At 39.5% G+C, this 57,671-nt stretch carries 47 protein-coding genes and 1 other RNA gene (1 of these 48 cut by a window edge); 36 read left to right on the top strand and 12 right to left on the bottom strand.

Annotated features, from left to right (window positions below; translation table 11 throughout):
• The 6 genes from HT696_RS05080 to HT696_RS05055 all read left to right on the top strand — a co-directional run.
• Positions 1-103, top strand: the final stretch of a protein-coding gene (locus tag HT696_RS05080; protein ID WP_172931953.1) for an ABC transporter permease subunit. 815 nt of this gene lie to the left of the window's left edge; only the last 103 of its 918 coding nucleotides appear in the window; the start codon falls outside the window, past its left edge; the stop codon is at positions 101-103.
• A 17-nt stretch (positions 104-120) separates the two neighbouring features.
• A complete protein-coding gene (locus tag HT696_RS05075) occupies positions 121-1,017 on the top strand; it encodes a carbohydrate ABC transporter permease (protein ID WP_000870790.1) in 897 nt (298 codons plus the stop codon).
• Positions 1,018-1,026: 9 nt separating this feature from the next.
• On the top strand, positions 1,027-2,592 hold the full coding sequence (locus HT696_RS05070) for an extracellular solute-binding protein (RefSeq protein ID WP_173283391.1): 1,566 nt from the start codon (positions 1,027-1,029) through the stop codon (positions 2,590-2,592).
• 205 nt (positions 2,593-2,797) lie between these two features.
• Complete coding sequence (locus HT696_RS05065) at positions 2,798-3,448, top strand: YesL family protein (RefSeq protein ID WP_173283390.1); 651 nt, start codon at positions 2,798-2,800, stop codon at positions 3,446-3,448.
• On the top strand, positions 3,445-5,658 hold the full coding sequence (locus HT696_RS05060) for a TIM-barrel domain-containing protein (protein ID WP_173283389.1): 2,214 nt from the start codon (positions 3,445-3,447) through the stop codon (positions 5,656-5,658). Before HT696_RS05065 ends, HT696_RS05060 begins: the two co-directional genes overlap by 4 nt.
• A 397-nt stretch (positions 5,659-6,055) precedes the next feature.
• Positions 6,056-7,528, top strand: coding sequence for a peptide MFS transporter (locus tag HT696_RS05055; RefSeq protein WP_173253035.1), 1,473 nt, complete (start codon positions 6,056-6,058; stop codon positions 7,526-7,528).
• Positions 7,529-7,896: 368 nt separating this feature from the next.
• Here the strand turns inward: HT696_RS05055 and HT696_RS05050 are convergent, their stop codons facing one another.
• From HT696_RS05050 to HT696_RS05025, 6 genes are read right to left on the bottom strand one after another with little or no spacing between them, the layout of a single operon-like run.
• Positions 7,897-8,373, bottom strand: a complete 477-nt coding sequence (locus HT696_RS05050) for a glutathione peroxidase (RefSeq protein WP_173253036.1) — start codon at positions 8,371-8,373, stop codon at positions 7,897-7,899.
• Entirely contained in the window at positions 8,370-8,948 is a 579-nt protein-coding gene (locus tag HT696_RS05045; RefSeq protein WP_173282929.1) for a DUF3278 domain-containing protein, read from the bottom strand. The genes HT696_RS05050 and HT696_RS05045 overlap by 4 nt, the downstream gene beginning before the upstream one ends.
• A gap of 12 nt (positions 8,949-8,960) precedes the next feature.
• The gene (locus tag HT696_RS05040; protein WP_173282732.1) at positions 8,961-9,299 is read right to left on the bottom strand and encodes a hypothetical protein; all 339 of its coding nucleotides are present in this window, start codon (positions 9,297-9,299) and stop codon (positions 8,961-8,963) included.
• 10 nt (positions 9,300-9,309) lie between these two features.
• Positions 9,310-9,552, bottom strand: coding sequence for a hypothetical protein (locus HT696_RS05035; RefSeq protein WP_000711746.1), 243 nt, complete (start codon positions 9,550-9,552; stop codon positions 9,310-9,312).
• Between the two features lie 10 nt (positions 9,553-9,562).
• Positions 9,563-10,105, bottom strand: a complete 543-nt coding sequence (locus tag HT696_RS05030; RefSeq protein WP_173282733.1) for a DUF3278 domain-containing protein — start codon at positions 10,103-10,105, stop codon at positions 9,563-9,565.
• A 15-nt stretch (positions 10,106-10,120) separates the two neighbouring features.
• Entirely contained in the window at positions 10,121-10,315 is a 195-nt protein-coding gene (locus tag HT696_RS05025; protein ID WP_001082471.1) for a helix-turn-helix transcriptional regulator, read from the bottom strand.
• A 165-nt stretch (positions 10,316-10,480) separates the two neighbouring features.
• Here HT696_RS05025 and rsmH point away from each other — a divergent pair, with 165 nt between their 5' ends.
• From rsmH to HT696_RS05000, 5 genes are all read left to right on the top strand, one after another.
• Positions 10,481-11,431, top strand: a complete 951-nt coding sequence (gene rsmH, locus HT696_RS05020) for a 16S rRNA (cytosine(1402)-N(4))-methyltransferase RsmH (protein ID WP_138702533.1) — start codon at positions 10,481-10,483, stop codon at positions 11,429-11,431.
• Between the two features lie 11 nt (positions 11,432-11,442).
• Positions 11,443-11,760, top strand: a complete 318-nt coding sequence (gene ftsL / locus HT696_RS05015; RefSeq protein WP_000840840.1) for a cell division protein FtsL — start codon at positions 11,443-11,445, stop codon at positions 11,758-11,760.
• Between the two features lie 3 nt (positions 11,761-11,763).
• Positions 11,764-14,016: a penicillin-binding protein PBP2X gene (gene pbp2X, locus HT696_RS05010; protein WP_173283388.1), complete on the top strand. Its 2,253-nt coding sequence runs from the start codon at positions 11,764-11,766 to the stop codon at positions 14,014-14,016.
• A gap of 1 nt (position 14,017) precedes the next feature.
• Positions 14,018-14,998 (top strand): phospho-N-acetylmuramoyl-pentapeptide-transferase, encoded by a 981-nt coding sequence (gene mraY / locus HT696_RS05005; RefSeq protein ID WP_173282734.1) that lies wholly within the window; start codon positions 14,018-14,020, stop codon positions 14,996-14,998.
• Positions 14,999-15,597: 599 nt separating this feature from the next.
• Positions 15,598-17,703: an ATP-dependent Clp protease ATP-binding subunit gene (locus tag HT696_RS05000; RefSeq protein WP_173282735.1), complete on the top strand. Its 2,106-nt coding sequence runs from the start codon at positions 15,598-15,600 to the stop codon at positions 17,701-17,703.
• A gap of 59 nt (positions 17,704-17,762) precedes the next feature.
• On the opposite strand, the gene HT696_RS04995 is transcribed toward HT696_RS05000, so the two are convergent.
• Complete coding sequence (locus HT696_RS04995; RefSeq protein ID WP_000032562.1) at positions 17,763-18,245, bottom strand: S-ribosylhomocysteine lyase; 483 nt, start codon at positions 18,243-18,245, stop codon at positions 17,763-17,765.
• A gap of 94 nt (positions 18,246-18,339) precedes the next feature.
• A complete protein-coding gene (locus tag HT696_RS04990) occupies positions 18,340-19,824 on the bottom strand; it encodes a DUF1846 domain-containing protein (protein WP_173282736.1) in 1,485 nt (494 codons plus the stop codon).
• A 152-nt stretch (positions 19,825-19,976) separates the two neighbouring features.
• Here HT696_RS04990 and HT696_RS04985 point away from each other — a divergent pair, with 152 nt between their 5' ends.
• From HT696_RS04985 to HT696_RS04965, 5 genes are all read left to right on the top strand, one after another.
• Complete coding sequence (locus HT696_RS04985) at positions 19,977-21,587, top strand: alpha-glucosidase (RefSeq protein ID WP_173282737.1); 1,611 nt, start codon at positions 19,977-19,979, stop codon at positions 21,585-21,587.
• A gap of 274 nt (positions 21,588-21,861) precedes the next feature.
• Positions 21,862-23,829, top strand: a complete 1,968-nt coding sequence (locus tag HT696_RS04980) for a peptide ABC transporter substrate-binding protein (protein ID WP_173282738.1) — start codon at positions 21,862-21,864, stop codon at positions 23,827-23,829.
• Between the two features lie 226 nt (positions 23,830-24,055).
• The gene (locus HT696_RS04975; RefSeq protein WP_173282739.1) at positions 24,056-26,014 is read left to right on the top strand and encodes a peptide ABC transporter substrate-binding protein; all 1,959 of its coding nucleotides are present in this window, start codon (positions 24,056-24,058) and stop codon (positions 26,012-26,014) included.
• A gap of 182 nt (positions 26,015-26,196) precedes the next feature.
• Complete coding sequence (glf, locus tag HT696_RS04970) at positions 26,197-27,297, top strand: UDP-galactopyranose mutase (protein ID WP_000272519.1); 1,101 nt, start codon at positions 26,197-26,199, stop codon at positions 27,295-27,297.
• A 234-nt stretch (positions 27,298-27,531) separates the two neighbouring features.
• Positions 27,532-29,511, top strand: coding sequence for a peptide ABC transporter substrate-binding protein (locus tag HT696_RS04965; RefSeq protein WP_050242536.1), 1,980 nt, complete (start codon positions 27,532-27,534; stop codon positions 29,509-29,511).
• 141 nt (positions 29,512-29,652) lie between these two features.
• Here the strand turns inward: HT696_RS04965 and pbp1a are convergent, their stop codons facing one another.
• Both pbp1a and recU read right to left on the bottom strand, forming a co-directional pair.
• The gene (pbp1a, locus tag HT696_RS04960) at positions 29,653-31,833 is read right to left on the bottom strand and encodes a penicillin-binding protein PBP1A (RefSeq protein ID WP_173282741.1); all 2,181 of its coding nucleotides are present in this window, start codon (positions 31,831-31,833) and stop codon (positions 29,653-29,655) included.
• On the bottom strand, positions 31,830-32,426 hold the full coding sequence (gene recU, locus HT696_RS04955) for a Holliday junction resolvase RecU (RefSeq protein ID WP_000248774.1): 597 nt from the start codon (positions 32,424-32,426) through the stop codon (positions 31,830-31,832). The genes pbp1a and recU overlap by 4 nt, the downstream gene beginning before the upstream one ends.
• A gap of 66 nt (positions 32,427-32,492) precedes the next feature.
• Between recU and HT696_RS04950 the strand changes: the two genes are divergently transcribed.
• The 18 genes from HT696_RS04950 to HT696_RS04870 all read left to right on the top strand — a co-directional run bounded on the left by HT696_RS04950 (position 32,493) and on the right by HT696_RS04870 (position 51,322).
• Positions 32,493-33,020: a DUF1273 domain-containing protein gene (locus HT696_RS04950; protein ID WP_000179549.1), complete on the top strand. Its 528-nt coding sequence runs from the start codon at positions 32,493-32,495 to the stop codon at positions 33,018-33,020.
• A gap of 69 nt (positions 33,021-33,089) precedes the next feature.
• Positions 33,090-33,431, top strand: coding sequence for a cell division regulator GpsB (gene gpsB, locus HT696_RS04945; protein WP_000146529.1), 342 nt, complete (start codon positions 33,090-33,092; stop codon positions 33,429-33,431).
• 20 nt (positions 33,432-33,451) lie between these two features.
• Positions 33,452-33,832: RNase P RNA component class B (gene rnpB, locus HT696_RS04940), an RNA gene on the top strand.
• An 84-nt stretch (positions 33,833-33,916) separates the two neighbouring features.
• The gene (locus HT696_RS04935; RefSeq protein WP_173282742.1) at positions 33,917-35,074 is read left to right on the top strand and encodes a class I SAM-dependent RNA methyltransferase; all 1,158 of its coding nucleotides are present in this window, start codon (positions 33,917-33,919) and stop codon (positions 35,072-35,074) included.
• Between the two features lie 12 nt (positions 35,075-35,086).
• A complete protein-coding gene (mapZ, locus tag HT696_RS04930; RefSeq protein WP_173282743.1) occupies positions 35,087-36,493 on the top strand; it encodes a mid-cell-anchored protein MapZ in 1,407 nt (468 codons plus the stop codon).
• A 75-nt stretch (positions 36,494-36,568) separates the two neighbouring features.
• Complete coding sequence (gene gndA / locus HT696_RS04925; RefSeq protein ID WP_000158778.1) at positions 36,569-37,993, top strand: NADP-dependent phosphogluconate dehydrogenase; 1,425 nt, start codon at positions 36,569-36,571, stop codon at positions 37,991-37,993.
• A gap of 11 nt (positions 37,994-38,004) precedes the next feature.
• Positions 38,005-38,694: a response regulator transcription factor gene (locus HT696_RS04920; RefSeq protein ID WP_000518028.1), complete on the top strand. Its 690-nt coding sequence runs from the start codon at positions 38,005-38,007 to the stop codon at positions 38,692-38,694.
• 98 nt (positions 38,695-38,792) lie between these two features.
• Entirely contained in the window at positions 38,793-39,881 is a 1,089-nt protein-coding gene (gene cbpF, locus HT696_RS04915) for a choline-binding protein CbpF (protein ID WP_173282744.1), read from the top strand.
• Positions 39,882-40,261: 380 nt separating this feature from the next.
• Complete coding sequence (locus HT696_RS10735; protein ID WP_240150249.1) at positions 40,262-40,753, top strand: YSIRK-type signal peptide-containing protein; 492 nt, start codon at positions 40,262-40,264, stop codon at positions 40,751-40,753.
• A 65-nt stretch (positions 40,754-40,818) separates the two neighbouring features.
• Positions 40,819-43,506 carry an SHIRT domain-containing protein gene (locus HT696_RS04910; protein ID WP_240150248.1) on the top strand — a complete coding sequence of 896 codons (2,688 nt, stop codon included), beginning with the start codon at positions 40,819-40,821 and terminating at the stop codon, positions 43,504-43,506.
• 174 nt (positions 43,507-43,680) lie between these two features.
• Complete coding sequence (gene mvk, locus HT696_RS04905) at positions 43,681-44,559, top strand: mevalonate kinase (RefSeq protein WP_173282745.1); 879 nt, start codon at positions 43,681-43,683, stop codon at positions 44,557-44,559.
• Positions 44,541-45,494: a diphosphomevalonate decarboxylase gene (mvaD, locus tag HT696_RS04900; RefSeq protein WP_173282746.1), complete on the top strand. Its 954-nt coding sequence runs from the start codon at positions 44,541-44,543 to the stop codon at positions 45,492-45,494. The genes mvk and mvaD overlap by 19 nt, the downstream gene beginning before the upstream one ends.
• Positions 45,481-46,488: a phosphomevalonate kinase gene (locus tag HT696_RS04895; protein ID WP_050315201.1), complete on the top strand. Its 1,008-nt coding sequence runs from the start codon at positions 45,481-45,483 to the stop codon at positions 46,486-46,488. Before mvaD ends, HT696_RS04895 begins: the two co-directional genes overlap by 14 nt.
• Positions 46,472-47,482: a type 2 isopentenyl-diphosphate Delta-isomerase gene (fni, locus tag HT696_RS04890; protein WP_173282747.1), complete on the top strand. Its 1,011-nt coding sequence runs from the start codon at positions 46,472-46,474 to the stop codon at positions 47,480-47,482. The genes HT696_RS04895 and fni overlap by 17 nt, the downstream gene beginning before the upstream one ends.
• Positions 47,483-47,558: 76 nt before the next feature.
• Positions 47,559-48,257 carry a cell wall-active antibiotics response protein LiaF gene (gene liaF / locus HT696_RS04885; RefSeq protein ID WP_001224652.1) on the top strand — a complete coding sequence of 233 codons (699 nt, stop codon included), beginning with the start codon at positions 47,559-47,561 and terminating at the stop codon, positions 48,255-48,257.
• Positions 48,254-49,249: a sensor histidine kinase gene (locus HT696_RS04880; RefSeq protein WP_173282748.1), complete on the top strand. Its 996-nt coding sequence runs from the start codon at positions 48,254-48,256 to the stop codon at positions 49,247-49,249. Before liaF ends, HT696_RS04880 begins: the two co-directional genes overlap by 4 nt.
• Before the next feature lie 13 nt (positions 49,250-49,262).
• A complete protein-coding gene (locus HT696_RS04875) occupies positions 49,263-49,895 on the top strand; it encodes a response regulator transcription factor (protein WP_173282749.1) in 633 nt (210 codons plus the stop codon).
• A 245-nt stretch (positions 49,896-50,140) separates the two neighbouring features.
• Positions 50,141-51,322 (top strand): N-acetylmuramoyl-L-alanine amidase family protein, encoded by a 1,182-nt coding sequence (locus tag HT696_RS04870; protein WP_173282750.1) that lies wholly within the window; start codon positions 50,141-50,143, stop codon positions 51,320-51,322.
• An 85-nt stretch (positions 51,323-51,407) separates the two neighbouring features.
• Here HT696_RS04870 and HT696_RS04865 read toward each other — a convergent pair whose 3' ends face one another.
• Positions 51,408-52,280 (bottom strand): helix-turn-helix transcriptional regulator, encoded by an 873-nt coding sequence (locus HT696_RS04865; RefSeq protein WP_173282751.1) that lies wholly within the window; start codon positions 52,278-52,280, stop codon positions 51,408-51,410.
• A gap of 196 nt (positions 52,281-52,476) precedes the next feature.
• Between HT696_RS04865 and HT696_RS04860 the strand changes: the two genes are divergently transcribed.
• Positions 52,477-53,661: an N-acetylmuramoyl-L-alanine amidase family protein gene (locus HT696_RS04860; protein WP_173282752.1), complete on the top strand. Its 1,185-nt coding sequence runs from the start codon at positions 52,477-52,479 to the stop codon at positions 53,659-53,661.
• A gap of 221 nt (positions 53,662-53,882) precedes the next feature.
• Positions 53,883-55,166 carry a trigger factor gene (tig, locus tag HT696_RS04855; protein ID WP_173229165.1) on the top strand — a complete coding sequence of 428 codons (1,284 nt, stop codon included), beginning with the start codon at positions 53,883-53,885 and terminating at the stop codon, positions 55,164-55,166.
• A 47-nt stretch (positions 55,167-55,213) separates the two neighbouring features.
• On the opposite strand, the gene HT696_RS04850 is transcribed toward tig, so the two are convergent.
• Positions 55,214-57,580, bottom strand: coding sequence for an ATP-dependent RecD-like DNA helicase (locus tag HT696_RS04850; RefSeq protein WP_173229168.1), 2,367 nt, complete (start codon positions 57,578-57,580; stop codon positions 55,214-55,216).
• Positions 57,581-57,671 lie beyond the last annotated feature (91 nt).

Below are 57,671 nucleotides of genomic sequence, written 5' to 3'. Positions count from 1 at the left end.
TTATTCGACAGCTATAGGGTTATTTAACACCGTAGTCAATCTAATAATTTTGTTATCTGTTAACTGGTTCTCGAAAAGATATACTAGAACGGGTCTTTTTTAAAGGAAGGAGTGCTCAAGGTGAAATGGTTTCATAAATCAAGAAAAACAAACTCTGAATTATTATTTGATATAGTTACCTATGGTTTAGCAATTTTCCTTATCCTGTTAATTGTTTATCCGTTATGGTTTGTAGTGATTGCATCTTTTAGTAATCCTTCAGATGTTGCAAATGGGAAGGTATGGTTTATTCCTAGAGAATGGAAATTAGATGGATATTTACGTCTTATTCAACAACCTTTATTTTTGCGTAGCTATTTAAATACCATTTTATATACTGTTGTTGGTACCTTAGTTGCTTTAGTAGTCAATATTCCAGCTGGTTATGCTTTATCTAGAAAAGAATTAGTTGGTAGAAAGTGGATGAGTATTCTATACATAATCCCTATGTTTGTATCAGGTGGCTTGATTCCTACCTACTTAACAGTAAAGAATGTAGGCTTGATTGATACATTTTGGGTAATGGTAATACCTTTTGCAGTTTCATCATACAATATTATTGTTGCTAGAACTTTCTTTAATAATAGTATTCCAGACGGGATGTGGGAGGCTGCGCAAATTGATGGCTGTGGTACAATTCGTTATTTTATTAAAATAGTTGTTCCGTTATCAAAAGCTATTATAGCAGTTATTGGACTTTGGACTGCAGTTGGTATTTGGAATTCGTGGTTTAATGCTTTAATTTATTTAACGAATGAAAATTTACAGCCATTGCAATTAATTTTACGACGTTTACTAATTAGTAATCAAATGTTACAATCGCAAGCAACAGGAGAAGTTGCATCAGATCTTCGTATCAAAGCTGATATGATGAAATATGCAGCAATTGTTATTTCAACCGCTCCGATTATGTTGTTGTATCCCTTTGTTCAAAAATATTTTAATCAAGGCGTAATGATTGGAGCCTTGAAAGAATAGGAGAAAAACATGAAACATAAATCATTTACATATTTGTTCTTAGGAACAGTTACACTTGCTGGCTTAACAGCCTGTGCAAATTCCAATAATGCGAATAAGGACGATAAGTCTGGAGAAGATTCTTATAAAATCACAACTGTTCGTTGGTCTGACTGGGGGGAAGATTATCATAAAGGTTTTCTAACAGATTCGGCCAAGGAAGCAGGTATTGATGTTAAATGGGATACACTTGTAGCCGCAGATTGGGCAGATAAGAAATCTGTGTTGGTTGCTAGTGGAGATTTACCAGATGCATTTTTAGGTTCAAATGCTTTTACAGATTCAGAAATTGCTCAGAACCAATCTTTATTTATTCCATTGGAAGATTTAATCAAAGAAAACATGCCAAATTTAACTAAGGCTATGGAGAAAGAACCTAAGATTAAAGCTATGATTACTTCACCAGATGGTCATATCTACAGTCTACCTAAAAAATTACCGATGCGTCCTACAGTAGCTAATCAGCTATTTATTAATAAAAAGTGGCTGGATAATTTAGGATTAAAGGTTCCAGAAACTTATGATGATTTAGTAAAAGTACTACAAGAATTTAAGGATAAAGATGCGAACGGAAATGGAGATGCTTCTGATGAAATTCCATTCGGAGCAGGAAACTTTGATCCAACATTCTCATATATTCTTCCGTTCAATAATCGTTTAGGGGCAGATAATACGTATGAAATGTCTGTAAAAGATGGGAAACCAGTCTACCTTCGTACAGAGGAAAGTTATAAACAAGGGATTGCAGCAATGCACGAATCTTATAAAAAAGGTTTGATTGATCCGGAAATCTTTACAGAAGATACCTCTATGAGTGTAGCAAAACGTATGGATAAGGGAGTATCTAGAGTAGGTGTTTCTAGTGGTTGGACAGCAGATGCAACGTTTGGCTTACATTCAAGTGAATATATTGCTCTACCTGCTTTAAAAGGTATGGATGGTAAACAATATGTCTTTTCTGATCCAGATCATTACAACTATGGTCGAAATGAAATTTTGATTACAAATAAGAGCAAAAACCCTGCTAAATTATTGAAATGGTTGGATAAATTATATACAGATGAAGCAAGTATTCAGAATTTCTATGGATCATTTGGAATAGCTACTGAAAAGAATGGTGATAAGTTTAAAGTGTTACCTCCTAAAGATGGTAAATCAGCTGATGAATGGGCATGGATTCATTCACTTCGAGATTTTGGTCCTAAATACGTAAGCGATGATATCAATGGTCGCGTAGAAATCGATCAAACACAAGGTGATGGATTGAAATTGAAGATGGACCAAGATTTGAAACAATTTGCGTTGCCAGCTTACCCTAATGTGATTTATTCACAAGAAGAGCTTAACAAATTATCATCAATCTATGTGAGTATTGAATCTTATGTCAAACAACAAGCATCTAAATGGGTAGTTGAAGGTGGCATAGAAAAAGAATGGGATTCATACAAAGAAACTCTTAAGAATATGGGATTGGACGAATTTATGAAGATTCAACAGGAAGCATATAATCGTTACCAAAAAGAAGTAAAAGAGTAATACTTTATATGAACTCTTGGTTGTATGAACAAGGGACTAGCTAATTACAGGAAGCGAGACTGATGACATCAGATTATCTCGCTTCCTTTATTCTGATTTTTAAAGAAATTTGGAAATGTTTTTTAAATAATTTAGGTAATATTTTTGTGCAACTGACATTCTAAAATATAGAGTTAAGGCAATCGATTTTATGGAGATATCTATTATGCAAAAATTATTTTCATTAGATGGAAAAGTGGTTAGAATTTTAACTTTTTTGACAGATTTAATTATTTTAAATACTCTATTTATTGTTAGTTGTATTCCAATAGTTACAATTGGGGCATCATTAACTTCTCTTACGACAATGTGGTATCGTATTTTAAAAGGTAAAGATACCGATATTGCTTATCATTATTTTCGGATCTTTAGACAAAATTTTAAACAATCAACTTTTATTTGGTTGTTTATCCTCCTAATAGAATTACTTTTATATGTGAACTATTGTCTTTGGGGCTATTCAAGTTTACTTTCAGAGTATAGTTTATTGTTAGTGTTGCCCTTTTCCTTTTTATTTGTTATAATACTTTTGATGAGTGTTATTTTTCCCTATATTGGTCTATTTAAAGATAATCTAAAAAATAGTATTGTAAATAGCGTATTAATTTGTATGTTAAATCCAATACAAGCTATCATGTTGGTTTTATTTAATATGTCTGTACTGTATATGAGTTTTAGTAGTCCAGAACGAGTTTTAACAGCTATTTACGTATTTACATTTGGGGGATTTGCTTTTTGCGGATTGATGAATGTAACGATAACAAATAAAATGTTTGATAAGGTAAAGAAATTTACTAAAAGGAGGAAAACAAATTGAAAATTTTTAAGGGAGAGTTTTATCGAATCTCTGTATTAACAGACAAGTTAGTAAGGTTAGAATACTCTCAAACTGGAAGTTTTGAGGATAGAACGACACAACTTATCTATAATAGAGATTTTGGCCAAGTTTCGTTAGATTATATCGAGACATCAAACGTACTAGATATTATGACGGACTATTTTCATTTGCACTTTAATAAAGGAGAATTTAACGCCGAAAATTTATTTATAGAATTAAAAGGAAATTTTGCCGTATATGGTAGTCGCTGGTATTTTGGTGAATCTATTGAAACGTTAAAAGGAACAGCTCGGACTCTGGATGAGGCAGATGGAGCAATCTCGTTAGAAGATGGAATTATTAGCAGAAATGGTATAGCCTTATTGGATGATTCTCAAGGATTTATTTGGGATGAACAGTCTGGTTATATTGAGAGAGAAAATCAAATTGACCTGTATTTCTTTGCCTATGGGCATGATTATAGAGGAGCAATCAGAGACTTTTACCATTTGACTGGTTCAACACCCTTGTTGCCAAGATATGCTTTAGGCAATTGGTGGAGTAGGTATTGGCCTTATACGTCGGATGAATACTTGGATTTAATAGACAGATTTGAAACAGAGAACATTCCATTATCTATCGGTGTGTTAGATATGGATTGGCATATCACTGACATTCCAGCTCGTTTTGGAAGTGGCTGGACAGGATATAGTTGGAATAGAAACTTAATACCTAATCCAGAACAGTTATTGCAACAACTGCATGATAGAAAGTTAAAACTTTCCTTAAATGTCCATCCTGCTGATGGTATACGGGCTTATGAAGAAGCTTATCCTCGGGTCGCCAAACGATTGGGGTTAAATGTAAAACTAGAAGAACCTGCCATTTTTGATTTTTTTAATCCATCTTTTCGGGAAGCCTACTTTAAAGATGTTCATTATGAGCTAGAAAAACAGGGAGTAGATTTTTGGTGGATTGACTGGCAACAAGGGACACAAGGCATGTTGGATCCACTATGGCTTTTAAACCATTATCACTATCAGGATAGTTGTAAAAATGCAGAAGGTGGCTTGATTTTATCAAGATATGCAGGTCCTGGTAGTCACCGCTACCCTGTTGGTTTTTCAGGAGATACTATTATTAGTTGGAATTCCTTAAGATTTCAACCTTATTTTACAGCGACAGCATCTAATATCGGTTATAGTTGGTGGAGTCATGATATCGGTGGACACATGCTGGGGAATTATGACGAAGAGCTACAAACCAGATGGCTACAGTTTGGCGTTTTTAGTCCGATAACTCGATTACATAGTTCTAGAAGTCCCTTTAATAGTAAAGAACCTTGGTTTTTTTCAGAAACAACATCTAAGATTATGAAGAAATACCTTCGTTTGAGACATCAGATGATTCCATATCTATATACCATGAATGTAAAAACACATGAGGAAGGTGCCCCATTAATCAGCCCAATGTATTATTTCTACCCAGAGAATGATGAGAGCTATAATGTTCCAAATCAATACTTTTTTGGAACAGAACTGATGGTGGCTCCCATTGTAGAAAAGATGGATTTGGCATTCCAATCTGCAAAAGTGGATGTATGGTTCCCTGAAGGTGAATGGTATGACTTCTTTTCAGAGAAAAAGTACACAGGTGGTGTGAAGTTAAGTGTTTATAGAGACATTTCGACGATACCTGTGTTTGCAAAAAGTGGTGCAATCATTCCCTTAGTTGGTTCTAAGATAGGTATGGGTGTTGATTTACCTGAAGTTGTAGATTGGTATGTATTCCCAGGCAAACAACATTCTTTTGAAATGCTTGAAGATCAAAATGGTCAAAGATATAAAACAAGATTATCAATCGATTGGGAAATGGGGATGGTAGAGTTAACATTACAAGGAGATTCTAGTATCGTTCCAAGTAATAGAAGGCATAGAATTCATTTTAAAGGAACGAATGTGTCTATCATTGAATTGCCAAATAAGAATGATACAGCTAGATTTGAATTGAAAGATAATAAAACGACATCTCTAAATGATGAAGTTTTTAGACTACTAAAGACGGCTTCTCTTCCATATGAATTAAAAGATAGATTGTTAAATCAATTCATCAATGCCAAAAATTCTCATGAGTTAATGAATATCTTACATCATCAGGATAAGGAATTGAGAGGGCGTTTGTTGGAAATGATATTTACTAATGAAAACTAATTGAGAAATTTCGTACACAATTTCTATTATTTGATTACTAATTATTTATTTTTTAATGTGTAACAGTTTTACATCTCTATGCTTATTGGCTTGTATTTTAGTAATTACAAGTTTGGCATAGGGATGTTTTTTGTTTACTGAAGAGGAAAGGATAAGTATGTTTCAAGGTTTGAAACATTTTTAAACGAAACAATAGCAAATTTTTAAAGGTGATTTTTCAACGTAACTTCCACTTGCCTGGCTGAAGTGGAAGTTAGTCTGAAATGGATTTCTATGATGGAATTAAGTATGAGACGTGTGATTTTTTCAGAAAATTTTCTAAAACAAACAGGATTTGTTTGACATTTATTTGAAAATTCTGTAAAATGAATTATTATATCGTTCAAGGAGAATATATATGGAAAAACAGAAAACATTTTTTGGACATCCTATGGGCTTGTCCACCCTCTTCTTTACAGAGATGTGGGAACGCTTTTCTTACTATGGGATGCGAGCTATCCTACTTTACTATATGTACTATAGTGTGCAAGATGGTGGGTTGGGGATGGATAAGACCACGGCTGCATCGGTTATGGCGATTTATGGCTCGCTGGTATTTTTGTCCTCGGTTATCGGTGGTTTTGTCAGTGACCGTATTTTAGGAAGCCGTAAGACTGTCTTTTACGGTGGGATTCTGATTATGCTAGGGCATATTGCTTTGGCAACACCTTTTGGACAAGTGGCTCTCTATCTTTCTATTGCCTTGATTATCTTTGGAACTGGATTTTTAAAACCCAATATCTCAGATATGGTGGGGGGAATTTATGAGAAAGAGGATGATAGACGGGATGCAGGTTTTAGTATCTTTGTCTTTGGTATTAACTTAGGTGCCTTCGTTGCCCCTTATTTAGTAGGTTATCTAGGTCAGGAAGTCAATTTCCATCTAGGTTTCTCATTAGCTGCCATTGGGATGTTCTTTGGTCTGGTGAAGTATGTTTTAGATGGGAAGAAATACCTGCCTGAATCAAGTCTTTACCCTACTGATCCACTTTCACAGAAGGACCGGCAGACCTTGATTAAACGCTTGCTGATTACACTTGTCATGGTTATTCTTGTGGTTATAGGTTTAGTCTTTACTCACCAGTTTAACGTGGATATGATTGTTAATATCTTTACAGTAATTGCGGTAATCATTCCAATCTACTATTTCTTTAAAATTTTATCTAGTCAGAAAATAACTGCTACTGAGAGATCCCGAGTATTTGCCTACATTCCTTTATTTATCGCTGGAGTACTCTTCTGGTCTATTGAGGAGCAGGGGTCTGTTGTTCTCGCTCTATTTGCGGATGATCAAACTCGACTTTACTTTAATGTATTTGGGAATCAGATTCATTTCCCATCTAGCTTTTTCCAAAGTATCAATCCACTTTTCATTATGATTTATGTGCCGATTTTTGCATGGTTGTGGGGGAAAATGGGTAAAAAGCAACCGTCCTCTTCTAAGAAATTTGCTTACGGTTTATTAGCAGCAGGTTTATCCTTCTTGTGGATGATGTTACCAGGGATGTTCTTTGGGACAGATGTTAAGGTCAGTCCTTTCTGGTTGATTATGAGTTGGGCTATTGTGATTGTGGGGGAAATGTTGATTTCGCCTATTGGTCTATCAGTCACTACTAAGCTAGCACCAAAATCTTTCCAAGCACAAATGATGTCTATCTGGTTCTTGAGTAATGCAGCTGCCCAAGCTATCAATGCTCAAATTGTAAAATTTTATACAAGCGAAACTGAAGTCGCTTACTATGGAATTGTTGGAGGAATTACGATTGTATTCAGTATTATCTTACTCTTCTACGTTCCGCGTATTGAAAAACTAATGTCTGGTATCAAATAGAGAAAAACTGGAATTTCTGTAGGGATTCTAAAAGTTAGATCAATTATTTATTCAAAGGATTTAGTTCTGTATTGCATAGAGCTAAGTCCTTTTTGTTTGATGAAAATTCATGATGTTTATGATATTCCTAGTAGACATTTATTCATTTGTTCTATTTAATACTCAATGAAAATCAAAGAGCAAACTAGGAAACTAGCCTCAGGCTGCTCAAAACACTGNNTGAAACTGACGAAGTCAGTAACCATACATATGGCAAGGCGACGTTGACGCGGTTTGAAGAGATTTTCGAAGAGTATAAGTCAAAGCCAATCAAAAAATCTCACTATTCATCAGGTTAAAGGAAACCTAATCATAGTGAGATTGTGAAATTATAGTAGGGTTCGTATGACCTCTTCAATTTGTTTGGGGTCTGTTTTTGAAGAGAAGCGTTCAAAGACCTGCCCATCACGACCAATGAGAAACTTAGCGAAATTCCATTCGATTCGTTTTCCTAGTGGGCCAGATTTCTGGTCTTTTAACCACACATAGAGGGGATCTGCCTCCTTACCGTTGACCTTGATCTTGGCAAAACGTGGGAAAGTGGTTTGATAGTGTAGGCTACAGAAGGCGTTGATTTCCTCTGCGCTGCCTGGTGCTTGTCCCATAAACTGATTGCAAGGGAAGTCTAAAATCTCAAAGCCTTGTTTTTCATAGCGGTCATAGAGTTCTTGAAGTCCCTGGTACTGGGGCGTTAAACCACATCCGGTAGCAGTATTGACAACCAAAAGAACCTTCCCACGATAGGCATTTAGTGGAGTTTCTTGCTTGTCTTGGTTCAAGACTGAAAAATCGTATAGTGAAGTCATTGCTTGCTTTTCTCCTTCTGTTTGGTATTTTTAGGAGTTTTCTCCTCCTGTAATGATAGAAATCCGTATGTCAGGGTTCCGAAAATACTACCGATAATCAGGCCATACATCAGGAAAGGATCACTTTTATCAAATTGCATGAGCAATTTCACAAAATCTGGAAGGGACATCTGCTGAACGAAGACTTTATGAAAGATGAGTAGGGTAAAGAGGACAATCTGAAGACCGATAAACACAACCCAGCTTCGAAATTTGATTTGGGCTTTGCTGTAGGTTTTGAGGATGATTTCTGACTTGTCATCTTTTTCCAGATGGAGTTCTTTGACAGCTCTTTGAGTCTTTAAGGTAATGAAAAAGATGAGTCCAGAGTAAACATAGGGCATGGCATAGCGAACGGCCTCTATGAAGCGTCCAAATAACAGATAAAACAAGAAGAGGAAGAAGGAAGAATAAACGATTTGAACCATAGAACGGGCACAAGCTTTGTAGATAATCTCTTGTCTGCATTCATCAAAAGGACCCTGAATGTGAAAGAGATTTCGAAGTAAGCGAGTGGTTAAGTCATCTTTTTTCATACTAGTAACCTCCTAAATGAGCGGTTTTTGATTGACTTCTTTAACGAGTTGATAGAGATAATAAAGATAAGTGATAGAAGAAAGGCTAGCGATAGTCAGCAGTAAATAATATTTCCAATCGCTTGAGATGAGCATCAGTTGTGGTAAAGATAGAATCATAAAGCATAGTGCTAAGTTGAGTATGCGTGTTTTTTGGGAGTCAATCTTTAGATAAGTCAGTCCTTTGTTAAGGGCTGGAATAAAGACTAGCACGAGGAATATCTCTCTGATTAAGTTCCCTGAAATGATGATGAAGATAAGCAGAGAACTGAACAAAAGATGATAGGTCAGTAAAGTTAATAGTGATTTCATAGGGGACCTCCTAATCTTGGTCTTTTTTAGCTCTTGCAATACGAAGTGAGTCGACAATATGCATCATCACTCCGAAAAAGAAAGCTCCCAGTATAGTTTTAAAAATATGTTTTGTATTTAGAAGAGAAGTGATAAAATTTGGATTTTCACTTGTTAGGGTATCAATAAGTGGAATTATAAAAAATATCACTGTTCCATAAATCGAACCTGCTTTCAGACCAGGATAACGTAACTGTTTCTTTTCTTTTTTCATGAGTTTCCTCCTAATCCTCATCCGGATTTTTCTTAGTTTTTGCAATGCGACGGGAGATGAGAATCTGTATAACCACTCCAAAGAAGACAGACTGGAGGATGCTTGAAAAAATATTTTTAAAAGCAAGAAGTGACTGAAGATAGTCCTGACTCTCACCTAGCAGTATATGGAGAAGAGGGATTGTAAAAAAACTCATTAATCCATAGACTATTCCAGCTTTCAGACCAGGGTAATGTAGTTGCTTACTTTCTTTCTCACTCAGCATATCTGGATCAATAGCTGTAATCCCTGTTTTTTTGGTTTGGGAGAGCACATAGAGAGCAGAAATCATCGAAATGCCGAATACCACAAGAGGATAGCCGATAGCGACAATTTGCGGGTATTTATAAGCGAGGACGACGGGGATGAGATTCCCAAATGTCATCAGATAAAAGAGGATGATAAAAACTTGATTGCCGATACGATCAGCCTCGCGTCGTTTGTGTTCGTCAAGAGGGCCAGAAATTCCGTAGATGCGTTTGATCAGTTTTTCCGTGAAGGTTTCTTTTTTCATAAGTTTGCTCCTTTTTTAAAAATTATCCTCCCAAAAGAGACTGTTGAGGTCAGTTTGGAGGCTGCGGGCGAGATTGAGACAGAGTTCCAAGGTTGGATTGTACTTGTCGTTTTCAATCATATTGATAGTCTGTCTCGAGACACCGATATCCTTGGCGAGTTCGAGCTGGGAAATACCCAATTCCTTGCGAAATTCTTTCACACGATTCATCTGGTCTCCTTTCTGATTTATGTCGTATATATTTGACTATATTATAGTCTTTTAAACATAAAGTGTCAAGTATTTTTGACATATTTTTTGAAGAAATAGTAGTCTCCTTGTCCTATTTGTCTGACAAGTGCAAGCTGGTCGGATTTGTGGTAAAATAGATAAGATATGACAAAAGAATTTCATCATGTAACGGTCTTACTCCACGAAACGATTGATATGCTTGACGTAAAACCTGACGGTATCTACGTTGATGCGACTTTGGGTGGATCAGGCCATAGCGAATATTTATTAAGTAAATTAAGTGAAAAAGGCCATCTCTATGCCTTTGACCAGGATCAGAATGCCATTGACAATGCGCAAAAACACTTGGCACCTTACATTGAGAAGGGAATGGTGACCTTTATCAAGGATAACTTCCGTCATTTACAGGCACGTTTGCGCGAAGCTGGTGTTCAGGAAATTGATGGAATTTGTTATGACTTGGGAGTGTCTAGTCCTCAATTGGACCAGCGTGAGCGTGGTTTTTCTTATAAAAAGGACGCGCCACTAGACATGCGGATGAATCAGGATGCTAGTCTGACAGCCTATGAAGTGGTGAACCACTATGACTATCATGACTTAGTTCGTATTTTCTTCAAGTATGGAGAGGACAAATTCTCTAAACAGATTGCGCGTAAGATTGAGCAAGCGCGTGAAGTGAAGCCGATTGAGACAACGACTGAGTTAGCAGAGATTATCAAGTCGGCCAAACCTGCCAAGGAGCTCAAGAAGAAGGGCCATCCTGCCAAGCAGATTTTCCAGGCTATTCGAATTGAAGTCAATGATGAACTGGGAGCGGCAGATGAGTCCATTCAGCAGGCTATGGAGATGTTGGCTCTAGATGGTAGAATCTCAGTGATTACCTTCCATTCGCTAGAAGACCGCTTGACCAAGCAATTGTTCAAGGAAGCTTCAACAGTGGAAGTTCCCAAAGGTTTGCCTTTCATCCCAGATGATCTCAAACCTAAGATGGAATTGGTGTCCCGTAAGCCAATCTTGCCAAGTGCAGAAGAATTAGAAGCCAATAACCGCTCGCACTCAGCCAAGTTGCGCGTGGCCAGAAAAATTCACAAGTAAGAGGAAAAAAGATGGCAGAAAGAATGGAAAAAACAGGTCAAATACTACAGATGCAACTTAAACGGTTTTCGCGTGTGGAAAAAGCTTTTTACTTTTCCATTGCTGTAACCACTCTTATTGTAGCCATTAGTATTATTTTTATGCAGACCAAGCTCTTGCAAGTGCAGAATGATTTGACAAAAATCAATGCGCAGATAGAGGAAAAGAAGACCGAATTGGACGATGCCAAGCAAGAGGTCAATGAACTATTACGTGCAGAACGTTTGAAAGAAATTGCCAATTCACACGATTTGCAATTAAACAATGAAAATATTCGAATAGCGGAGTAAGATATGAAGTGGACAAAAAGAGTAATCCGTTATGCGACGAAAAATCGGAAATCGCCGGCTGAAAACAGACGCAGAGTTGGAAAAAGTCTGAGTTTATTATCTGTCTTTGTTTTTGCCGTTTTTTTAGTCAATTTTGCGGTCATTATTGGGACGGGCACTCGCTTTGGAACAGATTTAGCGAAGGAAGCTAAGAAGGTTCATCAAACCACCCGTACAGTTCCTGCCAAACGTGGGACTATTTATGACCGAAATGGAGTCCCGATTGCTGAGGATGCGACATCTTATAATGTCTATGCGGTCATTGATGAGAACTATAAGTCAGCAACGGGTAAGATTCTTTACGTAGAAAAAACACAATTTAACAAGGTTGCAGAGGTCTTTCATAAGTATCTGGACATGGAAGAATCCTATGTAAGAGAGCAACTCTCGCAACCTAATCTCAAGCAAGTTTCCTTTGGTTCGAAGGGTAATGGGATTACCTATGCCAATATGATGTCTATCAAAAAAGAGTTGGAAACTGCAGAGGTCAAGGGGATTGATTTTACAACCAGTCCCAATCGTAGTTACCCAAACGGACAATTTGCTTCTAGTTTTATCGGTCTAGCTCAGCTCCATGAAAATGAAGATGGAAGCAAGAGCTTGCTGGGAACCTCTGGAATGGAGAGTTCCTTGAACAGTATTCTTGCAGGGACAGACGGCATTATTACCTATGAAAAGGATCGTCTGGGTAATATTGTACCTGGAACAGAACAAGTTTCCCAACAAACGGTAGATGGCAAGGATGTTTATACAACATTGTCTAGTCCGCTACAATCTTTCATGGAAACTCAGATGGATGCCTTTCTAGAAAAAGTAAAAGGTAAGTATATGACCGCGACCTTGGTCAGTGCAAAGACCGGTGAAATCCTCGCTACCACCCAACGACCTACCTTTAATGCAGATACTAAAGAAGGAATCACTGAGGACTTTGTTTGGCGTGATATTCTTTATCAAAGTAACTATGAACCAGGATCAGCCATGAAGGTTATGACGTTAGCTTCTTCTATTGATAATAATACCTTCCCAAGTGGAGAATACTTCAATAGCAGTGAATTCAAAATAGCGGATGCGACGACTCGAGATTGGGATGTTAATGAAGGTTTGACTACTGGTGGGATGATGACTTTCTTACAAGGTTTCGCTCACTCCAGTAATGTTGGAATGAGTCTACTTGAACAAAAAATGGGAGATGCTACTTGGTTGGATTATCTAAAACGCTTTAAATTTGGGGTTCCAACTCGCTTTGGCTTGACAGATGAATACGCTGGTCAACTTCCAGCTGATAATATTGTTAGTATTGCTCAAAGCTCATTTGGGCAAGGAATTTCAGTGACACAAACACAAATGCTTCGTGCCTTTACAGCTATTGCTAATGATGGAGTTATGCTGGAGCCAAAATTTATAAGTGCTATTTATGATACTAACAATCAGTCTGTACGTAAGTCACAAAAAGAAATAGTAGGAAATCCTGTTTCCAAAGAGGCAGCAAGCACAACTCGAAATCACATGATCTTAGTTGGGACGGACCCTCTATATGGAACTATGTATAATCACTACACAGGAAAGCCAATTATAACAGTTCCTGGACAAAATGTAGCAGTTAAATCCGGTACGGCTCAAATCGCTGATGAGAAAAATGGAGGATACTTGGTTGGTTCTACCAATTATATTTTCTCAGCTGTGACTATGAATCCTGCTGAAAATCCTGATTTTATCTTGTATGTAACGGTTCAACAGCCTGAGCATTATTCAGGTATCCAGTTGGGAGAATTTGCCACCCCAATCTTGGAGCGGGCTTCAGCTATGAAAGAATCTCTCAATCTTCAATCTCCAGCCAAAAATTTAGATAAAGTTACGACAGAATCTTCTTATGCAATGCCTAGCATCAAGGATATTTCACCTGGTGAGTTGGCGGAAGCCTTACGCCGAAATATTGTGCAACCAATCGTTGTAGGTACTGGAACAAAGATTAAAGAGACTTCTGTAGAAGAAGGGACCAATCTTGCACCAAACCAACAAGTTCTCCTTTTATCGGATAAGGTAGAAGAAATTCCAGACATGTATGGCTGGAAAAAAGAGACTGCCGAGACCTTTGCTAAATGGTTGGATATTGAACTGGAATTTGAAGGTTCAGGTTCCGTTGTTCAGAAGCAAGATGTTCGGACTAATACAGCTATCAAAAACATTAAAAAAATTAAATTAACTTTAGGAGACTAATATGTTTATTTCTATTAGTGCTGGAATTGTGACATTTTTACTAACTGTAGTAGGAATTCCGGCCTTTATCCAATTTTATAGAAAGGCGCAAATTACAGGCCAGCAGATGCATGAGGATGTCAAACAGCATCAGGCAAAAGCTGGGACTCCTACAATGGGAGGTTTGGTTTTCTTAATTGCTTCTGTTTTGGTTGCTTTCTTTTTTGCCCTATTTAGTAGCCAATTCAGCAATAATGTAGGAATGATTTTGTTCATCTTGGTCCTTTATGGACTTGTCGGATTTTTAGATGACTTTCTCAAGGTCTTCCGTAAGATAAATGAGGGGCTAAATCCCAAGCAGAAATTGGCTCTTCAGCTTCTAGGTGGAGTTATCTTCTATCTTTTCTATGAGCGTGGGGGCGATATCCTTTCTGTATTTGGTTATCCAGTTCATTTGGGATTTTTCTATATTTTCTTCGCCCTTTTCTGGCTAGTCGGTTTTTCAAATGCAGTGAACTTGACAGACGGAATTGACGGTCTGGCTAGTATTTCAGTGGCGATTAGTTTGTCTGCCTATGGAGTTATTGCCTATGTGCAAGGTCAGATGGATATTCTTCTGGTGATTCTGGCAATGATTGGTGGCTTGCTCGGGTTCTTTGTTTTTAACCATAAGCCTGCTAAAGTCTTTATGGGAGATGTGGGAAGTTTGGCTTTAGGTGGAATGTTGGCAGCTATCTCTATGGCCCTCCACCAAGAATGGACTCTCTTGATTATCGGAATTGTGTATGTTTTTGAAACAACTTCAGTCATGATGCAAGTCAGCTATTTCAAACTGACAGGTGGTAAACGTATTTTCCGTATGACGCCTGTGCATCACCATTTTGAACTTGGAGGATTTTCTGGTAAAGGAAATCCTTGGAGTGAGTGGAAGGTTGACTTCTTCTTTTGGGGAGTGGGACTTCTAGCAAGTCTCCTGACGCTAACAATTTTGTATTTGATGTAAGAATGGCACCCTGACGTTTCAGGGTGTTTTTGCATTCTAAAAAATATTGGTCAATTAAAGTCAAATATCTTGACCTTTTCTGACTAATGTAGTATATTATGAACGTAAGGTAAATGAAAGCCTTACTAGAACACTTATGCTCAATGAAAATCAAGAGCAAACTAGGAAGCTAGACGCAGGTTGCTCAAAGCACAGCTTAGAGATTGTGGATAAGACTGACGAAGTCAGCTCAAAACACGGTTTCGAGGTTGTAGATAAGGCGAAGCTGGTGTGGTTTGAAGAGATTTTCGAAGAGTATAAAAAATATTGGTCAATCAAAGTCAAAGCTCTTGACCTTTTCTGACTAATGTAGTATATTATGAACGTAAGGTAAATGAAAACCTTACTAGAACACTTATTTAAAGTAAAATAGAAAGAGGTGGGGTCTATGTTTCATCTAGAAATCTTCAGAAGTAAAGATAGTCTACTCCTTCTTGAAAAAGAAAAACCAGAAATAGTACCTAGAGTAGCCATTTAGCTAGTCTAAATTTTTTAACACAAAGGTCAAAGATAGTCAATATCAGTAATCATAACTAAGTAAACAAAAAGAGGTAAAAAATATGAACAACAACTTTAATAATTTTAACAACATGGATGATTTATTTAACCAATTGATGGGTGGTATGCGAGGATATAGTTCTGAAAATCGCCGTTACTTAATTAATGGACGTGAAGTGACACCTGAGGAATTTGCTCACTATCGTGCGACTGGTCAATTACCAGGAAATTCAGAAACTGATGGACAAATGCCACAACATACGTCAGGTATGAAACAAGACGGTGTCCTTGCTAAACTGGGTCGAAACTTGACTGCAGAAGCGCGTGAGGGCAAGTTGGATCCTGTTATCGGACGAAACAAGGAAATTCAAGAAACATCTGAGATCCTCTCACGTCGTACCAAGAACAATCCTGTTCTGGTCGGAGATGCAGGTGTTGGTAAGACAGCTGTTGTCGAAGGTCTTGCTCAAGCAATTGTGAACGGCGATGTTCCAGCTGCTATTAAGAATAAGGAAATTATTTCCATTGATATCTCTGGTCTTGAGGCTGGTACTCAATACCGTGGTAGCTTTGAAGAAAACGTTCAAAACTTAGTCAATGAAGTAAAAGAAGCGGGAAATATCATTCTCTTCTTTGATGAAATTCACCAAATCCTCGGTGCTGGTTCTACTGGAGGTGACAGTGGTTCTAAGGGGCTTGCGGATATTCTCAAGCCAGCTCTCTCTCGTGGAGAATTGACAGTGATTGGGGCAACGACTCAAGATGAATACCGTAACACCATCTTGAAGAATGCAGCTCTTGCTCGTCGTTTCAACGAAGTCAAGGTCAATGCTCCTTCAGCAGAGGATACATATAAAATTCTTCAAGGAATTCGTGACCTCTATCAACAACACCATAATGTCATCTTGCCAGATGAAGTTTTGAAAGCAGCAGTAGATTATTCTGTTCAGTATATTCCTCAACGTAGCTTGCCAGATAAGGCTATCGACCTGGTCGATGTAACGGCGGCTCACTTGGCAGCTCAGCATCCTGTAACAGATGTGCATGCTGTTGAACGTGAAATTGAGGTAGAAAAAGACAAGCAAGAAAAAGCTGTTGAGTCAGAAGATTTTGAAGCAGCTCTAAACTATAAAACACGCATCGCAGAATTGGAAAAGAAAATCGAAAACCACACAGAAGATATGAAAGTGACTGCAAGTGTCAACGATGTGGCTGAATCTGTAGAACGAATGACCGGTATTCCAGTATCTCAAATGGGGGCTACGGACATCGAACGTTTGAAAGATATGGGTCATCGTTTGCAGACGAAAGTTATTGGTCAAGATAAGGCCGTTGAAGCAGTAGCAAAAGCTATCCGTCGTAACCGTGCTGGTTTTGATGAAGGCAATCGCCCAATCGGTAGCTTCCTCTTTGTAGGTCCAACTGGGGTTGGTAAGACTGAACTTGCTAAACAATTGGCGCTAGATATGTTTGGAACGAAAGATGCTATCATCCGTTTGGACATGTCAGAATACAGCGACCGCACAGCCGTATCTAAATTGATTGGTACAACTGCAGGTTATGTTGGTTACGATGACAACAACAATACCTTGACAGAACGCGTCCGTCGCAATCCATACTCAATCGTCCTTCTCGACGAAATTGAAAAGGCTGACCCTCAAGTCATCACCCTTCTCCTTCAAGTTTTGGACGATGGTCGTTTGACAGATGGTCAAGGTAACACTGTCAACTTCAAGAATACGGTGATTATCGCAACTTCAAACGCAGGCTTTGGTTACGAAGCTAACTTGACAGAAGATGCGGATAAACCAGAATTGATGGATCGTTTGAAACCTTACTTCCGTCCAGAATTCCTTAACCGTTTCAATGCTGTCATCGAATTCTCACACTTGAGCAAAGAAGATCTTTCTAAGATTGTAGACCTTATGTTGGTTGAAGTTAACAAGACGCTTTCTAAGAAAGACATTGACTTGGCAGTGAGCGAAGCTGCTAAAGAATACATGACTGAGGAAGGCTACGATGAAGTCATGGGTGTTCGTCCACTCCGTCGTGTGGTTGAACAACAAATCCGTGACAAAGTCACAGACTTCCACTTGGATAACCTTGATGCTAAACACCTAGAAGCTGACATGGAAGATGGTGGTTTGGTCATTCGTGAAAAAGCCTAAGACAGAATTTTGAGCATAAAAAAGAAGGAGCCAGCTGAAAAACTGGTTCCTTTTTGTGTTTAAATCACATGACGCTCAAAAGCATCATCTGAAATCCCTTGTTCCAAGATGAGTTTTGCCCATTCTTTAGCAGAAAAGAGGCTGTGATCCTTGTAGTTACCGCAAGATTCGATGGTTGTTCCAGGGACGTCTTCCCAAGTAGTAGTCTCAGCGATTTCCTTGAGCGAATCCTTGATAACAGCAGCGATTTCAGCACTGGTGTGACGTCCCCACATAATCATGTGGAAGCCTGTGCGGCACCCAAATGGTGAACAGTCAATCATACCGTCAATCCGGGTACGGATGAGTTTGGCTAAGAGGTGCTCGATAGTGTGCAGACCAGCGGTAGGGATTGAGTCTTCGTTTGGTTGCACCAAGCGAATATCATAATTGGAGATGACATCTCCCTTTGGCCCTGTTTCTTCCCCAATCAAGCGAACATAGGGTGCTTTAACAATAGTGTGGTCAAGTTCAAAACTTTCAACAATAACTTCTTTTGACATGGTAAATCCTTTCAGTTTTCTTCTTTCATTATAACACAAAGCTGCCTCCTGAGACAGAGAGAAAACCTCTCCGAGAGTGGAGAGGTTCAAATCGTTACTTACGATACAAGCGGTCGTATTGGTAGTAAGGGTCAAAGGTTACATTGATACCCAATTTGCGAAGGACATTCTTGTCTTCATCTGTCAAGATGATGGTTGAGTGGGCTTCGCTTCCTTTGAGGTTGCCAAGTTCTTCCATAGCACGAGCAGCATCAGGATTTTCTGTAGCTGTGATAGCAAGTGCAATCAGGATTTCATTTGAATGAAGGCGCGGATTGCGACTACCGAGATGATCGATTTTAAGACCTTGGATTGGCTTAACAACTTCAGGCTCGATGAGTTTTACTTCTTTAGCGATGTCAGCTGATTTCTTGATAGCGTTGATAAGAGCAGCGGCTGTAGGACCAAAGAGTTCTGAGTTCTTACCAGTGACAATTTCCCCAGTTGGCAATTCAAGGGCTAGGGCTGGTCCGACAGTTTCTTCAGCTTTTTGACGGGCAACGACAGCAACCTTGCGGTCTGCAGGTGTGATACCTAGGTCGTTCATAAGCAACTCAATTTTCTTGACAGCAGATTCGCCCACTTTTTCGGCTTTAAAATCAAGAACTGTTTGATAGTAGCGACGGATAATTTCTTGTTTAGAAGCTTCGATAGCCGCTTCGTCATCAGTAATAGCGAAACCAACCATGTTGACACCCATGTCTGTTGGTGAAGCGTATGGAGATTCACTAAGGATACGTTCTAACATACGTTTGAGAACTGGGAAGATTTCAATATCACGGTTGTAGTTGACAGTGGTCTCTCCGTAGGTTTGGAGATGGAAGGGGTCAATCATGTTGACATCATCAAGATCCGCCGTTGCTGCTTCATAGGCCAAGTTAACGGGATGATGAAGAGGAAGATTCCAAACTGGGAATGTTTCAAATTTAGCATAACCAGACTTGATACCATTGATTTGGTCGTGGTACATGTTTGACATACAAGTTGCCAATTTTCCAGAACCAGGTCCAGGAGCGGTTACGACAATCAAGTTACGACTGGTTTTGATGTAGTCGTTTTTCCCCATACCTTCTGGAGAAATGATGTGATCCATATCTGTTGGATATCCTTTGATTGGATAATGAAGATAAGAATCAATTCCGTTTTTCTCAAGTTGGTTGCGGAAGGCATCTGCAGCAGGTTGGCCAGCGTATTGTGTAATGACAACGGAGCCAACGAAAATCCCTAATTCATTGAATTTGTCAATCAAACGGAGAACTTCTTGGTCATAAGAAATGCCCAAGTCACCACGTGCTTTAGAATGTTCGATGTTGCTCGCATTAATGGCAATCACAACCTCAACCTGCTCTTTCAATTCTTGCAAGAGCTTGATTTTGTTGTCAGGCTCATAACCAGGAAGGACACGAGCAGCGTGGAAATCTTCTAACATTTTGCCGCCAAACTCCAAGTAGAGCTTGCCGTCAAATTGGTTAATGCGCTCCAAAATGTGGTCGCGCTGTAGATTCAAATATTGTTCAGAACTAAAAGCTTGTTTTTTCATTTTTTTACCTCTGACCTCTATTATAATAAAAAATTGGAAGTTAGGAAACTGCGGAGTTAAAAAAGGAATCAAAAAGATTAGGCAAACGCTTGCACTAAAATTCAAAAAACGCTATCATAGACTATAGATTATGAAAATAATGAGGTAAGAAGATGCAAGAAAAATGGTGGCACAATGCCGTAGTTTATCAAGTTTATCCTAAGAGCTTTATGGATAGCAATGGAGATGGAATTGGCGATTTGCCAGGAATTACCAGTAAGTTAGACTATCTAGCTAAGTTAGGAATTACAGCGATTTGGCTTTCTCCCGTTTATGACAGTCCGATGGATGATAATGGCTATGATATTGCTGATTATCAAGCGATTGCAGCTATTTTCGGGACTATGGAGGACATGGATCAACTGATCGCGGAAGCTAAGAAGCGTGATATCCGTATCATCATGGACTTGGTGGTCAATCATACCTCAGATGAACATGCTTGGTTTGTCGAGGCCTGTGAAAATCCTGATAGCCCTGAGCGAGATTACTATATCTGGCGGGACGAACCCAATGATTTGGATTCTATCTTTAGTGGTTCTGCTTGGGAATACGATGAAAAGTCAGGTCAATATTATCTCCACTTTTTCAGTAAGAAACAGCCCGATCTCAACTGGGAAAATGAAAAACTTCGTCAGAAAATTTATGAGATGATGAACTTCTGGATTGATAAAGGCATTGGTGGTTTCCGCATGGATGTCATTGACATGATTGGCAAAATTCCTGACGAGAAAGTAGTCAATAATGGTCCTATGCTCCATCCCTATCTCAAGGAGATGAATCAGGCGACCTTTGGAGATAAGAATCTCTTGACAGTAGGGGAGACTTGGGGAGCAACGCCAGAAATTGCTAAGCTCTACTCGGATCCAAAGGGCCAAGAATTGTCTATGGTCTTCCAGTTTGAACATATCGGTCTTCAGTATCAGGAAGGTCAGCCTAAATGGCACTATCAAAAAGAGCTGAATATTGCTAAGTTAAAAGAAATCTTCAACAAATGGCAGACAGAATTAGGAGTTGAGGACGGCTGGAATTCGCTCTTCTGGAACAATCATGACCTCCCTCGTATCGTCTCAATCTGGGGAAATGACCAAGAATACCGCGAAAAATCTGCCAAAGCCTTTGCAATCTTACTTCATCTCATGAGAGGGACACCTTATATCTACCAAGGTGAGGAAATTGGCATGACCAACTATCCGTTTGAAACACTGAACCAAGTAGAAGATATTGAATCCCTCAACTATGCGCGTGAAGCTCTTGAAAAAGGTGTTCCGATGGAAGAAATCATGGACAGTATCCGTGTCATTGGACGTGACAATGCCCGTACCCCTATGCAATGGGACGAGAGCAAAAACGCTGGTTTCTCAACAGGTCAACCTTGGTTGGCAGTGAATCCAAACTATCAAGCAATCAACGTTCAAGAAGCGCTAGCAAATCCAGATTCTATTTTCTATACCTATCAGAAACTGGTTCAAATCCGTAAGGAAAACAACTGGCTGATTCGAGCTGACTTTGAACTCTTGGAAACAACTGACAAGGTCTTTGCCTATATCCGTAAAGATGGCGGCCGTCGTTTCCTAGTTGTGGCCAACTTGTCCAATGAAGAACAAGACTTGGCAGTCGAAGGAAATGTTAAATCTGTCTTGATTGAAAACACCCTAGCTCAAGAAGTCTTTGAAAAACAAATCTTGGCTCCATGGGATGCTTTCTGTGTGGAATTGACTGACTAAAATGAGAGAGATTGGGCAAAAACTCGACTTCAGGAGAAAATGAAGTAAATCTTCCCACAATAAAACGCATAGTACCAAGGTTTTCATTGTACTGACTTGATATTATGCGTTTTTTGTTTTAAAGACTTTTTTCCCAGCCTCTTTTTGCTAAAAGTTGTGTAAAAACTCTTTTAAAAACATTTGTTAGAATTTTCTAACAAATTCTACAAGAAGTCTTGCATTTATAAAAAAATAGGGTATAATAGTGAAAATACTATTTTGAAGGAGATTATTTATGCAATCGAAAAAGTGGCTCATAGGAGCAGGAGTGACCTTGAGCACAGCCATTCTTTTAACAGCTTGTGGGAAAAGTGAAAAGAATGCAGATGCTCCCAAAACATTTTCTTATGTTTATGCAGTTGATCCATCATCCTTGGATTATAGCCTTACAAGTAAAAGTTCAACTTCTGACGTAATAGGTAATGTCGTCGACGGTCTTTTAGAGAATGATAAATATGGGAATCTCATTCCTTCTCTAGCAGAGGATTGGTCAGTTTCTAAAGATGGCTTGACTTATACCTACAAACTACGTAAAGGTGTGAAGTGGTATACTTCAGAAGGAGAAGAGTATGCGGAAGTTAAAGCTCAGGATTTTGTTACAGGTCTGAAACATGCAGCAGATGGAAAGTCTGATGGTCTTTCTTTGGTTGAGAAATCCATCAAAGGATTAGAGGCTTATGTTAGTGGTGAGACAAACGACTTCTCAACTGTAGGTGTGAAGGCTCTTGATGATTATACGGTAGAATATACTCTTAATCAACCGGAAAGTTTTTGGAACTCTAAAATAACCACTGCAACCATGCTTCCTGTAAATGAAGAATTTTTGAATGCAACAGGCAAGGATTACGGAGCGCCAACTCCATCAAGTATTCTTTACAATGGCCCATATTTTTTGAAATCTTTGATTTCTAAATCTGTGATTGAATATGAAAAAAATCCTAACTATTGGGATAAGGACAATGTCAAAATTGATAATGTTAAATTGACATTCTATGATGGTTCAGATCAAGAATCCTTAATTCGTAGCTTTACACAAGGTGCCTATACCACTGCACGTCTTTTTCCAGCAAGCTCAAACTTTGAGTCAACTAAGAAAGAGTACGGAGATAAGATTGTCTATAGTCCACAAGAGGCAACAAGCTACTACCTCACTGTGAACGTAAACCGCCAGTCTTACAATAAAACAGCTAAAACAGATGAGTCACAAAAAACATCGACAAAAGAAGCTCTTCTCAATAAGAACTTCCGTCAGGCTCTTAATTTCGCATTTAATCGCCACGTCTATACAGCTCAATTAAACGGTGAAGAGGGTGCGGATAAGATTATTCGTAATAGTCTAGTGCCAGATAACTATGTTCAAGTAGCTGGGAAGACCTTCGGACAGTTGGCTCAGGATGAACTACTGAAATATGGAGAACAGTGGAAAGATGTGACTCTCACAGATGGTAAGGATACAATTTACAATCCAGCAAAGGCTAAATCTGCATTTGAAAAAGCGAAGTCAGAATTGCAAGCTAAGGGAGTGAGTTTCCCGATTCATCTGGATGTGCCTGTTGAGCAAACTGATGTAGTTGCGGTTCAACAAACCAATTCGCTAAAACAATCAATTGAAGAAACGCTTGGAACGGAGAATGTCATTATAGATGTTCTTCAAATGACAGATAATGAGAAAGAAAGTATTACTTCTCAAGCTAAAGTTCCAACCCAAAAAGATTATGATTTGAACGGAACAGGTTGGGGACCAGATTACCAAGATCCAGCAACCTATCTCAATATTTTAGATGCTAAGAAGGGTTCTGCCTTGAAACATCTAGGTATAACAAAGGGCAAGGATCCTGAAGTTGTGGCGAAAGTTGGCTTGGATGAATACAAGAAGCTCTTGGATGATGCGGCTTCTGAGACAAGTAATCTTGATAAACGATACGAAAAGTATGCCAAAGCACAGGCTTGGGTTACTGATAGTTCACTTCTTATTCCAGTTGCTTCTTCAGGGGGCTCTCCTATGGTTAGTCGTACTGTTACATTTACCAAAGCTTATTCACAGGTCGGTATTAAGGGGGATCCATTTATTTTTAAAGGAATGGAACTTCAAAATGATATTGTGACAACTAAAGAGTATGATGCGGCCTTCAAAAAGTGGCAAAAGGAAAAACTGGAATCGAATGCTCAGTATCAAAAGGATTTAGAAAAGCACATAAAATAATGTGAATGAGAATCTTGCTTTCGTTAGGTTATCAGTTAATTCATTGATATTTAAATGATAAATCGCATAAAAACAAGGGAGGACTGTATGAAAGATAGAAATCCTTTGTTTTTTTATGACTAAAGTTTATAAACTTTCATTCTCAAAATTCAATTAACTTTACAAATTCCCACTATTTTGGTAAAATAAACATATGTTATAAAAACTAACATAAAGGAGAAAGAAGATGAATACAAAAAATCGTGTTCTTAGTGCAGGCCTGACTTTTGCGGCTGCTTTGCTTTTAGCTGCTTGCGGACAATCAGGTTCAGATACAAAAACTTACTCATCAACCTTTAGTGGAAATCCAACTACATTTAACTATTTACTAGACTACTACGCTGATAATACAGCCATCATTACCAACCTAGTTGATGGCTTGCTTGAAAATGACAACCACGGAAATCTAGTTCCATCTTTGGCAGAAGACTGGTCTGTTTCAAGCGACGGTCTGACTTATACCTATAAACTGAGAAAAGATGCCAAATGGTTCACAGCTGACGGTGAAGAGTACGCCCCAGTCAAGGCACAAGATTTTGTGACAGGTATCAAGTACGCGGTGGACAATAAATCACAGGCCATTGACTTGATTCAAAACTCAATCAAGGGCTTGAATGATTATATTACAGGAGCGGATTCTGACTTTTCTAAGGTTGGAGTGAAAGCCATTGATGACCATACTGTTGAGTATACTTTGGCGCGCCCAGAACCTTACTGGAACTCAAAAACAACCAACAGTATTCTTTTCCCAGTGAATGAAGAGTTTCTAAACTCAAAAGGGAAAGATTTTGGTACCCTATCTCCAGATAGCATTCTCTACAGCGGACCTTATTTGTTAAAAGATTTCACATCAAAATCATCGATCGAGTATGTGAAAAATCCGCATTATTATGATCATGACAAAGTATCGATTGAACACGTAAAATTGGCCTATTTTGATGGTTCAGACCAAGAATTGACCATCCGTAACTTTGAAAGTGGAGCTTATTCAATCGCAGGGGTTTATCCAAATAGTTCTAACTTTGCCAAGACTAAGGAAAAATATAAGGATAATATCGTCTATAGCTTGCAGGACAAGACTTCTTGGTATTTCAATTTCAACGTCAACCGTAAGGCTTACAACCATACGTCTAAAACGACAGATGAACAGAAGAAGTCAACTGAGACAGCTGTCTTGAACAAAAACTTCCGCCAAGCAGTGAACTTTGCCTTGGACCGCACAGCCTATTCTGCCCAGTCAAATGGGGAAGAGGCGGCTAGCAAGACTCTTCGTAACACTCTAGTGCCTCCAACATTTGTCCAAGTTGGAGACAAGACATTTGGAGAAGTAGTCGCTTCTAAATTGGTCAACTATGGCACAGAGTGGGCAGGTATGAACCTAGCAGATGCTCAGGATGCCTATTTTAACAAAGAAAAAGCCCAAGCAAAATTTGCGGATGCTAAAAAAGAATTGGCAAGTCAAGGTGTAACATTCCCTATTCACTTGGATGTGGCAGTTGATCAGACGAATAAGAATGCTGTGACAGGTATGAACTCTGTAAAACAGACTCTTGAATCAGTTTTGGGTGCTGATAATATTGTCATTGATGTTCAACAACTTTCAACAGATGATTTTAATAACGTAGCCTTCTTAGCACCAACACCAGCTGATCGGGATTACGATTTGAGCTTTGATGGTTGGGTAGGTGATTACCAAGATCCATCAACTTATCTCAATCCTTTCAATGCAGAGGATGGATTCTATCTCAAGATTTTTGGTCTAGATGCCAAGGAAGATAAGGCAAAAATTGCTAGCCTAGGTCTGGATACTTACACTAAGATGCTCAAAGATGCAGATAATGAAAATAAAGATGTAACCAAACGCTATGAAAAATACGCTGAAGCTCAAGCTTGGATGATTGACAATTCTCTAATCATGTCAGCTATGTCAAATGGTGGAACAGCATCTGTAACCAAAGTAACACCATTTACAAGAGGCTATTCACTAGTCGGCATCAAGGGTGACGGAAATAACTACAAGTACATGAAACTGCAAAAAGATACTGTAACAACCAAACAGTATGAGGAAGCTAAGACTAAATGGGAGCAAGAAAGCAAAAAAGCAATCGAAAAAGCTCAAAAAGAAGCAGAAAATCATGTTAAATAGTTAGCAATAGCCTTTTCAAGCAAAATCATAAAGACAAACATCAGTTTTGGTGCTTGTCTTTTTAAATCACTCGGCTATTGAAAACTGAGAAATGATTTGTTTTGTGCTAAAATAGATTGAAACTAAGATCCTCTCTTTTACTGTAGTTAAGGAGATGAGAGGTAAATGATAAGGAAGAGACTATGTACGACTATCTAATCGTTGGTGCTGGTTTGTCTGGAGCAATTTTTGCTTATGAGGCGACTAAGCGTGGAAAAAAAGTAAAAGTTATTGATAAACGTGATCACATTGGTGGGAATATCTACTGTGAGAATGTAGAAGGGGTTAATGTTCATAAATACGGTGCTCATATCTTCCATACTTCTAATAAGAAAGTCTGGGATTATGTGAATCAATTTGCTGAGTTTAACAACTACATCAACTCGCCTCTAGCTAATTACAAGGGTAGCCTTTATAATCTACCTTTCAATATGAATACTTTCTATGCTATGTGGGGGACAAAAACTCCTCAAGAAGTGAAAGATAAGATTGCTGAGCAAACGGCTCACATGAAGGACGTTGAACCGAAAAACTTAGAGGAACAGGCTATCAAGTTGATCGGTCCAGATATTTATGAAAAGTTGATCAAAGGATATACTGAAAAGCAATGGGGACGTTCTGCGACTGACCTTCCACCCTTTATCATCAAACGCTTACCAGTTCGTTTAACCTTTGATAATAACTACTTTAATGACCGTTACCAAGGAATTCCAATAGGTGGCTATAATGTCATTATCGAAAATATGCTCAAGGATGTGGAAGTAGAACTTGGCCTTGACTTTTTTGCCAATCGTCAGGAATTAGAAGCTTCTGCTGAAAAAGTTGTCTTTACAGGGATGATTGACCAATACTTTGATTATAAACATGGTGAGTTAGAATATCGTAGTCTTCGTTTTGAGCATGAAGTTCTCAATGAAGAAAACTATCAAGGAAATGCTGTTGTCAACTATACAGAACGAGAAATTCCTTATACTCGCATTATTGAGCATAAACACTTTGAGTATGGTACACAAGCTAAAACGGTCATTACTCGTGAATACCCAGCTGATTGGAAACGAGGAGATGAGCCTTATTATCCAATCAATGACGAGAGAAACAATGTCCTGTTTGCTAAATATCAAGAAGAAGCAGCACAGAATGATAAGGTCATTTTCTGTGGACGTTTGGCTGATTATAAATACTATGACATGCATGTGGTCATCGAACGGGCCTTGGAAGTAGTCGAGGAAGAGTTGGGACAATGATGCAAGGATTCTGTCATTTTAGAATCTTTGCTACTTAAGATTTTTAGAAGTAAGGTCAACAAGATTCTTTTCTGCTTATCAGAAGAGAATCTCTGTTGGCTTTTTTGGCATAAATGAACAATTTTATTTTTCAGAATATATCAAATATAACAAATAACTCTTAAAATTCAGAAAATTCTATTGACAGGACTTGAAAAAGAGTCTATAATGAATAAAAAAACAAAGGAGAATACTATGAAAACAAGAAAAGTATTGGCTCTTGCGGGAGTAACCTTATTAGCAGCTGGTGTTTTAGCTGCTTGTTCTGGGGGTTCAGGCGCTCAAGGTGAAAAGACCTTTGCATTTACCTACGAGACACATCCAGATAATCTCAACTATTTGACAACTGGTAAGGCAGCAACTTCTGAGATTACTAGTAATGTGATTGATGGATTGCTTGAAAATGATAAATACGGGAACCTTGTTCCTTCATTGGCAGAAGACTGGTCTGTCTCTAAGGATGGCTTGACTTATACTTATAAGATTCGTCAGGATGCCAAGTGGTATACATCTGAGGGAGAAGAGTATGCTCCTGTTAAGGCTCAGGACTTTGTAACAGGACTTAAATATGCAACAGATAAGAAAGCAGAAGCCCTTTACTTGGTACAGGATTCAATCAAAGGTCTGGATGCCTATGCCAAAGGTGAAATCACAGACTTTGCTCAAGTCGGGATTAAAGCGCTTGACGACCAAACAATCCAATACACCTTGAACAAACCTGAAACTTTTTGGAACTCAAAAACAACCATGGGTGTGCTTGCGCCAGTCAATGAAGAGTTTTTGAACTCAAAAGGGGATGATTTTGCCAAAGCGACGGATCCAAGTAGTCTCTTGTATAACGGCCCTTATTTGTTGAAATCCATTGTGACCAAATCCTCTGTTGAATTTGCGAAAAATCCGAACTATTGGGATAAGGACAATGTGCATATTGACAAGGTCAAATTGTCATTCTGGGATGGGCAAGATACCAGCAAACCAGCAGAAAACTTTAAAGATGGTAGCCTTACAGCAGCTCGTCTTTATCCAACAAGTGCAAGTTTCGCAGAGCTTGAGAAGAGTATGAAAGACAATATCGTCTATACTCAACAAGACTCTACGACTTATCTAGTAGGAACAAATATTGACCGTCAATCTTATAAACACACATCTAAGACTAGCGAAGAACAAAAGACATCTACTAAAAAGGCGCTCTTAAACAAGGATTTCCGTCAGGCTATTGCCTTTGGATTTGACCGTACAGCTTATGCCTCTCAGTTGAATGGAGAAACTGGAGCAAGCAAAATCTTGCGTAATCTCTTTGTGCCACCAACATTTGTTCAAGCAGATGGGAAAAACTTTGGCGATATGGTCAAAGAAAAATTAGTAACCTATGGGGATGAATGGAAGGATGTTAATCTGGCCGATTCACAAGATGGTCTCTACAATCCAGAAAAAGCCAAGGCTGAATTTGCTAAAGCTAAATCAGCTTTACAAGCAGAAGGTGTGACATTCCCAATTCACCTAGATATGCCTGTTGACCAGACAGCAACTACAAAAGTTCAGCGCGTCCAATCTATGAAACAATCCTTGGAAGCAACTTTAGGAACTGATAATGTCGTTATTGATATCCAACAATTGCAAAAAGATGAATTGCTTAATGTAACTCTATTTGCTGAAAATGCTGCTGGCGAAGACTGGGATTTATCAGATAATGTCGGTTGGGGTCCAGACTTTGCCGATCCATCAACCTACCTTGATATTATCAAACCTTCTGTAGGAGAAAGTACTAAAACATATTTAGGATTTGACTCAGGGGAAGATAATGTAGCTGCTAAAAAAGTAGGTCTATATGACTACGAAAAATTGGTTACTGAAGCTGGTGATGAGGCTACAGATGTTGCTAAACGCTATGATAAATACGCTGCTGCCCAAGCTTGGTTGACCGACAGTGCTTTGATCATCCCAACAACTTCTAAAACTGGTCGTCCAATCTTGTCTAAGATGGTACCATTTACAATACCATTTGCATTGTCAGGAAACAAAGGCACAAGTGACCCAGTCTTATATAAATACTTGGAACTTCAAGACAAGGCAGTTACTGCAGATGAATATCAAAAAGCTCAAGAAAAATGGATGAAAGAAAAAGCAGAATCCAATAAAAAAGCGCAAGAAGAACTCGCAAAACATGTGAAATAAGATAAAAAGAAGTTAGTTATTTGCTAACTTCTTTTGGTTTATCGAAAATGAGTTGAAACCTCTCTTCACTTTCAAAGATGATGAAGCTAATTTTTTTGTAGAAAAAATCCTGAGTTTTTATTCTCAGGATTTTCTTTCATCTCACTGTTGTGGTTGTTGAACTTGTGGATTTTGTGGCGTTGGTTGTACTGGTTGTGTCGGTTGAACAGCTTGACCAGCTTGTCCTTGGCTAGGATCAGTTGCTGGAGCATTATTGGGTTGTTGACCAACCGTCGTACTTGCCTGTGTAGTTGAACTTTCAGCTGTTGTGCTTGGAGTTTCTACTGTTTGTGTTTGTTGTGTTACTGAATTATTCCATGTGTTCTTTGCGTTGTTCTGGAAGACGAATTCTCCATTTCTATACAAGCCATCTGGCATTGTCCAATCTCCAGGTTGGTCATCTTCAGAAAGGTAAGTTATCATTGAACGATAGACTTTACCAGCAACAAGGAAACCATCTCCGATGATTGGAGTTAGACGATTTGAGTATCCTGTCCAAACAGCCATTGCATATTTACGGGTATACCCTACAAACATTTCATCTGGAGCTACGTAACCAGTGTTCTTGATATACTTTTCAATTTCTTCGTCAGTATAGTTAGAAGTACCTGTTTTACCTGCTTGTGGAAGCCATGGTAGGTAGGCTCCACGTCCTGTTCCGTAAGTTAAAACAGTTTTCATCATTTCAGTCATCATATAGGCAGTAGTCTCTTTCATAGCTCGTGTACCAGCATCAGAAAATTCTTTTTCGCTACCATCACTAAAGACGATTTTATTGATATACATTGGTTTGTGATAAATACCACCATTAGCAAAAGCTGCGTAGGCAACTGCCATTTTTTCACTACTTGCACCATATTTTTTGTTGGATTCAGTTGTGTTACTTGAAATGGCGTTTGCATAATGCATGCTTGGATAGTCGATACCAAGACCATTAAGGAAGGTTTTAGCTCTATCTAGACCGACCTTATTCAAAGTCTCAACGGCTGTGACATTTCGTGATTGTTGAAGAGCATACTGGATTGTAATGTTTCCAAAGTAGACATGATCCCAGTTGTAGAGTGGAGTATCAGTGCCAGGATAGTTATAAGGGACATCATGTACAATAGAAGCAGTAGAGTCATAGACTCCATATTCTAAAGCGGGAGCATAGTCAGTGATTGGTTTCATTGATGATCCCCAGTCACGATTGGTTTCTACGGCCTGGTTGGTACCGAATGAAACATTACTTGCTTGATGACGAGCACCAAGTTGTGCGATGACTTTACCATTTGAAACATCTACGACCGTAGATGCGACTTGCAAATCATCGTCAGGGTAAGAGACGTATTGATCGGAGTTGTAGATATCCCACAGATGTTTTTGAGCTTCTTGGTCTACATTTGTGTAAACATCCATCCCAGTAGTTAGAAGGTTATAGCCAGTTTCTTGTTCTACTTGGTCGATAACCTCTTTGAGATAATTGTCCATATATGCTGGATAGCTATTGACCGATTTCAAACTTTGGAGTCCATCAGTAATTGGTGTGTTGACTGCTTTCTCATACTGTTCAGCAGAGATGTAACCTTGATTTTTCATTTCAGATAAGACCAAGTTTCGGCGGTCTTGGGCTGCTTCTGGATGTGAATAGGGGTCATATTGGTTTGGTGCCTGAGGCATTCCAGCCAGCAAGGCTAACTGAGGTAAACTTAAATTATTGAGGTCTTTACCATAGTAGTTTTGAGCTGCTGTCTGCATTCCATAGTTCCCATTAGACATGTAGACCTTATTTATATAGTAGGTCAAGATTTCTTGCTTGGTTGCTTTTTGTTCTAACTGAATCGCTAACCAAGCTTCCTGAGCCTTACGAGAAATAGTCTGGTCGGAAGTCGAGGTTGAAAAGTAAGTCAACTTAATCAACTGTTGGGTGAGAGTTGATCCACCTTGGAGGGAATTGCTTTGCAGATTGCGCAAGAAAGCTCCCAGGATACGGATGGTATCAATCCCCCTGTGGTCGAAGAAGCGATGGTCTTCGATAGAAACGATTGCCTTAACCAAATCTGTGGGAATATCATTAGCTTGGGCATTGACGCGGCGTTCAGAACCCAAGTCAGCAATGAGTTGATTTTTATTGTCGTAGATTTTACTAGAAGTTGTTGCAACTAGTTTACTCTCGGATAGGCTAGGAGCCTTGCTAACGTAGTAGAAAAAAACTCCTCCGCCTAAGACAATGGCTGCGATAACCAAGCTTAAGAAGCTAATGCTCAGATACTTGATTAGGCGCAGAATCGTTGGTTTGTTCATCTTGTTTTACCACCTAATAAATGTTCTTTGATAACATTGAGATAAGGAATTTGAGGGAAGGCACCAGCCTTGATTTCATATCCATATTCTCGAATATATCCAAGTGGCATTGATTTTTGTCCCTTATCTTGATGATAGAAGCGAATCAAATCGAATGCCGGCAATAAGTAGGTTTCTTGCTGAGAAGAAAAGTGAAGAAGGACAAAGCAGATTCCTTGTTGGGCAAGGACTTGTTCCATATGCTGAATCTGATGTGGATGAAAATTTTTCATCGGAATCGCACGTTTTTGTTTTGTTTCCTTGGCTTCAAAGTCGATGTAATATCCATTATAAACGCCAGAATAGTCCGTCGTTGAAGCTTGTCGAAAATAGGCTTCAACAATCTTGGCACGACTTCGTTGTGGATAGTCCACTCGTACAATTTGAATAGGAGTTGGTTTCTTGTGTATAACAGCCAAGCCCTGAGACAAATAGTAGTCGTTGGTAGCATTGATCATCTTTTCAAAAGACATTCCTCGATTTGCGAAATTTTTGGGTTGAGAAAGAGATGGTTGTCTTTTTTGTGATGAAAGTTTATGTGGATAGTTGACCATAATTCTCCTTATTGGTACAATAACATCACTCTATTATACCATAAATTTGCACAGAAAGGGTTAAAAATGGCTACAGCTTTGGTTTTAGGCTATTCTGCTTTTGATTTGGGTTTGTTTTCTGACAAGGATCCTCGTCTTAAATTGATAAAAAAAGCGATACGTAAAGATTTAGAGGCTATGGCAGCAGATGGGGTGTCTTGGCTTGTGTTTACAGGAAGTTTGGGTTTTGAATATTGGGTTTTAGAGGTTGCTCAGGAGATGAAAACCGAGTACGGTTTCCAGTTGGCGACCATTTTTGCTTTTGAAACCCATGGGGAAAATTGGAATGAAGGCAATCAGATGAAACTGAGTCGTTTTAAGCAAGTAGACTTTGTCAAATATGCTTATCCTCGCTATGAACACAAGGGGCAGTTAAGAGATTACCAGCAGTTTTTGCTGGAAAATACGACTAGTTCTTATCTTTTTTATGATGAAGAAAATGAGACGAAACTAGCTTATTTTTACCAAAAGATGAAAAATCAAGAGGACTATTTTATAAAGAGATTAACATTTGATCAATTAAATGAACTTGCTGAAAATTTTTCCGAAAATTGAAGCTTTGACCTTGATTTTTGTTTGCCTTTTTTTATATAATAATACTAGCAAGCGAGAATGGAGAGAGACATGGCAAGTATTATTTTTTCAGCAAAAGATATTTTTGAACAAGAGTTTGGACGTGAAGTCCGAGGGTATAGTAAGGTAGAAGTTGACGAGTTTTTAGACGATGTCATCAAGGACTATGAAACCTATGCTGCCTTGGTCAAGTCACTTCGTCAGGAAATTGCAGATTTGAAGGAAGAATTAGCCCGTAAACCGCAAGTGAGTTCAGCCCCAAGTCCTAGTCACCCAGATCCAATTGATGTGGCAGCTTCATCTTCTATGACGAATTTTGATATTTTGAAACGCTTGAATCGTCTTGAAAAAGAAGTATTCGGCAAACAAATTTTAGACAATCCTGATTTGTAATTCAGGTCTTGTCACATGCAATTTTTGGATAATCGCGTGAGGAGAGTTGCTTCTCATGAGGAAAGTCCATGCTAGCACAGGCTGTGATGCCTGTAGTGTTTGTGCTAGGCGAAACCATAAGCCTAGGGACGAGTAATCGTTACGGCAGTTGAAATGGCTAAGTCCTCGGATAGGTCAGAGTAGGCTTGAAAGTGCCACAGTGACGGAGTCTTTCTGGAAACGGAGAGAGTGGAACGCGGTAAACCCCTCAAGCTAGCAACCCAAATTTTGGTCGGGGCATGGAGTACGCGGAAACGAACGTAGTATTCTGACTGCTATCAGCTAGAGTTGTTAGTGGTAGACAGATGATTATCGAAGGAAGTGGTCCTAGTCACTTCTGGAACAAAACATGGCTTATAGAAAATTGCATATAGGTTGGGGCTGAGAAAACTTTCTCAACCTCATTTTTTAAAGTGGACATATAGAAAGGTCTTATAAGACTGAAAATGAAAAAAGAATTTAATTTAATCGCTACTGCTGCAGCGGGTCTTGAGGCTGTCGTTGGTCGTGAAGTGCGAGAGTTGGGCTACGATTGTCAGGTTGAAAATGGACGTGTTCGTTTTCAAGGAGACGTGAGAGCTATTATCGAAACCAACCTTTGGCTTCGGGTAGCAGACCGTATCAAGATTATCGTAGGAACGTTCCAAGCTAAGACTTTTGAAGAGCTGTTTCAGGGAGTTTTCGCTCTAGATTGGGAAAATTATTTACCACTCGGAGCTCGGTTTCCGATTTCCAAGGCCAAATGTGTTAAATCTAAACTTCACAATGAGCCGAGTGTACAGGCTATTTCTAAGAAAGCTGTTGTCAAGAAATTGCAGAAACACTATGCTCGCCCAGAAGGTGTTCCTCTGATGGAGAATGGCCCAGAGTTTAAGATTGAGGTCTCTATTCTCAAAGATGTGGCAACTGTCATGATTGATACGACAGGATCTAGCCTCTTTAAACGTGGTTATCGTACCGAAAAAGGTGGCGCTCCTATCAAGGAAAATATGGCGGCAGCTATTTTACAACTTTCTAACTGGTATCCAGATAAGCCTTTGATTGATCCGACCTGTGGTTCAGGAACTTTCTGTATCGAGGCAGTCATGATTGCTCGAAAGATGGCACCAGGACTTCGTCGCTCTTTTGCATTTGAGGAGTGGAACTGGGTCAGCGACCGCTTGATTCAGGAAGTGCGCACAGAAGCAGCCAAAAAAGTAGACCGTGAGCTGGAACTGGATATTATGGGCTGTGATATCGATGCTCGCATGGTAGAAATTGCTAAAGCTAATGCTCAGGCAGCTGGTGTTGCAGGAGACATTACCTTTAAGCAGATGCGCGTGCAGGATTTACGTTCCGATAAAATCAATGGTGTAATCATCTCCAATCCTCCTTACGGGGAGCGTTTATCAGATGATGCAGGAGTTACCAAGCTCTATGCTGAGATGGGTCAAGTATTTGCACCACTGAAAACTTGGAGCAAATTTATCTTGACTAGTGATGAAGCCTTTGAAAGCAAGTATGGTAGCCAAGCAGATAAGAAGCGTAAGTTATACAACGGAACCTTGAAAGTGGATCTGTATCAATATTTTGGTCAGCGTGTCAAACGTCAAGAGTTAAAATAGAAAGGGATACTCATGAGTAAGAAAAGACGGAATCGTCATAAAAAAGAAAACCAAGAATCGCGATTTGATTTTGATGAAGCAAAAGAGCTAACAGTTGGTCAAGCGATTCGTAAAAATGAAGAAGTGGAAGCAGGAGTCTTGCCTGAAGATTCCATTTTGGACAAGTATGTCAAGCAACACAAAGATGAAATCGAAGCAGATAAGTTTGCGACTCGCCAATACAAAAAAGAGGAGTTAGTCGAAACTCAGAGTCTGGATGATTTAATTCAAGAGATGCGTGAGGCTGTAGAAGAGTCAGAAGCTTCTTCGGAGGAAGTTCCATCTTCTGAAGACATTTTACCACCCTTACCTCTGGACGATGAGGAGCAAGGCTTGGATCCCCTATTGCTAGAGGATGAAAATCCAACAGAAATGACTGAAGAAGTGGAAGAGGAGCAAAACCTTTCTCGTCTGGAACAAGAAGACTCAGAAAAGAAAAGCAAAAAAGGCTTTGTTTTAACCGCTTTGGCGCTTGTATCAATAATTATCTGTGTCAGTGCTTATTATGTCTATCGTCAAGTGAATCGCTCGACCAAGGAAATTGAAACTTCTCAATCAACTACAGCCAATCAATCAGATGTGGATGATTTTAATACACTTTATGACGCCTTTTACACAGACAGCAATAAAACGGCTTTGAAAAATAGCCAGTTTGATAAACTAAGTCAACTCAAGACCTTACTTGATAAGCTGGAAGGTAGTCGTGAACATACGCTTGCCAAATCGAAGTATGATAGTCTAGCAACGCAAATCAAGGCCATTCAAGATGTCAATGCACAATTTGAGAAGCCAGCTATTGTGGATGGTGTCTTGGATACCAATGCCAAAGCCAAATCGGACGCTAAATTTACAGATATTAAAACTGGGAATACGGAGCTTGATAAAGTGCTAGATAAGGCTATCAGCCTTGGTAAGAGCCAGCAAACAAATGCTTCCAGCTCAAGTTCAAGTCAAACTAGTAGCTCAAGCTCAAGTCAAACAAGCTCAAATACGACCAGTGAGACAAGCCCAAGTAGTTCAAATGCTGCCTCCAATGAGACTAGAAGTTCTCGTAGCGAAGTCAATATGGGCGTATCAAGTGCGGGTGTTGCTGTTCAAAGAAGTGCTAGTCGTGTTGCCTATAATCAGTCTGCTATTGATGATAGTAACAACTCTGCTTGGGATTTTGCGGATGGTGTCTTGGAACAAATTCTAGCGACTTCACGTTCGCGTGGCTATATCACTGGAGACCAATATATCCTTGAACGCGTCAATATCGTTAACGGCAATGGTTATTACAACCTCTACAAGCCAGATGGAACCTATCTCTTTACCCTTAACTGTAAGACAGGCTACTTTGTCGGAAATGGCGCTGGTCATGCGGATGACTTGGACTACTAAGCAGTCGTTACAAAATTCTTTCTTTTCAAAAGTAAAAATGATAAAATAAAACAAATCAAACAAGAGGAGTGTCAAATGACAAAAGCTAACTTTGGTGTCGTAGGTATGGCCGTAATGGGTCGTAACCTTGCCCTTAATATTGAATCTCGTGGTTACACAGTTGCTATCTACAACCGTAGTAAAGAAAAAACTGAAGATGTAATTGCTTGCCATCCTGAAAAGAACTTTGTGCCAAGCTATGATGTTGAAAGTTTTGTAAACTCAATCGAAAAACCTCGTCGTATCATGCTGATGGTTCAAGCTGGACCTGGTACAGATGCTACTATCCAAGCCCTTCTTCCACACCTTGACAAAGGTGATATCTTGATCGACGGTGGAAATACTTTCTACAAAGATACAATCCGTCGTAATGAAGAATTGGCAAACTCAGGTATCAACTTTATCGGTACTGGGGTTTCTGGTGGTGAAAAAGGTGCCCTTGAAGGTCCTTCTATCATGCCTGGTGGACAAAAAGAAGCCTATGAATTGGTTGCGGATGTTCTTGAAGAAATCTCAGCTAAAGCACCAGAAGATGGCAAACCATGTGTGACTTACATCGGTCCTGATGGAGCTGGTCACTATGTGAAAATGGTTCATAACGGTATTGAGTATGGTGACATGCAATTGATCGCAGAAAGCTATGATTTGATGCAACACTTGTTAGGCCTTTCTGCAGAAGACATGGCTGAAATCTTTACTGAGTGGAACAAGGGGGAATTGGACAGCTACTTGATTGAGATCACAGCTGATATCTTGAGCCGTAAAGACGATGAAGGCCAAGATGGACCAATCGTAGACTACATCCTTGATGCCGCAGGTAATAAGGGAACTGGTAAATGGACTAGCCAATCATCACTTGACCTTGGTGTGCCATTGTCACTCATCACTGAGTCAGTATTTGCCCGTTACATTTCAACTTACAAAGAAGAACGTGTACATGCTAGCAAGGTTCTTCCAAAACCAGCTGCCTTCAAATTTGAAGGAGACAAGGCTGAGTTGATTGAAAAGATCCGTCAAGCCCTTTACTTCTCAAAAATCATTTCATATGCACAAGGTTTTGCTCAATTGCGTGTAGCTTCTAAAGAAAACAACTGGAACTTGCCATTTGCAGACATCGCATCTATCTGGCGTGATGGCTGTATCATCCGTTCTCGTTTCTTGCAAAAGATTACAGATGCTTACAACCGTGATGCAGACCTCGCTAACCTTCTTTTGGATGAGTACTTCTTGGATGTTACTGCTAAGTATCAACAAGCAGTGCGTGACATTGTAGCTCTTGCTGTTCAAGCTGGTGTACCAGTGCCAACTTTCTCAGCAGCTATTACTTACTTTGATAGCTATCGTTCAGCTGACCTTCCAGCTAACTTGATCCAAGCGCAACGTGACTACTTTGGTGCCCACACTTACCAACGTAAAGACAAAGAAGGAACCTTCCACTACTCTTGGTATGACGAAAAATAAGTAGGTCTGCCATGGGGAAACGGATTTTATTACTTGAGAAAGAACGAAATCTAGCTCATTTTTTAAGTTTGGAACTCCAAAAAGAGCAATACCGAGTTGATCAGGTTGAGGAGGGGCAAAAAGCCCTCTCCATGGCTCTTCAGACAGACTATGACTTGATTTTATTGAATGCTCATCTGGGGGATATGACAGCCCAGGATTTTGCAGATAAGCTGAGTCGGACTAAGCCAGCCTCAGTCATCATGGTCTTGGACCATCGCGAAGAATTGCAAGATCAGATTGAGACAATCCAACGCTTTGCCGTTTCTTACATCTATAAGCCAGTTATTATTGAGAATCTGGTAGCTCGTATTTCAGCGATTTTCCGAGGTCGGGACTTCATCGACCAACACTGTAGTCAGATGAAGGTTCCAACGTCTTACCGCAATCTGCGTATGGATGTAGAACATCATACTGTTTATCGTGGCGAGGAGATGATTGCTCTGACCCGTCGTGAGTATGACCTTTTGGCTACTCTTATGGGAAGCAAGAAAGTTCTGACTCGTGAGCAGTTGTTGGAAAGTGTCTGGAAGTATGAAAGTGCGACCGAAACTAATATCGTGGATGTCTATATCCGTTATCTACGTAGCAAGCTTGATGTAAAAGGTCAAAAAAGCTACATTAAAACCGTGCGTGGTGTTGGTTACACCATGCAAGAATAGAAAGCAGTTGCAGTTATGTAACTGCTTTTTATATGAGTTCTTTATATGTTGACATGCGATTTTGTATTTGCTACAATCAGTTATGGAGGATAGGTCTAATGAAAATAATAAAAAAATTGATGCAAATCGCATTAGCAGTCTTTTTCTTTGGTCTGCTAGCGACAAGTACAGTATTGGCGGATGATGCTGATTCAGAAAGCTGGCAATTTGTCCAAGAAAATGGTAGAACCTACTACAAGAAGGGGGAACTCAAAGAAACCTACTGGCGAGTGATTGATGGTAAGTACTATTATTTTGATCCTTTATCTGGAGAGATGGTTGTCGGCTGGCAATATATACCTGCTCCACACGAAGGGGTTACGATTGGTTCTTCTATAAGGCAAGATATTGCTTTTAGACCAGATTGGTTTTACTTTGGTCAAGATGGGGTACTACAAGAATTTGTTGGTAAGCAAGTTTTAGAAGCAAAAACAGCTACAAATGTCAACAAGCATCATGGGGAACAATATAATAGTCCAGCAGAGAAACGAGTCTATTATTTTGAAGATCAACGTAGTTATCACACCTTAAAAACTGGTTGGGTTTATGATGAGGGGCACTGGTATTATTTACTGAAGGATGGTGGCTTTGATTCTCGCATCAACAGATTGACTGTTGGGGAGCTAGCACGTGGTTGGGCTAAGGATTTTCCTCTTACATATGATGAAGATAAATTAAAAGCTGCTCCATGGTATTATCTAGATCCAACAACTGGTATTATGCAAACTGGTTGGCAATACCTTGATAATAAGTGGTACTACCTCCGTTCATCAGGAGCTATGGCGACTGGTTGGTATCAAGAAGGTTCGACTTGGTATTATTTAGATGAGCCAAATGGCGATATGAAAACTGGTTGGAAATACCTTGGTAATAAGTGGTACTATCTCCGTTCATCAGGTTCCATGGCAACTGGCTGGTATCAGGAAGGTTCGACTTGGTATTATTTAGACGAGTCAAATGGTGATATGAAAACGGGTTGGCAAAACCTTGGTAACAAGTGGTACTATCTCCGTTCATCAGGAGCCATGGTCACTGGCTGGTTCCAGGTCAATGGCAAATGGTACTATGCTTACAGCTCAGGTGCTTTGGCAGTGAATACGACCGTAGATGGCTATTCTGTCAACTATAATGGCGAATGGGTTCGATAAATAATGGTAGTATTTTGTAATTTGAGATAAATTTTAAGTAAGAGTGCAGCTTCACGAAGTGATACTGGATAAAAAGTTTTTAAAATCAGAAAACCGCATATTATCAGGCGTCAAAAAATTGGCAAAACCTTGATAATATGCGGTTTATTGTGGAAAGATTTACTTATTTACTTATTTTTAACAAAATTGAGTTTTTGCCCAGTTTTACATGACATGTTTTAGAAAAAGGTATATAATGTTAGTGTAATATCAAGTGTTTTTTTGAAAGCATCACAACAATTACAATTTTAGGCTTAAAAATCGAACCTTCTTTAAATACTTAAATATTTAAGGGGGGGGGGGTATAAGTACCCATTTGTAAAAAAGAAATGAGGTTGAAAATGAACTTTAAGTCAAGAAAATGTGAAGAAAACGGGAAAAAAGTTTTACGCTATTCTATTAGAAAACATCATTTGGGAGTAGCTAGTGTAGCAGTAGCTTCGGTGTTGTTTTTTGCAACTGGTGTGGCGACTGTTCAAGCGGATGGACCAGGAGTAGGCGAACTAGTATCAGGCACACCAGCCCCACCAAGTACACTAGGTTCAGCAAGTTCAGCAAGTACAACAAGCACACTAGGCACTTCTGGTGCTAATACTGGTGACACAGAAATAGAAAATACAAATACAAATACAGCTGCATCAACAGAAAATGGGCCTATTAAGCCAGAAGATAATGTTGAAGCAAGAAATAATAATGAGAAACCTAGAGGGCTTGAAAGAGCAACAGAACCAGCAAATTATGATGGTAAAGTAAGTCTTATTGGTCAATGGACAAGTGAATCACACGAAAAAAAGATACTGAAAATACATATAAGAATGCTACAGATAAATTAGGGAGTCCCTTATCTAATCCAGGTCTTTTCCGTGGCGCTGCAAAAACTTTTCTTGGTTGGTCTGATATGCCGCCAGTAAATGGGAAAATTGCAGATGGTGCAAGACTGTTCTCGGCAGAAGACACTATAGCTACAGCCTTTCCGAATGGCTTGTCAGCTTATTCTAAGCTATATGGTGTTTATGCCAGTCTAAATGACCAAGATACACCTTTCCCTGCTGATAAATTTTCTATGGGATTTGCGATTATAGGTGGAATGAATAAATTTGCCATTAATGATAATAAGGTTCATATTGATACGAATGTAGAATCAGAAGAAGTATTACCTAATACTAATTTAAATAAAGAAACAAAAGACAAAGAAAAAAATACCCGCCGTATCATTGATGAGTATAAACCGGACAATAATGATACTACAAAAGTGAATGAAGTGGTTTTAAAAGCTGAGTTTGAAATGGATAAAACTACAGCGATGACTGTGTATAGAAATCCTCATGTAGGATATGTTGGTCCGGTTTTATCCAACACATACAAGGATAATAACTTTAAATTAGATGAAAAGAAAAAAACTTACACCTATGTAGACTTAAATGTGAATTTAGACAAAGATTTAGTTGTTCCGGAAAAATTATATGCAGAGTTTAATGGTTACTCATGGAGACCATTGTATGCTCTTGGAATTAAGGAAGATGGAACGAAGGAAATCCTAAATGTGTATTCAAAAGAAGGGACAGCCTTAGGAAATACAAAAGATAGCTTTAATTCAATCGTTAGTAATACGGACCCTAGAGTCACATTTGGTGTTGAAACTAAAGGTAACCATAATATAACATTTAGAATGATTCTTAGATCTTTAAACGGATATGATAGTAATAGACCGGAAAATGAACGAAATGAGCGTATAGCTGAAAGTGTAGTAAAACCGGATGAAGGTAAGTCTATTGCTGAAACAATTATGCGCAATATGATACTTCGATCTCTTACATCAACAGAACTTAAAGCCTTGTTCCCTAATAAGAGTGATGAAGAAATCAATCAGATGGTTGTTCGTATTAATCAAGATAAAGCCAAAGAGTTAGCAGATACAAATGGAAATACAGTACTAAAAGTAACAGGTTCTGTTGAGGGTAATGTTCATCCAAGTGCAGGTAGAATCGGTAGTGGCTGGTTAAGCCTGGATTCAGCTACAAATTTACCTATTAACAAAGTAGAAGCTAACGTTTTAGAACTAGGTTATGTTCATCCTTATAAAGCAAAATATAAGTTCATAAGTGGAACAGAAGGAAAAGATTTGCCTGCAGCAATAGAAGGCTATAAACCAACAGACCCAAAAACGTATCCAAATACAGCTAATGTAAATGCGATTAATCCAACTACAACAGCGTACAAAGTTGAAGCAGAGGATGGAACATGGGTATTTAAAAAATACGATGCAGAAAGTAAAGCAGTAAATAAAGCAGATGTAGAGTTTATAGGAACATGGGTATTCGAAGCTAATAAATACGGTGTAACCTACAAATTTGAAAGTGGGACACCAGGTAAGACATTGCCAGAAGCAATAGAAGGCTATAAACCAACAGACCAAAACCGTTATGTAGATAAATCAAATGTAACAACAATTCAACCAACAAGTACAGAGTACGTTGATACAGAAAATGATGGAAAATGGGTATTTAAAAAATACGATGCAGAAAATAAACAAGTAAATAAAGCAGATGTAGAGTTTATAGGAACATGGGTATTCGAAGCTAATAAATACGGTGTAACATATAAATTTGAAAGTGGGACAGAAGGTAAAGCATTACCAGCAGCAATCGAAGGCTATAAACCAACCGACCAAAATCGTTATGTAGATAAAGCTAATGTAGGTGCGACTCAACCAATAAGTATAGAGTATGTTGATAAAGCAAATGATGGAAAATGGGTATTCAAGAGCTACGATGCTGAAAATAAACAAGTAAATAAAGCAGATATAGAGTTTATAGGAACATGGATATTCGAAGCTAATAAATACGGTGTAACCTACAAATTTGAAAGTGGGACACCAGGTAAGACATTGCCAGCAGCAATCGAAGGCTATAAACCAACCGACCAAAATCGTTATGCAGATAAAGCAAATGTAACACCAACACAACCGACAACTAAAGAGTACGTAGATGCAGAAAACGATGGTAAATGGGTATTCAAGAGTTACGATGCTGAAAATAAAGTAGTAAATAAAGCAGATGTAGAGTTTGTAGGAACATGGGTATTCGTGGCTAACGCACCGACTCCTAAGCCAGAACCGAAACCAGAGCCTAAGCCAGAACCAAAACCGGAGCCAAAACCAGAGCCTAAGCCGGAGTCTAAGCCAGAACCGAAGCCGGAGCCAAAACCTGAACCAAAACCAGAGCCTAAGCCAGAGCCTAAACCGGAACCAAAACCAGAGCTTAAGCCTGAACCTAAGCCAGAACCAAAACCGGAGCCTAAGCCGGAGCCAAAACCAGAGCCAAAACCAGAGCCAAAACCGGAGCCTAAGCCAGAACCGAAACCGGAGCCAAAACCAGAGCCTAAGCCAGAACCAAAACCAGAACCGCAACCAACACCAACTCCGACCTCAATTTCTTCAGAAGATTGGGATCAAGGAAGTACTGAAGTGTACAAGCAGGATGAACTACCTCAGACAGGTAGTCAACAAGATGAATGGTTGGTAGCTCTAGGTGGCATATCTCTCCTAGGTGCTTTGACGGTATTTCCTAAAAAACGAGAAGAATAGTACCTGCTAGAAATCGTTTAAATAATAAAATGATGGAAATATATCCTTATAATGGGAAAAGCGATTGTGAAGGAAACAATCGCTTTTTTTGTGAAAATATAATAAAATAGATAGGAAAGAATAAATACTGGTATGAAAAAATAAGACGATCTTTTCGTCTAGTAAAAGGAAAACATGACAAAAAAAGTTGGTGTCGGTCAGGCACATAGTAAGATTATTTTAATAGGGGAGCATGCGGTCGTTTACGGTTATCCTGCCATTTCCTTGCCTCTTTTGGAGGTGGAGGTGACTTGTAAGGTAGTTCCTGCAGCGAGTCCTTGGCGCCTCTATGAGGAGGATACCTTGTCCATGGCAGTTTATGCTTCACTGGAGTATTTGAATATCAAAGAAGCCTGCATTCGCTGTGAGATTGACTCGGATATCCCTGAGAAACGGGGAATGGGTTCGTCAGCAGCTATCAGCATAGCGGCCATTCGTGCGGTATTTGACTACTATCAGGTAGACCTGCCTCATGATGTACTAGAAATCTTGGTCAATCGGGCGGAGATGATTGCCCATATGAATCCTAGTGGTTTAGATGCTAAGACCTGTCTCAGTGACCAGCCTATTCGCTTTATCAAGAACGTAGGATTTACAGAGCTTGAGATGGATTTATCAGCCTATTTGGTGATTGCCGATACGGGCGTTTATGGTCACACTCGTGAAGCCATCCAAGTGGTTCAAAATAAGGGCAAGGATGCCCTACCGTTTTTGCATGCCTTGGGAGAATTAACCCAGCAAGCAGAAGATGCGATTTCACAAAAAGATGCTGAAGGATTGGGACAAATCCTCAGTCAAGCGCATTTACATTTAAAAGAAATTGGTGTCAGTAGCCCTGAGGCAGACTCTTTGGTTGAAACGGCTCTTAGCTATGGTGCTTTAGGTGCCAAGATGAGCGGTGGTGGGCTTGGAGGCTGTATCATAGCTTTGGCAGACAATTTGATACACGCACAAGAACTAGCAGAAAGATTAGAAGAGAAAGGAGCTGTTCAGACATGGATAGAGAGCCTGTAACAGTACGTTCCTACGCAAATATTGCCATTATCAAATATTGGGGAAAGAAAAAAGAAAAAGAGATGGTGCCTGCTACTAGCAGTATTTCTCTGACTTTGGAAAATATGTATACGGAGACAACTTTGTCACCTTTGCCAGCCCATACGACAGCTGATGCTTTTTATATCAACGGTCAGCTCCAAAATGAGGCTGAGCATGCTAAGATGAGCAAAATAATCGACCGCTACCGTCCAGTTGGAGAAGGCTTTGTCCGTATCGATACTCAAAACAATATGCCTACGGCAGCGGGCCTGTCCTCAAGTTCTAGCGGTTTGTCTGCCTTGGTCAAGGCTTGCAATGCTTATTTTCAGCTTGGATTGACTCGGAGCCAGTTGGCACAGGAGGCTAAGTTTGCCTCTGGCTCTTCCTCTAGGAGTTTTTATGGACCTCTAGGTGCTTGGGATAAGGATAGTGGGGAAATTTATCCTGTAGAGACAGACCTGAAACTAGCTATGATTATGTTGGTGCTAGAAGACAAGAAAAAACCAATCTCTAGTCGTGATGGGATGAAACTTTGTGTGGAAACCTCGACGACCTTTGATGACTGGGTGCGTCAGTCTGAGAAGGATTATCAGGATATGCTGGTTTACCTCAAAGAAAATGATTTTGCTAAGGTTGGGGAATTAACGGAGAAAAATGCCCTGGCTATGCACGCTACGACCAAAACTGCATCACCAGCCTTTTCTTATCTGACCGATGCAAGCTATGAAGCCATGGACTTTGTTCGTCAACTTCGCGAGCAAGGAGAGGCCTGCTACTTTACCATGGATGCTGGTCCCAATGTCAAGGTTCTCTGTCAGGAGAAAGACTTGGAGCATTTATCAGAAATCTTCGGTCAACGTTATCGCTTGATTGTGTCAAAAACAAAGGATTTGAGCCAAGATGATTGCTGTTAAAACTTGCGGAAAGCTCTATTGGGCTGGCGAATATGCTATTTTAGAACCAGGGCAGTTAGCCTTGATAAAGGCTATCCCCATCTATATGAGAGCCGAGATTGCTTTTTCTAAAAACTACCGTATCTACTCAGATCTGTTTGATTTCGCAGTAGATTTGACGCCCAATCACAACTACAGCTTGATTCAAGAAACGATTGCTTTAGCGGAAGATTTCCTCGTTTATCGTGGGCAAATCTTGCGACCCTTTTCCTTGGAAATCCGTGGCAAAATGGAACGGGAGGGCAAAAAGTTTGGTCTAGGTTCTAGCGGTAGCGTCGTTGTCTTGGTTATCAAGGCTTTACTGGCTCTGTATAAGCTTTCGGTTGATCAGGAGCTCTTGTTCAAGCTAGCTAGCGCGGTCTTGCTCAAGCGAGGCGATAATGGCTCCATGGGAGACCTTGCCTGTATTGTGGCAGAGGAATTGGTTCTATACCAGTCATTTGACCGCCAGCAGGTAGCTGCTTGGTTGGAAGAAGAAAACTTGACGACAGTTTTGGAGCGTGATTGGGGCTTTTCAATTTCGCAAGTGAAACCAACTTTAGAATGTGATTTCCTAGTGGGATGGACCAAGGAAGTGGCTGTATCGAGTAACATGGTCCAGCAAATCAAGCAAAATATCAATCAGAGTTTTTTAACTTCCTCAAAAGAAACAGTGGCTACTTTGGTAGAAGCCTTGGAGCAAGGGAATGCAGAAAAAATCATTGAGCAGGTGGAAACAGCCAGCCAGCTTTTAGAAGGCTTGAGTCCAGATATTTACACACCTTCGCTCAGACAGCTGAAAGAAGCCAGTCAAGATTTGCAAGCTGTTGCTAAGAGTAGCGGTGCTGGTGGTGGTGACTGTGGTATTGCCTTGAGTTTTGATGAGCAATCAACTGAAACCCTAAAAAATCGCTGGGCCGATCTGGGGATTGAGCTCTTATATCAAGAAAGGATAGGACATGACGACAAATCGTAAGGACGAGCATATCCGCTATGCTCTTGAGCAGAAAAGTTCCTATAATAGCTTTGATGAGGTGGAGCTGATTCATTCTTCCTTGCCTCTTTACGACCTGGATGAAATCGATCTGTCGACAGAATTTGCAGGTCGCAAGTGGGACTTTCCTTTCTATATCAATGCCATGACGGGTGGAAGCGATAAGGGAAAAGAAATCAATCAAAAGCTGGCTCAAGTGGCAGAAACCTGTGGAATTTTATTTGTGACGGGTTCTTATAGCGTAGCCCTCAAAGATTCAGCAGATGACTCTTTTTCTGTTAAGTCTAGCCATCCAAATCTCCTTCTTGGAACCAATATTGGATTGGACAAGTCTGTCGAGTTAGGTCTTCAGACTGTAGAAGAGATGACTCCTCTTCTCCTGCAAGTGCATGTCAATGTTATGCAGGAATTGCTCATGCCTGAGGGAGAAAGGAAGTTCAGAAGCTGGCAATCGCATCTGGCAGACTATAGCAAACAAATCCCTGTTCCGATTGTCCTCAAGGAAGTAGGTTTTGGAATGGATGTGAAGACCATCGAGAGAGCCTATGAATTGGGCGTTCGAACCTTTGACCTGTCAGGTCGTGGTGGCACCAGCTTTGCTTATATCGAAAATCGTCGCAGTGGCCAACGTGATTATCTCAATCAATGGGGCCAATCTACCATGCAAGCCCTTCTCAATGCCCAAGACTGGAAAGACAAGGTCGAACTCTTGGTCAGTGGTGGCGTTCGGAATCCGTTGGATATGATTAAGTGCTTGGTCTTTGGCGCAAAGGCTGTAGGGCTGTCACGAACCGTTCTGGAATTGATTGAAACCTACACAGTCGAAGAAGTGATTGACATTATTCAAGGCTGGAAAGCAGATTTACGCTTGATTATGTGTGCCCTTAATTGTGCCACCATAGCAGATCTGCAAAAAGTTGGCTATCTTCTATATGGAAAATTAAAAGAAGCAAATGATCAGATGAAGAAGGCGTAATCACCGCCTTTTTTCCATCCTCAGACTGAGGTGACTTTTTTGAAGTGTGATAAAATAGAAGGGAGAGGATGCACCTATGAGAAAATTTAAAATCTTTTTATTTATTGAAGCCTGTCTTTTGACAGGAGCTCTGATTTTGATGGTATCAGAGCATTTTTCGCGTTTTCTGCTGATTTTATTCCTCTTTTTGCTTTTGATTCGCTATTACACTGGTAAAGAGGGCAATAATCTTCTTTTAGTAGTGGCAACCATTCTCTTCTTTTTCATCGTCATGCTCAATCCCTTTGTGATTCTAGCTATTTTTGTTGCGGTTATATACAGTCTCTTTCTTCTTTATCCGATGATGAACCAGGAAAAAGAGCAGACTAATTTGGTTTTTGAAGAGGTGGTAACGGTTAAGAAGGAGAAAAATCGTTGGTTTGGTAATCTCCATCATTTTTCAAGCTACCAGACTTGCCAGTTTGATGATATCAATCTTTTTCGTCTCATGGGCAAGGACACTATTCATCTGGAGAGGGTCATCCTAACCAATCATGACAATGTCATTATCCTCAGAAAGATGGTAGGAACAACTAAAATCATTGTACCCGTAGATGTAGAAGTTAGTCTCAGTGTTAACTGTCTCTATGGGGATTTGACTTTTTTCAATCAGCCCAAGCGTGCTCTCCGCAATGAACACTATCATCAAGAAACAAGAGACTATCTTAAGAGTAACAAGAGTGTCAAGATTTTCTTGACTACTATGATTGGGGATGTGGAGGTGGTCAGAGGATGAAAAAACAAGCTTATGTAATCATTGCTCTCACCTCCTTCCTGTTTGTCTTATTTTTCTCCCACAGCTTGATGGAAATCCTTGATTTTGACTGGTCTATTTTCTTGCACGATGTCGAAAAAACAGAAAAATTTATCTTTTTGTTGTTGGTATTCAGCATGTCCATGGCCTGTCTCTTAGCCCTGTTTTGGAGAGGTGTTGAAGAGCTTTCTCTAAGAAAAATGCAGGCTAATCTCAAGCGTTTATTAGCAGGACAAGAAGTGGTTCAGATTGCTGATCCAGAGTTGGATGCCAGTTTCGAGTTCTTGTCAGGGAAACTTAACCTTTTGACAGAAGCTCTTCAAAAAGCTGAAAATCACAGTCTTGCTCAGGAAGAGGAAATCATCGAGAAAGAACGGAAGCGGATTGCTCGGGATTTGCACGATACGGTTAGTCAGGAATTGTTTGCAGCTCACATGATTTTATCAGGTGTCAGCCAGCAGGCTTTGAAATTGGATAGAGAAAAGATGCAGACCCAGTTGCAGAGTGTCACAGCTATTTTAGAAACAGCCCAGAAGGACTTGAGAGTCTTGCTCCTGCATTTGCGACCGGTTGAATTGGAACAGAAGAGCTTGATAGAGGGGATTCAAATCCTCTTAAAAGAGCTTGAGGACAAGAGTGATCTCAAGGTTAGTTTCAAGCAAAACGTGACGAAATTACCTAAGAAAATCGAGGAGCATATCTTCCGTATCCTGCAAGAGTTGATCAGCAATACCCTTCGCCATGCTCAGGCATCTTGTCTGGATGTCTATCTCTATCAGACAGATGTTGAAGTACAGCTGAAGGTGGTGGACAATGGGATTGGTTTCCAGTTAGGGAGCTTAGACGACCTGAGTTATGGACTCCGCAATATCAAGGAGCGGGTTGAAGATATGGCTGGAACAGTTCAACTTTTGACAGCACCCAAGCAAGGACTGGCAGTTGATATTCGTATTCCCTTGCTCGATAAGGAATGATAAAGGAGTAAAGATGAAAATTTTACTAGTAGATGACCATGAAATGGTCCGATTGGGCTTGAAAAGCTACTTTGACCTCCAAGACGATGTAGAAGTTGTAGGGGAAGCGTCCAACGGGTTTCAGGGTATTGACTTAGCCTTGAAATTGCGTCCAGATGTTATTGTCATGGATATCGTCATGCCTGAAATGAATGGAATTGATGCGACTTTGGCTATCCTCAAAGAATGGCCTGAAGCCAAGATTTTGATTGTGAGCTCTTACTTGGACAATGAAAAAATAATGCCGGTTTTGAATGCTGGTGCTAAAGGCTATATGCTCAAGACTTCTAGTGCAGACGAATTGCTTCATGCTGTCCGTAAGGTGGCTGCTGGGGAGCTGGCCATTGAGCAAGAGGTCAGCAAGAAGGTCGAATACCACCGCAATCACATAGAACTACATGAGGATCTGACTGCGCGTGAGCGAGATGTACTCCAACTCATCGCCAAGGGCTATGAAAATCAGCGTATCGCAGACGAACTTTTTATCTCTCTCAAGACGGTCAAAACGCACGTGTCTAACATTCTTGCCAAACTTGAGGTCAGTGATCGCACACAAGCTGCGGTCTATGCCTTTCAGCACCACTTGGTGGGGCATGAGGATTTTTAGTAGTTATATAAAATAATATCGGAGAAATGACTTAATTTAGTACCAAGAAGTGAGTAAGTAGTTCTAGTACGGTAAAATATTTTTTTCACAATGTTTTTATGTTATTTGTTGACATTCATTTTATAGGGGAGTAAAATAGAGTTAGAAATATTTAGATTAACATATATATTATAAAATATAAAAAATCCAAAAGGAGGTTAAAATCATACAGCAACTTTAAATTTTCATGACAGGAGGAAATAGTTATGAAAAAATCTAAACTACTCACACTTGGTTTGCTTGCAGGTGCTGGTCTGCTTTTGTCTATCAACCAAGCACAGGCTGCAGATACTTGGGTTAAAAATGGTGCTGACTGGAATCTTTCTCAAGATGGCAGTCTAGCTAAGGATAAATGGGTACAAAATGCTGGGTCATGGTATCACTTCGATAGCGCTGGTAAAATGCAGACAGGCTGGCTCAAAGACGGCAATACTTGGTATTCTCTAGCAGATAGTGGTGCTATGCGCACTGGCTGGTACAAGCAAGGTAGCACATGGTACTCACTAGCAAATAGTGGCGCCATGCGTACAGGTTGGTACAAAGAAGGGTCTACTTGGTACTATCTCAAAGACAGTGGCGCTATGGCAACAGGATGGGCGACTCCAAATGGTAAATGGTCTTACTTTGAAAAATCAGGTGCTATGGTCGCAGATAGAGCTGTTCCAGCCAGTGATGGGGAAAGTTATGTCATTGGTAAGGATGGTTATATGTTAACCAAACTCCCAAGTCAGGTTGAACAATCTCAAGCGGATGATACAATTATCACAAATATTGTTACTTTGTCTGATGGGTATGATTATCATTTTATTTATAGAAAAGATGGAGTCATTGTTGAAAAAAATGCTTGGTACATCAAGCCAGAGTTTAAAAAGTTTTCTAATAAATATGGGGATTACGTTTCCAATACAATGTTGGCTTTAATAGATAATAAAGATCAAGGACAGGAAATTGATCCTAAAGCTGTTATAAAGAATTTCCAAAACTTACCAAACAGGTATTACTTTGGGGCAGATGGTCGTCGTGTAACAAATCTACCAGAAATGACCACCTATTCAGAGATTAAAAAAGTTGGCAATGATGTCTATTTAGAAAATCCGGGTGCACGACTTCGTCTTGGAGCTACCAGCTTTACAATCAATAATAATAAACTATACTATTTAGAGGGTGCTAATGGCAAACTAAAAACAGGTTATTTTGCATTGATTGATGATAGACCAAGCTATCATCACTATCATATTCTTGTTTATGCAGACCAATCTGGTGAAATTCTTAAAATGAAACGATTGCCAACAGGAATTTCAGATTATCTTAATAAAGAAATTGATGGTTTCTACGGTCAAACTGTTAAAATCGATAGTAAGACAGGAAATGTTTTTGTTGTGAAATAAACTATCTGACAGAGTAAAACGAAAAAAGCGAACAACTTTGTCTACTAGGAAGTCATGTTCGCTTTTATTCATAAAATAATAGTTACTATTTGCCCTCTGTTTCAAAAAAATCTGCTTGATAATAATCACTAACTTCTCTTTTCATTTCCCGCAGTAATCGACTTTCATTTGTTGATTCGAGTAAGGATAATCCTTTATTAATCATAGCATGATTTTCATTAACGATTCCCAGACGTACTTGAGCTACACCTAATAAATCGTATCGTTTCAATATTTTTGCTAAATCAAGATATTCTTGAATTAAGCATAGACAATCATCTTTCTTATTTGCTTCAAGGTACATTCGTGTCATATTGGCTAGAATGGAGTAATGAATACTTTGAATTGGACGATAATCTGTGTATTTATTTAGAGATTTAACAAGCCTCTGGCGTAGCATTTCTAGTGAATCAATAGGGAAATGAAAGATGATCATCACTAATAACCGTAAATCTGAGAGGAACCACTGATCCCTTTTTTCCAATTCTTTCCATAACTCTTCAGCTAAGGCTTGGGCTTTATCGGAAAACTGATTTTCAATCACTTCTATAAAAATGGTTAGCTCTTTCACAGCGTGTTCTATTGGGATATCATTCTGCACTTCATCTAGATAAATTTGACATTTTGATAGCAGTGTCTTCATTTCTTCTAGATTAGGCGAAGAAATAACCTGATAATATTCTGAAAATAATTTCTTACGAGAATCCATTTGGTAATGTTGACAAATATAATGAAATTCATCGAAACTCATATCAACTTGCCTCAAAAGCAACTCCATAGTATCATATCTAGGAGTAGAATGATTATTTTCAAACTTCGATAAGTTAGAATGAGTAATGTAGTCACCACAGACCTCATTTTGTGTGATCCCTTTTGACTTACGAATGTATTTATAAACTGAACCAATATCCCACCGCATATTTTTGCCTCCAAAAATGTTCCAAAAGTAGAAGTTTTAAGAAAATATTTATATTTAGTATATCATAAAGGTGTGGGGTGGACAATGATGATAGAAAGAAGGTATTGGTTGACTCTTAAGGATTATTAGGAGTTATGTAGAATGTTTATGATGGAAAATATCTTTTTATAGCTGTTCGATAAAGGAGGAAATAGCTATGAAAAAATCTAAATTACTTACTCTTGGTTTGCTTGCAGGTGCTGGTCTGCTTTTGTCTATCAACCAAGCACAGGCTGCAGATACTTGGGTTAAAAATGGTGCTGACTGGAATCTTTCACAAGATGGCAGTTTAGCTAAGGATAAATGGGTACAAAATGCTGGTTCTTGGTACCATTTTGACGGTTCTGGAAAAATGCAGACAGGATGGCTCAAAGACGGTGTTACATGGTATTCACTAGCAGATAGTGGAGCTATGCGTACTGGCTGGTACAAGGAAGGCAATACCTGGTACTCCCTAGCAGATAGTGGCGCCATGCGTACAGGTTGGTACAAAGAAGGGGCTACTTGGTACTATCTTCATTTTAGTGGTTCTATGATGACAGGTTGGGTGTTCATAGATGGTAATTGGTATTATTTTGAACAATCAGGTGCAATGGCCTCTGATAGAGTTGTAAATTCTAGTGATGGGACAGGCTATATTCTCAGCAAGGATGGCCATATGTTCACTTTACAAGATAGCCCTTATAAAAATGATGATATTGTTCGTTTAGGCGATGGATATGAATATCTGATTACAGCAAAATTTGACGGAAATAACTTTACTGATGTTATCGTGGATAAAAACACTTGGTATATCAAACCTGAGTTCAAGAAGTTTTCCGAAAAATATGGGGATCAAGTTTCCAATACGATGTTGGCTTTGGTGGATAATAAAGAAGAAGGACAAGAAATTGATCCTAAAGCTGTTATTCGTAATTTCCAAAATCTACCAGGTCGATATTACTTTGGAGCAGATGGTCGTAGAGTGACACCACTTCCAGAGATGACAACTAGATCAGAAATCAAAAAAGTTGGTAATGATCTTTATCTAGAAGACCCAGGTGTACGACTTAGACTTCCATCTACTGACTTCACCATCAATAACAATAAATTATACTATTTAGATAATGGACAAGGTAAGCTCAAAACAGGTTACTTTGTATTGATCGATGATGGTATGTCTACAACCCACTATCATTTCCTTGTATATGCAGACCAATCTGGTGAGGTTCTTAAGATGAAACGCTTGCCATCAAGATTTTCAGATTATTTTGATAAAGAAATCGATGGTTTCTATGGTCAAAAAATTAAGATTACACAGCCAAATAAGTATGAATATTACAAGGTTCTTGTGGTTAAATAATACAAAACGAATCGCCTAATGAGGGATGTGTGGGCGATTCGTTTTTTACTGTAATCAGCCATCATTAAGCATCTTTTATAAGATTATATTCGAAACCTAAAGAAAACTAAGAAGAAACCGTACCTCCCCCATCATTGAAAAGCGCATTCGTTACTTGAAAAAAGTCGCTCGTTTATGTTATAATAGACTGTATTTAAAAAATTTTAAGGAGAAATGACAGAATGTCTGTATCATTTGAAAACAAAGAAACAAACCGTGGTGTCTTGACTTTCACTATCTCTCAAGACCAAATCAAACCAGAATTGGATCGTGTCTTCAACTCAGTGAAGAAATCTCTTAATGTTCCAGGTTTCCGTAAAGGTCACCTTCCACGTCCTATCTTCGATAAAAAATTTGGTGAAGAGTCACTTTACCAAGATGTTATGAACGCTCTTTTGCCAAATGCTTATGAAGCAGCTGTAAAAGAAGCTGGTCTTGAAGTCGTTGCTCAACCAAAAATTGACGTAACTTCAATGGAAAAAGGTCAAGACTGGGTTATCACTGCTGAAGTCGTTACAAAACCTGAAGTAAAATTGGGTGACTACAAAAACCTTGAAGTATCAGTAGATGTTGAAAAAGAAGTAACTGACGCTGACGTTGAAGAGCGTATCGAACGCGAACGCAATAACTTGGCTGAATTGGTTATCAAAGAAGCTGCTGCTGAAAACGGCGACACTGTTGTCATCGACTTCGTTGGTTCTATCGACGGTGTTGAATTTGATGGCGGAAAAGGTGAAAACTTCTCACTTGGACTTGGTTCAGGTCAATTCATCCCTGGTTTCGAAGATCAATTGGTAGGTCACTCAGCTGGTGAAACTGTTGATGTCGTTGTAACATTCCCAGAAGACTACCAAGCAGAAGACCTTGCAGGTAAAGAAGCTAAATTCGTGACAACTATCCACGAAGTAAAAGCTAAAGAAGTTCCAGCTCTTGACGATGAGCTTGCAAAAGACATCGACGAAGAAGTTGAAACACTTGCTGAATTGAAAGAAAAATACCGTAATGAATTGGCTGCTGCTAAAGAAGAAGCTTACAAAGATGCAGTAGAAGGTGCAGCAATTGATAAAGCTGTAGAAAACGCTGAAATCGTAGAACTTCCAGAAGAAATGATTCACGAAGAAGTTCACCGCTCAGTAAACGAATTCCTTGGAAACTTGCAACGTCAAGGTATCAACCCTGACATGTACTTCCAAATCACTGGAACTACTCAAGAAGACCTTCACAATCAATACCAAGCAGAAGCTGAGTCACGTACTAAGACTAACCTTGTTATCGAAGCAGTTGCCAAAGCTGAAGGATTTGATGCTTCAGAAGAAGAAATCCAAAAAGAAATCGAGCAATTGGCTGCAGACTACAACATGGAAGTTGCTCAAGTACAAAGCTTGCTTTCAGCTGATATGTTAAAACACGACATCACAATTAAAAAAGCTGTTGAATTGATCACAAGCACAGCAACAGTTAAATAATCTTAATAAACAAAAATCCCACCTGAATTGGTGGGTTTTCTTGTGCACTATTTTCCAAAAATCTCTTTGAGGTCTGCGTCTGTAATCCCAATCATGGCTGGGATACTGTCCCAGTTTTCTTCTGTCAGGATGTAGGATTGTTCAGAGGCGTTTGATGTGGCTGTTTCGGAGATAGCTGGTTGCTTTTCTTCAACATTCTCCAATAAATCACTGAAGCGTTCAATCAGATAGGTTTTTCGGGCAGTTCCGATATGTTGGGTAGCATAGTCAAAGGCCTGTAATTCGCCTAGTAAGATAAGCTTGCTTTTGGCGCGTGTAATGGCTGTATAGATGAGATTACGCTCCAGCATACGCCTGCTAGCACTGGTGATAGGTAGGATAACAACAGGGAACTCACTTCCCTGAGACTTATGGATACTCATGGCATAGGCCAAGCGAATCTTGTACCATTCGTTACGTGGGTAAGAGACCTCGTTGCCGTCAAAATCAATGACAATCTCGTCTTGTTTCGACTCGGTGTATTTACCCGGAATCAGGTCTGTGATGGCTCCTAAATCTCCATTAAAAACATTGATTTCAGCATCGTTGACCAAGTGAATGACCTTATCTCCTTTACGATAGTGACACTGGGGAGCTTCAAAACTGAGTTGGTCTTTTTGTGGTGGATTGAGCAGGTCTTGCATGAGCTGATTGATAGCATCAATCCCTGCCGTCCCTCGGTACATGGGAGCCAGAACTTGGATATCACGGGCAGGAATACCACTTCTGAGGGCAGCGCCTAAGATCTTTTCAATGGTGGCAGGAATATGGCCACTAGCGATTTCAAAGTAGGAACGGTCAGCTTTTTTCTGAGTGAAATCAGCTGGCAAGATGCCCTGTCGAATTTGACTAGCTAGGGTGACGATGGTTGATTCTTCGCTTTGCCGGTAAATTTTTTCCAAGCGAGTCTGAGGAATCAAGGGAATATGAAGCAGATCAGCTAGAACTTGTCCAGGACTGACAGAAGGCAACTGGTCGCTGTCGCCCACGATGAGGATTTTACTGTTAGAAGAGATGTTGGAGAAGAGTTGATTGGCCAGCCAAGTATCCACCATAGAAAATTCATCCACGATGATAAAGTCAGCATCCAGATAATCTTCCAGATGACTGGTATCATCGTCACCTGTCATTCCTAAGTGGCGGTGTATAGTAGCGCTAGGCAAGCCTGTTAATTCATTCATGCGCCTAGCGGCTCGACCAGTTGGAGCAGCAAGAAGAATCGGTAAATTGCTTTTTTTCCTGAGGTCAAGTCCTTCTAAGAGGGCATAAACAGCGATGATCCCATTGATAACCGTTGTCTTACCAGTACCTGGACCGCCTGTCAGAATAAAGACCTTGTTCTGGATAGCATCACAGATAGCCTGTTTTTGAATGTTATCATATTCAATCTCCAGATCTTCTTCGACAGTAGCGATATGTTTTTGAATGGTTTCTAAATCATGACTCTTCTGTTTTCCTTTTTCAAGGATACGAACCAAGTGACTGCGGATGCCTTCCTCAGCGAAAAAGAGGCTGTTGTCAAAAATTTTTGTATCAATCTGCTGAACCTTGTCTTCTTCAATCAGGTAGGAGAGTTCTTGGGCAACTTGACTGGGATCCAGTTCTACGGGGCGAGAAGATTCAAGGAGAGTAAGGGTTTGTTCTAGCAAATCCCGAGCTTCAACATAGGTGTCCCCTGTTTCCATACAGGCCTGAAAAAGACTATGAACTAGTCCTGCACGGAAGCGTTCAGGAGCCTGACTTTCGATGCCTAGTTCCTCAGCTAGTTGGTCAGCAATAGTAAATCCCAACCCCTTGATATCCTCAACCAGTTGATAGGGATAATTTTCAACCACATCAAGGGTTTCTTCCTTGTAAAAGTCTTGAATCTGAAAGGCTAGTTTGTTGGGAATGCCGTAGTTGGCTAGTTTGGCCAAAACCATCTCCGTTCCGTAGTTGAGACGGAGAGTGGAGACGAAAGCCTCGCGATTTTTGGCAGATAGTCCTGCGATGCCTTCTAACTTTTCTGGGTGTTGCAAAATTTCGTCAATGGTATTGTCGCCATAGGTGTCCACTATTTTCTGAGCTGTCTTGAGACCAATTCCCTTGAAATGGCTACTTGAAAAGTACTTGACCAAGCCCTTGCTAGTTGGTTTTGCACGTTCATAACGGTTGATTTGCAGTTGTTCCCCATACTTGGAGTGCTGGACAATTTGCCCCCAAAAAGTGTAGTCTTCGCCCTCAATCACATCAGCCATGGTGCCGGTGACAATAATTTCAAAATCATCAAAATCCTCTGCGTCTGTATCGTCGATTTCTAGGAGGAGGATACGATAAAAATTGCTGGGATTTTCAAAAATAATCCGTTCAATGGTTCCTGAAAAATAAACTTCCATAAGATTCCTTTGCATAAATAGGTGAGAGTTAATACTCTTCGAAAATCTCTTCAAACCACGTCAGCTTCGCCTTGCCGTATATATGTTACTG

Source organism: Streptococcus sp. 9903 (assembly GCF_013276625.1).
In the GTDB taxonomy this organism is placed as follows: domain Bacteria; phylum Bacillota; class Bacilli; order Lactobacillales; family Streptococcaceae; genus Streptococcus.
Note: the sequence above shows the minus strand (reverse complement) of the source record. Positions and strands in the feature narration are given on the sequence as shown.

Excerpts from the sequence above, each read along its gene's own strand:
- HT696_RS05030 (WP_173282733.1), bottom strand. The coding sequence starts at position 10,105 with ATGAAAAAAGAAACCTTCACGGAAAAACTGATCAAACGCATCTACGGA.
- HT696_RS04865 (WP_173282751.1), bottom strand. The coding sequence starts at position 52,280 with ATGCGGTGGGATATTGGTTCAGTTTATAAATACATTCGTAAGTCAAAA.
- pbp2X (WP_173283388.1), top strand. The coding sequence starts at position 11,764 with ATGAAGTGGACAAAAAGAGTAATCCGTTATGCGACGAAAAATCGGAAA.
- HT696_RS04875 (WP_173282749.1), top strand. The coding sequence starts at position 49,263 with ATGAAAATTTTACTAGTAGATGACCATGAAATGGTCCGATTGGGCTTG.
- HT696_RS05055 (WP_173253035.1), top strand. The coding sequence starts at position 6,056 with ATGGAAAAACAGAAAACATTTTTTGGACATCCTATGGGCTTGTCCACC.
- rsmH (WP_138702533.1), top strand. The coding sequence starts at position 10,481 with ATGACAAAAGAATTTCATCATGTAACGGTCTTACTCCACGAAACGATT.
- HT696_RS04985 (WP_173282737.1), top strand. The coding sequence starts at position 19,977 with ATGCAAGAAAAATGGTGGCACAATGCCGTAGTTTATCAAGTTTATCCT.
- HT696_RS04895 (WP_050315201.1), top strand. The coding sequence starts at position 45,481 with ATGATTGCTGTTAAAACTTGCGGAAAGCTCTATTGGGCTGGCGAATAT.
- HT696_RS05050 (WP_173253036.1), bottom strand. The coding sequence starts at position 8,373 with ATGACTTCACTATACGATTTTTCAGTCTTGAACCAAGACAAGCAAGAA.
- HT696_RS04850 (WP_173229168.1), bottom strand. The coding sequence starts at position 57,580 with ATGGAAGTTTATTTTTCAGGAACCATTGAACGGATTATTTTTGAAAAT.
- HT696_RS04995 (WP_000032562.1), bottom strand. The coding sequence starts at position 18,245 with ATGTCAAAAGAAGTTATTGTTGAAAGTTTTGAACTTGACCACACTATT.
- tig (WP_173229165.1), top strand. The coding sequence starts at position 53,883 with ATGTCTGTATCATTTGAAAACAAAGAAACAAACCGTGGTGTCTTGACT.
- HT696_RS10735 (WP_240150249.1), top strand. The coding sequence starts at position 40,262 with ATGAACTTTAAGTCAAGAAAATGTGAAGAAAACGGGAAAAAAGTTTTA.
- pbp1a (WP_173282741.1), bottom strand. The coding sequence starts at position 31,833 with ATGAACAAACCAACGATTCTGCGCCTAATCAAGTATCTGAGCATTAGC.
- HT696_RS05035 (WP_000711746.1), bottom strand. The coding sequence starts at position 9,552 with ATGAAAAAAGAAAAGAAACAGTTACGTTATCCTGGTCTGAAAGCAGGT.
- HT696_RS05025 (WP_001082471.1), bottom strand. The coding sequence starts at position 10,315 with ATGAATCGTGTGAAAGAATTTCGCAAGGAATTGGGTATTTCCCAGCTC.
- HT696_RS04950 (WP_000179549.1), top strand. The coding sequence starts at position 32,493 with ATGGCTACAGCTTTGGTTTTAGGCTATTCTGCTTTTGATTTGGGTTTG.
- HT696_RS04860 (WP_173282752.1), top strand. The coding sequence starts at position 52,477 with ATGAAAAAATCTAAATTACTTACTCTTGGTTTGCTTGCAGGTGCTGGT.
- HT696_RS04935 (WP_173282742.1), top strand. The coding sequence starts at position 33,917 with ATGAAAAAAGAATTTAATTTAATCGCTACTGCTGCAGCGGGTCTTGAG.
- cbpF (WP_173282744.1), top strand. The coding sequence starts at position 38,793 with ATGAAAATAATAAAAAAATTGATGCAAATCGCATTAGCAGTCTTTTTC.
- HT696_RS04965 (WP_050242536.1), top strand. The coding sequence starts at position 27,532 with ATGAAAACAAGAAAAGTATTGGCTCTTGCGGGAGTAACCTTATTAGCA.
- liaF (WP_001224652.1), top strand. The coding sequence starts at position 47,559 with ATGAGAAAATTTAAAATCTTTTTATTTATTGAAGCCTGTCTTTTGACA.
- mvk (WP_173282745.1), top strand. The coding sequence starts at position 43,681 with ATGACAAAAAAAGTTGGTGTCGGTCAGGCACATAGTAAGATTATTTTA.
- ftsL (WP_000840840.1), top strand. The coding sequence starts at position 11,443 with ATGGCAGAAAGAATGGAAAAAACAGGTCAAATACTACAGATGCAACTT.
- recU (WP_000248774.1), bottom strand. The coding sequence starts at position 32,426 with ATGGTCAACTATCCACATAAACTTTCATCACAAAAAAGACAACCATCT.
- mraY (WP_173282734.1), top strand. The coding sequence starts at position 14,018 with ATGTTTATTTCTATTAGTGCTGGAATTGTGACATTTTTACTAACTGTA.
- HT696_RS05045 (WP_173282929.1), bottom strand. The coding sequence starts at position 8,948 with ATGAAAAAAGATGACTTAACCACTCGCTTACTTCGAAATCTCTTTCAC.
- HT696_RS05065 (WP_173283390.1), top strand. The coding sequence starts at position 2,798 with ATGCAAAAATTATTTTCATTAGATGGAAAAGTGGTTAGAATTTTAACT.
- gpsB (WP_000146529.1), top strand. The coding sequence starts at position 33,090 with ATGGCAAGTATTATTTTTTCAGCAAAAGATATTTTTGAACAAGAGTTT.
- HT696_RS04910 (WP_240150248.1), top strand. The coding sequence starts at position 40,819 with ATGCCGCCAGTAAATGGGAAAATTGCAGATGGTGCAAGACTGTTCTCG.
- mapZ (WP_173282743.1), top strand. The coding sequence starts at position 35,087 with ATGAGTAAGAAAAGACGGAATCGTCATAAAAAAGAAAACCAAGAATCG.
- HT696_RS04975 (WP_173282739.1), top strand. The coding sequence starts at position 24,056 with ATGAATACAAAAAATCGTGTTCTTAGTGCAGGCCTGACTTTTGCGGCT.
- HT696_RS04870 (WP_173282750.1), top strand. The coding sequence starts at position 50,141 with ATGAAAAAATCTAAACTACTCACACTTGGTTTGCTTGCAGGTGCTGGT.
- HT696_RS05000 (WP_173282735.1), top strand. The coding sequence starts at position 15,598 with ATGAACAACAACTTTAATAATTTTAACAACATGGATGATTTATTTAAC.
- HT696_RS04980 (WP_173282738.1), top strand. The coding sequence starts at position 21,862 with ATGCAATCGAAAAAGTGGCTCATAGGAGCAGGAGTGACCTTGAGCACA.
- mvaD (WP_173282746.1), top strand. The coding sequence starts at position 44,541 with ATGGATAGAGAGCCTGTAACAGTACGTTCCTACGCAAATATTGCCATT.
- glf (WP_000272519.1), top strand. The coding sequence starts at position 26,197 with ATGTACGACTATCTAATCGTTGGTGCTGGTTTGTCTGGAGCAATTTTT.
- HT696_RS04880 (WP_173282748.1), top strand. The coding sequence starts at position 48,254 with ATGAAAAAACAAGCTTATGTAATCATTGCTCTCACCTCCTTCCTGTTT.
- HT696_RS04920 (WP_000518028.1), top strand. The coding sequence starts at position 38,005 with ATGGGGAAACGGATTTTATTACTTGAGAAAGAACGAAATCTAGCTCAT.
- fni (WP_173282747.1), top strand. The coding sequence starts at position 46,472 with ATGACGACAAATCGTAAGGACGAGCATATCCGCTATGCTCTTGAGCAG.
- gndA (WP_000158778.1), top strand. The coding sequence starts at position 36,569 with ATGACAAAAGCTAACTTTGGTGTCGTAGGTATGGCCGTAATGGGTCGT.
- HT696_RS05070 (WP_173283391.1), top strand. The coding sequence starts at position 1,027 with ATGAAACATAAATCATTTACATATTTGTTCTTAGGAACAGTTACACTT.
- HT696_RS05040 (WP_173282732.1), bottom strand. The coding sequence starts at position 9,299 with ATGAAATCACTATTAACTTTACTGACCTATCATCTTTTGTTCAGTTCT.
- HT696_RS04990 (WP_173282736.1), bottom strand. The coding sequence starts at position 19,824 with ATGAAAAAACAAGCTTTTAGTTCTGAACAATATTTGAATCTACAGCGC.